Annotated in this window: 50 protein-coding genes (2 of these 50 cut by a window edge); 29 read left to right on the forward strand and 21 right to left on the reverse strand. The window is 69.9% G+C overall.

The genetic code is table 11. From position 1 onward, the window contains the following. From ACSJD1_RS03145 to ACSJD1_RS03185, 9 genes are all read left to right on the forward strand, one after another. A protein-coding gene (locus tag ACSJD1_RS03145; RefSeq protein WP_438853854.1) for an amino acid ABC transporter permease crosses the window boundary here: on the forward strand, positions 1–525 show its 3' portion. Its footprint begins 264 nt before the window's first position; only the last 525 of its 789 coding nucleotides appear in the window; its start codon lies off the left edge, out of view; the stop codon is at positions 523–525. Further along, on the forward strand, positions 522–1,292 hold the full coding sequence (locus ACSJD1_RS03150) for an amino acid ABC transporter ATP-binding protein (RefSeq protein WP_438853855.1): 771 nt from the start codon (positions 522–524) through the stop codon (positions 1,290–1,292). The genes ACSJD1_RS03145 and ACSJD1_RS03150 overlap by 4 nt, the downstream gene beginning before the upstream one ends. Beyond that, positions 1,292–2,347 carry a Gfo/Idh/MocA family protein gene (locus ACSJD1_RS03155; protein WP_438853856.1) on the forward strand — a complete coding sequence of 352 codons (1,056 nt, stop codon included), beginning with the start codon at positions 1,292–1,294 and terminating at the stop codon, positions 2,345–2,347. Before ACSJD1_RS03150 ends, ACSJD1_RS03155 begins: the two co-directional genes overlap by 1 nt. Positions 2,348–2,391: 44 nt before the next feature. Further along, complete coding sequence (locus ACSJD1_RS03160) at positions 2,392–3,567, forward strand: NAD(P)/FAD-dependent oxidoreductase (protein ID WP_438853857.1); 1,176 nt, start codon at positions 2,392–2,394, stop codon at positions 3,565–3,567. A gap of 162 nt (positions 3,568–3,729) precedes the next feature. Beyond that, positions 3,730–5,007: a serine hydrolase domain-containing protein gene (locus tag ACSJD1_RS03165; RefSeq protein ID WP_438853858.1), complete on the forward strand. Its 1,278-nt coding sequence runs from the start codon at positions 3,730–3,732 to the stop codon at positions 5,005–5,007. A 114-nt stretch (positions 5,008–5,121) separates the two neighbouring features. Next, the gene (locus ACSJD1_RS03170) at positions 5,122–5,496 is read left to right on the forward strand and encodes a YciI family protein (protein ID WP_438853859.1); all 375 of its coding nucleotides are present in this window, start codon (positions 5,122–5,124) and stop codon (positions 5,494–5,496) included. Further along, a complete protein-coding gene (locus ACSJD1_RS03175) occupies positions 5,478–6,854 on the forward strand; it encodes an RNA polymerase sigma factor (RefSeq protein ID WP_438853860.1) in 1,377 nt (458 codons plus the stop codon). Before ACSJD1_RS03170 ends, ACSJD1_RS03175 begins: the two co-directional genes overlap by 19 nt. Before the next feature lie 58 nt (positions 6,855–6,912). Next, the gene (locus tag ACSJD1_RS03180) at positions 6,913–7,779 is read left to right on the forward strand and encodes an NAD-dependent epimerase/dehydratase family protein (protein ID WP_438853861.1); all 867 of its coding nucleotides are present in this window, start codon (positions 6,913–6,915) and stop codon (positions 7,777–7,779) included. Next, positions 7,776–8,570 carry a transglutaminase-like domain-containing protein gene (locus ACSJD1_RS03185; RefSeq protein ID WP_438853862.1) on the forward strand — a complete coding sequence of 265 codons (795 nt, stop codon included), beginning with the start codon at positions 7,776–7,778 and terminating at the stop codon, positions 8,568–8,570. The genes ACSJD1_RS03180 and ACSJD1_RS03185 overlap by 4 nt, the downstream gene beginning before the upstream one ends. Before the next feature lie 66 nt (positions 8,571–8,636). On the opposite strand, the gene ACSJD1_RS03190 is transcribed toward ACSJD1_RS03185, so the two are convergent. Then, entirely contained in the window at positions 8,637–8,987 is a 351-nt protein-coding gene (locus ACSJD1_RS03190) for a hypothetical protein (RefSeq protein ID WP_438853863.1), read from the reverse strand. A 344-nt stretch (positions 8,988–9,331) separates the two neighbouring features. Here ACSJD1_RS03190 and ACSJD1_RS03195 point away from each other — a divergent pair, with 344 nt between their 5' ends. Further along, a complete protein-coding gene (locus ACSJD1_RS03195; protein ID WP_438853864.1) occupies positions 9,332–10,075 on the forward strand; it encodes a glucose 1-dehydrogenase in 744 nt (247 codons plus the stop codon). Between the two features lie 100 nt (positions 10,076–10,175). Here ACSJD1_RS03195 and ACSJD1_RS03200 read toward each other — a convergent pair whose 3' ends face one another. Further along, a complete protein-coding gene (locus tag ACSJD1_RS03200; RefSeq protein ID WP_438853865.1) occupies positions 10,176–11,213 on the reverse strand; it encodes an SDR family oxidoreductase in 1,038 nt (345 codons plus the stop codon). 95 nt (positions 11,214–11,308) lie between these two features. On the opposite strand from ACSJD1_RS03200, the gene ACSJD1_RS03205 reads away from it, so the two are divergent. Beyond that, positions 11,309–11,959: a hypothetical protein gene (locus ACSJD1_RS03205; RefSeq protein ID WP_438853866.1), complete on the forward strand. Its 651-nt coding sequence runs from the start codon at positions 11,309–11,311 to the stop codon at positions 11,957–11,959. Here ACSJD1_RS03205 and ACSJD1_RS03210 read toward each other — a convergent pair. Further along, on the reverse strand, positions 11,907–12,272 hold the full coding sequence (locus tag ACSJD1_RS03210; RefSeq protein WP_438853867.1) for a hypothetical protein: 366 nt from the start codon (positions 12,270–12,272) through the stop codon (positions 11,907–11,909). The genes ACSJD1_RS03205 and ACSJD1_RS03210 overlap by 53 nt on opposite strands. Positions 12,273–12,400: 128 nt before the next feature. Between ACSJD1_RS03210 and ACSJD1_RS03215 the strand changes: the two genes are divergently transcribed. Continuing rightward, a complete protein-coding gene (locus ACSJD1_RS03215) occupies positions 12,401–13,348 on the forward strand; it encodes a GlxA family transcriptional regulator (protein WP_438853868.1) in 948 nt (315 codons plus the stop codon). A gap of 10 nt (positions 13,349–13,358) precedes the next feature. Here ACSJD1_RS03215 and ACSJD1_RS03220 read toward each other — a convergent pair whose 3' ends face one another. After that, positions 13,359–14,012, reverse strand: coding sequence for a VanZ family protein (locus tag ACSJD1_RS03220; protein WP_438853869.1), 654 nt, complete (start codon positions 14,010–14,012; stop codon positions 13,359–13,361). A gap of 198 nt (positions 14,013–14,210) precedes the next feature. Between ACSJD1_RS03220 and gap the strand changes: the two genes are divergently transcribed. Then, entirely contained in the window at positions 14,211–15,209 is a 999-nt protein-coding gene (gap, locus tag ACSJD1_RS03225; protein WP_438853870.1) for a type I glyceraldehyde-3-phosphate dehydrogenase, read from the forward strand. Between the two features lie 209 nt (positions 15,210–15,418). Here the strand turns inward: gap and ACSJD1_RS03230 are convergent, their stop codons facing one another. Continuing rightward, complete coding sequence (locus ACSJD1_RS03230) at positions 15,419–15,985, reverse strand: hypothetical protein (protein ID WP_438853871.1); 567 nt, start codon at positions 15,983–15,985, stop codon at positions 15,419–15,421. A 200-nt stretch (positions 15,986–16,185) separates the two neighbouring features. Here ACSJD1_RS03230 and ACSJD1_RS03235 point away from each other — a divergent pair, with 200 nt between their 5' ends. The 5 genes from ACSJD1_RS03235 (at position 16,186) to ACSJD1_RS03255 (ending at position 20,690) form a co-directional block, all read left to right on the forward strand. Next, complete coding sequence (locus ACSJD1_RS03235; RefSeq protein ID WP_438853872.1) at positions 16,186–17,274, forward strand: fatty acid desaturase family protein; 1,089 nt, start codon at positions 16,186–16,188, stop codon at positions 17,272–17,274. Between the two features lie 162 nt (positions 17,275–17,436). Further along, positions 17,437–17,988 (forward strand): dihydrofolate reductase family protein, encoded by a 552-nt coding sequence (locus ACSJD1_RS03240; protein WP_438853873.1) that lies wholly within the window; start codon positions 17,437–17,439, stop codon positions 17,986–17,988. 135 nt (positions 17,989–18,123) lie between these two features. Beyond that, entirely contained in the window at positions 18,124–18,774 is a 651-nt protein-coding gene (locus tag ACSJD1_RS03245; RefSeq protein WP_438853874.1) for an NADPH-dependent F420 reductase, read from the forward strand. 248 nt (positions 18,775–19,022) lie between these two features. Next, entirely contained in the window at positions 19,023–19,211 is a 189-nt protein-coding gene (locus tag ACSJD1_RS03250; protein WP_438853875.1) for a hypothetical protein, read from the forward strand. Between the two features lie 135 nt (positions 19,212–19,346). Beyond that, positions 19,347–20,690 carry a type I glutamate--ammonia ligase gene (locus ACSJD1_RS03255; protein ID WP_438853876.1) on the forward strand — a complete coding sequence of 448 codons (1,344 nt, stop codon included), beginning with the start codon at positions 19,347–19,349 and terminating at the stop codon, positions 20,688–20,690. A 28-nt stretch (positions 20,691–20,718) separates the two neighbouring features. Here the strand turns inward: ACSJD1_RS03255 and ACSJD1_RS03260 are convergent, their stop codons facing one another. After that, entirely contained in the window at positions 20,719–20,928 is a 210-nt protein-coding gene (locus ACSJD1_RS03260) for a hypothetical protein (protein ID WP_438853877.1), read from the reverse strand. Between the two features lie 169 nt (positions 20,929–21,097). Between ACSJD1_RS03260 and ACSJD1_RS03265 the strand changes: the two genes are divergently transcribed. After that, a complete protein-coding gene (locus ACSJD1_RS03265) occupies positions 21,098–21,853 on the forward strand; it encodes a VOC family protein (protein ID WP_438853878.1) in 756 nt (251 codons plus the stop codon). Positions 21,854–21,959: 106 nt separating this feature from the next. On the opposite strand, the gene ACSJD1_RS03270 is transcribed toward ACSJD1_RS03265, so the two are convergent. Next, entirely contained in the window at positions 21,960–23,417 is a 1,458-nt protein-coding gene (locus ACSJD1_RS03270; RefSeq protein ID WP_438853879.1) for a VOC family protein, read from the reverse strand. A gap of 159 nt (positions 23,418–23,576) precedes the next feature. Here ACSJD1_RS03270 and ACSJD1_RS03275 point away from each other — a divergent pair, with 159 nt between their 5' ends. Further along, complete coding sequence (locus ACSJD1_RS03275) at positions 23,577–23,810, forward strand: hypothetical protein (protein WP_438853880.1); 234 nt, start codon at positions 23,577–23,579, stop codon at positions 23,808–23,810. 10 nt (positions 23,811–23,820) lie between these two features. Here the strand turns inward: ACSJD1_RS03275 and ppk2 are convergent, their stop codons facing one another. After that, positions 23,821–24,636 carry a polyphosphate kinase 2 gene (gene ppk2, locus ACSJD1_RS03280; protein WP_438853881.1) on the reverse strand — a complete coding sequence of 272 codons (816 nt, stop codon included), beginning with the start codon at positions 24,634–24,636 and terminating at the stop codon, positions 23,821–23,823. 293 nt (positions 24,637–24,929) lie between these two features. Between ppk2 and ACSJD1_RS03285 the strand changes: the two genes are divergently transcribed. Next, positions 24,930–25,364 carry a DUF1761 domain-containing protein gene (locus ACSJD1_RS03285; protein ID WP_438853882.1) on the forward strand — a complete coding sequence of 145 codons (435 nt, stop codon included), beginning with the start codon at positions 24,930–24,932 and terminating at the stop codon, positions 25,362–25,364. A 53-nt stretch (positions 25,365–25,417) separates the two neighbouring features. On the opposite strand, the gene ACSJD1_RS03290 is transcribed toward ACSJD1_RS03285, so the two are convergent. Next, positions 25,418–26,134, reverse strand: coding sequence for a hypothetical protein (locus ACSJD1_RS03290; RefSeq protein ID WP_438853883.1), 717 nt, complete (start codon positions 26,132–26,134; stop codon positions 25,418–25,420). 203 nt (positions 26,135–26,337) lie between these two features. Between ACSJD1_RS03290 and ACSJD1_RS03295 the strand changes: the two genes are divergently transcribed. Beyond that, positions 26,338–27,705, forward strand: coding sequence for a hypothetical protein (locus tag ACSJD1_RS03295; RefSeq protein WP_438853884.1), 1,368 nt, complete (start codon positions 26,338–26,340; stop codon positions 27,703–27,705). Positions 27,706–27,838: 133 nt separating this feature from the next. After that, on the forward strand, positions 27,839–29,155 hold the full coding sequence (locus ACSJD1_RS03300) for a hypothetical protein (RefSeq protein ID WP_438853885.1): 1,317 nt from the start codon (positions 27,839–27,841) through the stop codon (positions 29,153–29,155). A 161-nt stretch (positions 29,156–29,316) separates the two neighbouring features. Here ACSJD1_RS03300 and ACSJD1_RS03305 read toward each other — a convergent pair whose 3' ends face one another. Continuing rightward, a complete protein-coding gene (locus tag ACSJD1_RS03305) occupies positions 29,317–30,060 on the reverse strand; it encodes a dienelactone hydrolase family protein (protein ID WP_438853886.1) in 744 nt (247 codons plus the stop codon). Between the two features lie 276 nt (positions 30,061–30,336). Next, positions 30,337–30,654, reverse strand: a complete 318-nt coding sequence (locus ACSJD1_RS03310; protein ID WP_438853887.1) for a nucleotidyltransferase family protein — start codon at positions 30,652–30,654, stop codon at positions 30,337–30,339. Between the two features lie 434 nt (positions 30,655–31,088). Here ACSJD1_RS03310 and ACSJD1_RS03315 point away from each other — a divergent pair, with 434 nt between their 5' ends. Both ACSJD1_RS03315 and ACSJD1_RS03320 read left to right on the forward strand, forming a co-directional pair. Then, positions 31,089–32,255 (forward strand): RtcB family protein, encoded by a 1,167-nt coding sequence (locus ACSJD1_RS03315; RefSeq protein WP_438853888.1) that lies wholly within the window; start codon positions 31,089–31,091, stop codon positions 32,253–32,255. A gap of 131 nt (positions 32,256–32,386) precedes the next feature. After that, positions 32,387–33,040, forward strand: coding sequence for a helix-turn-helix domain-containing protein (locus ACSJD1_RS03320; RefSeq protein WP_438853889.1), 654 nt, complete (start codon positions 32,387–32,389; stop codon positions 33,038–33,040). A gap of 494 nt (positions 33,041–33,534) precedes the next feature. Here the strand turns inward: ACSJD1_RS03320 and ACSJD1_RS03325 are convergent, their stop codons facing one another. Beyond that, the gene (locus ACSJD1_RS03325; protein ID WP_438853890.1) at positions 33,535–39,960 is read right to left on the reverse strand and encodes a DUF4011 domain-containing protein; all 6,426 of its coding nucleotides are present in this window, start codon (positions 39,958–39,960) and stop codon (positions 33,535–33,537) included. Positions 39,961–40,256: 296 nt separating this feature from the next. Between ACSJD1_RS03325 and ACSJD1_RS03330 the strand changes: the two genes are divergently transcribed. Then, complete coding sequence (locus ACSJD1_RS03330) at positions 40,257–40,733, forward strand: hypothetical protein (protein WP_438853891.1); 477 nt, start codon at positions 40,257–40,259, stop codon at positions 40,731–40,733. Between the two features lie 425 nt (positions 40,734–41,158). Here ACSJD1_RS03330 and ACSJD1_RS03335 read toward each other — a convergent pair whose 3' ends face one another. After that, positions 41,159–42,847, reverse strand: coding sequence for an exonuclease domain-containing protein (locus tag ACSJD1_RS03335; protein ID WP_438853892.1), 1,689 nt, complete (start codon positions 42,845–42,847; stop codon positions 41,159–41,161). 408 nt (positions 42,848–43,255) lie between these two features. On the opposite strand from ACSJD1_RS03335, the gene ACSJD1_RS03340 reads away from it, so the two are divergent. Further along, a complete protein-coding gene (locus tag ACSJD1_RS03340) occupies positions 43,256–43,774 on the forward strand; it encodes a hypothetical protein (RefSeq protein ID WP_438853893.1) in 519 nt (172 codons plus the stop codon). A 3-nt stretch (positions 43,775–43,777) separates the two neighbouring features. Continuing rightward, entirely contained in the window at positions 43,778–44,263 is a 486-nt protein-coding gene (locus ACSJD1_RS03345) for a hypothetical protein (RefSeq protein ID WP_438853894.1), read from the forward strand. Between the two features lie 126 nt (positions 44,264–44,389). Here ACSJD1_RS03345 and ACSJD1_RS03350 read toward each other — a convergent pair whose 3' ends face one another. The 8 genes from ACSJD1_RS03350 to ACSJD1_RS03385 form a co-directional block, all read right to left on the reverse strand. Beyond that, positions 44,390–45,433 (reverse strand): DUF429 domain-containing protein, encoded by a 1,044-nt coding sequence (locus ACSJD1_RS03350; RefSeq protein ID WP_438853895.1) that lies wholly within the window; start codon positions 45,431–45,433, stop codon positions 44,390–44,392. Further along, complete coding sequence (locus ACSJD1_RS03355; RefSeq protein WP_438854116.1) at positions 45,430–48,522, reverse strand: DUF3427 domain-containing protein; 3,093 nt, start codon at positions 48,520–48,522, stop codon at positions 45,430–45,432. The genes ACSJD1_RS03350 and ACSJD1_RS03355 overlap by 4 nt, the downstream gene beginning before the upstream one ends. Positions 48,523–48,575: 53 nt before the next feature. Then, positions 48,576–48,995: a (deoxy)nucleoside triphosphate pyrophosphohydrolase gene (locus ACSJD1_RS03360; RefSeq protein WP_438853896.1), complete on the reverse strand. Its 420-nt coding sequence runs from the start codon at positions 48,993–48,995 to the stop codon at positions 48,576–48,578. Positions 48,996–49,036: 41 nt separating this feature from the next. After that, the gene (locus tag ACSJD1_RS03365; RefSeq protein ID WP_438853897.1) at positions 49,037–50,149 is read right to left on the reverse strand and encodes a hypothetical protein; all 1,113 of its coding nucleotides are present in this window, start codon (positions 50,147–50,149) and stop codon (positions 49,037–49,039) included. Next, positions 50,139–52,967 (reverse strand): AAA family ATPase, encoded by a 2,829-nt coding sequence (locus tag ACSJD1_RS03370; RefSeq protein ID WP_438853898.1) that lies wholly within the window; start codon positions 52,965–52,967, stop codon positions 50,139–50,141. The genes ACSJD1_RS03365 and ACSJD1_RS03370 overlap by 11 nt, the downstream gene beginning before the upstream one ends. A 153-nt stretch (positions 52,968–53,120) precedes the next feature. Continuing rightward, positions 53,121–53,672 carry a hypothetical protein gene (locus ACSJD1_RS03375; protein ID WP_438853899.1) on the reverse strand — a complete coding sequence of 184 codons (552 nt, stop codon included), beginning with the start codon at positions 53,670–53,672 and terminating at the stop codon, positions 53,121–53,123. 40 nt (positions 53,673–53,712) lie between these two features. Then, positions 53,713–54,219, reverse strand: a complete 507-nt coding sequence (locus ACSJD1_RS03380) for a hypothetical protein (protein WP_438853900.1) — start codon at positions 54,217–54,219, stop codon at positions 53,713–53,715. Between the two features lie 7 nt (positions 54,220–54,226). Next, positions 54,227–54,508 (reverse strand): DUF3892 domain-containing protein, encoded by a 282-nt coding sequence (locus tag ACSJD1_RS03385; RefSeq protein WP_438853901.1) that lies wholly within the window; start codon positions 54,506–54,508, stop codon positions 54,227–54,229. A gap of 184 nt (positions 54,509–54,692) precedes the next feature. Here ACSJD1_RS03385 and ACSJD1_RS03390 point away from each other — a divergent pair, with 184 nt between their 5' ends. Next, a protein-coding gene (locus ACSJD1_RS03390; RefSeq protein WP_438853902.1) for a hypothetical protein crosses the window boundary here: on the forward strand, positions 54,693–56,573 show its 5' portion. Its footprint extends 177 nt past the window's final position; only the first 1,881 of its 2,058 coding nucleotides appear in the window; the start codon lies at positions 54,693–54,695; its stop codon lies off the right edge, out of view.

A 56,573-nucleotide genomic window follows, 5' to 3' on the forward strand; every position in this document is an offset into this window, starting at 1 on the left:
GCCCGGCTCAGCCAGCAGGTGTTCGGCCCGTCGCCGTACCCGCTCGGCATCCTCGCCCTGAGCCTCATCGCGAGCGCGTACATCGGCGAGATCTTCCGGGCCGGCATCCAGAGCGTCGACCGCGGCCAGCTCGAGGCCTGCCGCGCGCTCGGCATGAGCTACGGCAGCGCGATGCGACTGGTCGTCGTGCCCCAGGGCGTCCGCCGCGTGCTGCCCGCCCTCGTGAACCAGTTCATCGCGATCGTGAAGGACTCGAGCCTCGTCTACTTCCTCGGCCTGCTCGTCTCCGAACGCGAGCTGTTCCGGGTCGGCCAGGATGCCGCGGTCCTCACGGGCAACCTGTCGCCGCTGGTGATGGCCGGGCTCTTCTACCTCGTCATCACGGTCCCGCTCACCCACCTCGTCAACTACTTCGACGACCGGTTCCGTACCGGCCGCCGCAAGGCGGCGCCGCCGAAGAGCGGCCTCGACGAGGTCGAGGAGCAGACCCCCAGCCCGGCACTGACCTACGGAGAGAACTCATGACGTACACGTCTCCGCTCCCGATCGCCGACGGCCACGTCTACGCCGGATCGAGCCTCGAACTCCGGGCCCTCAGCATGGCCTACGGCGACATCGAGGTGCTCCGCGAGGTCAGCCTCGAGGTCGCGCCCGGCACGACGACCTGCATCATCGGCCCGTCCGGCTCGGGCAAGTCGACGCTGCTGCGCGGCGTGAACCGGCTGCACGAGCCCAGCCGCGGCGACGTCCTGCTCGCCGGGCGGAGCATCCTCGACCAGAAACCCGACGCCGTGCGCCGGCGCATCGGGCTGGTCTTCCAGCACTTCAACCTCTTCCCCGACCACACCGCACTCGAGAACGTCGCGCTCGCGCTGCGCAACGTCAAGCGCATTTCGAAGTCGGCCGCGACTCGGACCGCGATGGAACGACTCACCGAGGTCGGCCTCGCCGAGCGGGCGGACCACCGACCGCGCGACCTCTCCGGCGGGCAGCAGCAGCGCGTCGCGATCGCCCGCGCCCTCGCCATGGAACCCGAGGTCATGCTCTTCGACGAGGCCACCAGCGCTCTCGACCCCGAGCTCGTCAAGGGCGTTCTCAACCTCATGGCGCAGCTGGCGCAGCGCGGCATGACGATGCTCGTCGTCACGCACGAGATGGGATTCGCCCGCAAGGTCGCCGACCAGGTCGTCTTCATGGACGAGGGTCGCGTCGTCGAGCACGGTGCCCCCGGCGACCTCTTCGACCGGCCCAGGAGTCCGCGCCTCCAGCGCTTCCTCTCGGAGGTGCTGTGATGACGGATGCCGCGGCCGCGCCGATCCGCACCGCCGTCATCGGGTTCGGGGTGTCCGGCCGGGTCTTCCACGCGCCGTTCCTCGACGCCGACCCGGCGTACTCGCTCGACGTGATCGTCACGCGGGACCCGGCCCGACGTGCCGCGGCCGAGACGCGGCATCCGTCGGCGTCGACCGTCGCGACCGTCGACGCGCTCTGGGCGCTGGCCGATCGGCTCGACCTCGTCGTCATCGGCTCGCCGAGCGGCACGCACGCCGCGCTCGCCGCGGCGGCGCTCGACGCGGGCCTCGACGTCGTCGTGGACAAGCCGTTCGCGGTGACCGCCGACGGGGGGCGCGAGCTCATCGCGGCGGCAGCACGGCTCGGCCGCCGGCTCACGGTCTTCCAGAACCGGCGCTGGGACGGAGACTTCCGGACCGTCCGCCGACTGGTCGCCGACGGCGAGCTCGGCGAGGTCCGCCGGTTCGAGTCGCGGTTCGAATGGTGGAAGCCCCAGCCGCCGACGTCGTGGAAGACCGAGGCGACGGTCGCCGATGGCGGCGGGATCCTGTACGACCTCGGCACGCACCTCATCGACCAGGCGGTGCAGCTCCTCGGCCCGGTCGCCGGGCTCGAGGCGGCCGAGATCGACATCAGGCGTCCCGGCGCCATGGCCGACGACGACGTGTTCCTCGCGCTCCGGCACGAATCCGGCGCGCGCTCGCACCTCTGGATGAGCGCCGCGGCGCCCCGATTCGGCCCGCGCTTCCACGTGCTCGGCTCCCGTGCCGGCTACACGAGCTGGGGCCTCGACGGACAGGAACCCGCGCTCGTCGCCGGCGCGCTGCCCGGCGACCCCGGCTTCGGCGAGACGCCCGAGACCAGGTGGGGTCTCATCGGGACGGACGGAGGCGGCGATCCGGTGCCCATGGAACGCGGCGACTACGGCGCCTTCTACCGACTCCTCGCCGTCGCGATCCGCGACGGCGGCCCACTCCCCGTCGACCCGGCCGACGCGGTCGCAGTGCTCGAGCTCATCGAGCGGGCGCATGCCGCGGCATCCGTCGACGCCTGAACCACCAGCAGCATTCGAGAACCACGAGAAGGAACGACAGAACCATGTCTGGAACCGGAACGAAGCACGTCGTCGTCATCGGCGCGGGCATCCTCGGCGCGTCGACCGGGGCGCACCTCGCCCGCGGCGGCGCCGAGGTGACCCTCGTCACCTCCGGAACGATCGCCGATGGCGCGTCGGGCCGATCGATCGCCTGGCTGAACTCGTCGGGCGACCGCTCGCCCGATTACCACTACCTGCGGCTGATCGCGCTCGACCGCTACCGCACCTGGGCCGAGCGTCACCCAGAGAGCCGCGCCTACCTGCGCTTCGACGGCGCCATGAAGTGGGCCGGCGACGGCGAGAGCTTCCGCGAGACATTCGCGTTCGAACGTGCGGCGGGCTACGACTCGGTCTGGGTCGAACGAGCGGACGTCGCCACGCTCGCACCCGACGTCGACCCCGAGGCCGTCGCGACCGAGGGTGCGATCTTCAACGCGGGTGAGGGATGGGTGAACCTGCCCGACCTGGTCGCGGCCCTGGTCGGGGAGGCCGTGGCGGACGGCGCCCGGGTCGTCGAGCAGGCCGGCGATGCGCGGGTGGACGTGCAGGACGGCGTCGCGACCGGGGTCGTCCTCGGCGACGGCACGCGGATCGCGGCCGACCATGTCGTCCTCGCCACCGGCGGGGACGTGCCCGCACACCTCGCCGCACTCGGAGTGGCCGTTCCGGACGCCACGCCGGCGGCCTTCGTGCTCTTCACCGACCCGGTCGACGTCGAGGTGCGCACGGTGCTCAACACGCCGCGCGTCGCCGTCCGGCCGACGCCGGACGGACGGCTCGTGCTCGACGCCGACTGGGCGGAGAAGTCCATCGTCGTCGGTGATGGCGGGGCGATCGCCGTCCCCGACGAGACCGTGCAGGGCCTTCTCGACGCAGCCTCGCGCGTGCTCGCCGGCAACCCGCGCCTCACCGCACAGCGCGTCGGCGCCGGCCTGAAGCCGATCCCGGGTGACGGCGAGCCGGTCGTCGGCGCGGTGCCGTCGATCGCAGGCCTCTCGACGCTGTTCACCCATTCCGGTGCGACGCTCGGGCTCGTGCTCGGCGAGCTGCTCGCCGAGGAGATCCTGACGGGGTCTCCGTCGCCTGTGCTGGCGTCCTTCCGGCTCGACCGCTTCGGGGCGGAGGTCGTCTCCGACGCCGTATCGACCGGTGCATGGGCGCCGGTGGCGCCGGCGTAGCCGTCCGATCGCGCGGGCCCGCCCCTCCGGGAGCGGGCCCGCATCCGTGCGTCCGCCACGGTCCTGTCGCCCATTAGAGGGATGGCGCGCCCCGCGCGCCGACGGTGAGGATGGACGGGCAGGGTCGGCCCTGCGTCACCGAGGGGGAACGGAGACCGGGCCATGGGCAGACCCGTCCGATTCGTGGCCGCGATCGCCGCGGCATCAGTCGTCGCCCTGCTCGTGGGGTGCACGATCGGCGGCGAGCCGTCCGCGCAGCCGAGTCCGACGCCGGCCGAGGAGGCCGGCGGCGCGGCCGGCGGTCGCACACCCCCGACGATCGACCCCGAGGTGCAGGCGCTGCTCGACGAAGCCGCCGCGGCACAGGTCGACGCGCATGCGCTCGGCTCGCTCCTCGGCGAGATCCGCGTCGACGGCGACGTGGTCGCGCAGGTCGCGCTCGGCGAGGCGGTCGGCGGCGAACCGGTCGCGATCGACGGGCGGTTCCGAAACGGCGCCGTCGCGATCACCTACGTGAGCGTCGCGATGCTGCGGCTCGCCGAGGAGGGCGTGCTCGACCTCGACGAGCCGATCGACCAGTGGCTCCCCGACCTGCGCGACGCCGACACGGTCACGCCGCGCATGCTCGCGAACATGACCGCGGGCTACCACGACTACGTCGGCGACCCCGCGTTCGAGGAGGCGCTCGCCGTCGACCCGTTCCGGTCGTGGACGAACGAGGACCTCATCGACGTAAGCCTTTCCGAGCCGCGGCTGTTCCCCGCCGGCGGGAACTGGGACTACTCGCACGCCGATTACGTCGTGCTCGGCGAGGTGCTCGAGGCCGCGTCGGGCGAACCGCTCGAGGAACTGATCGCGCGCGAGGTGCTCGAGCCGCTCGGCCTCGAGCAGACGGTCGCGTCGGAGGAGCCGTCGATCCCCGCTCCGGTCGTGCACGCCTTCACCGCCGAGCGCGGCGTCTGGGAGGACTCGACGTACTGGAACCCGTCGTGGACCCTGCCCGAGGGCGCCGTCCAGACGAGTTCGATCGGCGACGTCGCCGCGAGCTTCGACGCGATCGTCGGCCGGGGCGAGCTGCTCGACGCCGAGTCGTACGACGCGCTCATCGCGCCCGAGCTCGTCGGGTTCGGCGAACCCCTCGACGGATGTCGCGCCTGCATGACGCTCATCCCGGAGTTCTCCTACGGGCTCGGCACGTTCCTGAGCCTCGACTGGGTCATGCAGACGCCGCTCTTCGGCGGCTACGCGTCGGCCGTCGCGACGCTGCCCGCCGAGCGTGCCGATGACGGCCGGTCGATGACGATCGCCGTCGCGGTCACCTACACCGAGGACACCTTCGAGGACTGGGACGGCGCGCTGGTCAACTGGGGCGAGGACCTGGTGCGCCGGCTCACCGCCGACCTGGTGCCGGAGAGTCCCGCGGCGCAGCCGCTCGGCTGAGCTTCGTGACGACGTCGTGACCGCGTGTCGATCGGCGGCGCGTTCGATCGTCATCATGTCGACGGGCCGGAACGGCCCGGTACAGTGACCGCTGATGGCCGGAGGGAGACCGCCATGCGCTACACCCTGCTGATGCACTACCCCGAGGTGGCCGACGAACTCGACCCCGCGATGATCGAGGAGGCGCAGCGCGCCTTCGCGAGCTACACCGAGACCCTCGAGGCCGCGGGCGTGCTCGTGTCCGCCGAGGTGCTGCAGCCGTCGACGAACACGACGACGCTGCGCCTGGAGGACGGCGCGCTGCAGGTGCAGGACGGCCCGTTCGCCGACACGAAGGACCAACTCGGCGGCACCCTCGTGCTCGACGTGGCCGACCTCGACGCCGCGATCGACTGGGCGCGGCAGGCGCCGCCGCTCGCGTGGGGCGCGATCGAAGTGCGGCCGGGCGCCGTGTACACCGTCGCGGGCGCGTGGACGCCGAACGCCTGAACGCCGGAGACCGGGAGGCCCGCACCGCCGCGGCACGCACCGCGGCGGCGCGAGCGGCACGCGAGTCGTACGGCCGGCTCGTCGCGCTGCTCGCGGCATCCACCGGCGACCTCGCGCTCGCCGAGGACTCGCTCGCCGACGCCTTCGAGCGCGCGCTGCGCGCCTGGCCCGAGTCCGGAGTGCCCGACAACCCCGACGGATGGTTGCTCACCGTGGCCAGGAACCGCGAGCGCGACGAGTGGAAGTCCGCCGCGCGTCGCCGCACGAGCCCGATGCCCCCGGACGACGAGCTCGGAGGGCCCGCAGCCGGCCCGTCGTCGGGAACGGCTCGCCCCGAGGCATCCGCCCTCGCCCACGACCCGCTCGCCGACGTCGACCCCGACCGCATCCCCGACCGCCGGCTCGAGCTGCTCTTCACGTGCGCGCATCCGGCGATCGACGCGTCGGTGCGCACGCCGCTGATGCTCCAGGCGGTGCTGGGCTTCGAGGCGGCCGACGTCGCCCGCGCGTTCGCCGTGCCGCCCGCGACGATGGCGCAGCGGCTCGTGCGCGCGAAGCGCCGCATCCGCGACGCGCGCATCCCGTTCGCCGTGCCGGATCGCCACTCGATGCCCGAGCGGCTCCCGCCCGTGCTCGAGGCGATCTACGGGTGCGCGGCGCTCGACTGGCGCGGCGGCGCGGCCGACCTCGCGGGCGAGGCGCACTACCTCGCGGTGGTGCTCGCGGGGCTCCTCGAGCACGAACCCGAGGCGTGGGCGCTCGCCGCGCTCACGACGCTCACGCTCGCGCGTCGCCCGCCGAATGCCGCGGGGTTCGTGCCGCTCGACGAGCAGGATCCCGCGACGTGGGACGCCGCCTCGATCGACGAGGGCGACGAGTACCTGCGGCGGTCGGCCCGCGAGCGGGGACGGCTCGCGACGCCCGGGCGGTTCGAGCTGGAGGCGGCCATCCAATCCGTGCACTGCGCACGGCGGCGCACCGGCACGACCGACTGGGCGGCGCTGCGCACGCTGTACGACGCGCTGCTCGCCACGTCGCCGAGCCTCGGTGCGGAGGTGGCGCGCGCGGTCGTCGTCGGTCGCCTCGACGGACCCGCCGCCGGGCTCGCGGCGCTGCCCGCCGACGCATCCGGCTTCCAGCCGTGGTGGGCCGCCCGGGCAGACCTGCTCGCCGGTCTCGGGCGTCGGCGCGAGGCCGCCGACGCGTTCCGCCGGGCCGCGGAGCTCGCGGCCGACGGGGCCGTGCGCGCGTACCTCGTCGCGCGCGCCGTGCGGGTCGACGATCCGAGCGACGCGGCGACGGACGACCAGCGGGATGACGCGAGCGACGATTTCGGCGAGGAGGCGCAACCCCGGTGACGGCCGGAGCGACCCGCGGCAGGATGGTGCAGGACGACGACCACGAGGAGGAGCATCCATGCCCAAGCGGATCTGCGTCACCGGCGCGTCGGGACTCGCGGGGAGGGCGGTCGTGCTCGACCTGCTCGACCACGGATACGAGGTGCTCGCGACCGACGTCACGCCCCCATCGCCGAAGCTGCCGGCCAGGTGGTCGCGCCCCGACCTCGTGTACACGCAGGCCGACCTCACCGACTTCGGCGACACGGTCGAGGTGCTGCAGGACGTCGACGCGGTCGCTCACCTCGCGGCCATCCCCGCGCCGACGATCTTCACGCCGGCCCGCACCCTGAACGTGAACAACGCCGTCAATTCCAACGTCTTCCTCGCGGCCGCGAAGGTCGGCCTCGAGAAGGTCGTCTGGGCGTCGAGCGAGACGACCCTCGGGCTGGACTTCGGCCCGGACGGGCTGCCCGATTACCTGCCGCTCGACGAGGACCACTACCCGAAGCCGAACACGACGTACTCGCTGTCGAAGGTGCTCGGCGAGACGATGGCCGAGCACGTCTCCGACTGGACGGGCATCCCGTTCGTCGCGCTTCGCTTCTCGAACGTGATCGATCCCGACCGCTACGACGAGTTCGCGTCCTTCGAGGACGATCCGCGTTCGCGCCTGTTCAACGCGTTCGGCTACATCGACGTGCGGGATGCCGCGCAGTCGGTGCGCCGGGCCCTCGAGGCCGACGTCGACGGCGCCCGCGCCTACGTGATCGCGAACGCCGACACGGTGATGAGCCGGCCGACGCGCGACCTCGTCGAGGAGTTCTTCCCGGGCGTCTCGCTGAAGCGCGACTTCACGGGCACCGAGTCGCTCTTCTCGATCGAGCGGGCGCGCGACGAACTCGGCTTCGAACCCGAGCACGGCTGGCGCGAGGGCCGTTCATGACGGCGCGCTCGGTCGGCTGCGAGATCCGCCTGCAGGTCGACGAGGCTGCCCGGCTGGCGTTCCAGGTGGCCGTCGGTCGCGGTCCCGACGCGGCGGAGCGCCTCGAGTTCCGCGCCGACGGCCGCCCCATCGAGGCGACCGAACTGACGGATGCCGCGGGTAACCGCCTGCACGTCGTCGACGCGCCCCGCGGATCGCTCGAGTGCTCGTACTCGGCCGAGGTCTCCGGGCGCGCGCCCGAGGCATCCGTCGACCCGGTCGACCTGCTCGCATACCTCAGGCCGAGCCGCTACGCCGAATCGGACCGGCTCGCGGCGACGGCGGCCGCCGAGTTCGCGGGCATCGAGGGCGCCGACCGGCTGGCGGCCGTCTCGTCGTGGGTCGGAACGCGCCTCTCGTACGTGCCCGGTTCGAGCAGCCCGACGGATGGCGCGGTGCAGACGCTCCTCGCGCGCCAGGGCGTGTGCCGCGACTACGCCCACCTCGTGGTGGCGCTGCTGCGCGCGCTCGACGTGCCGGCGCGACTCGTCGCCGTGTACGCGCCGGGCCTCGACCCGATGGACTTCCATGCGGTGGCCGAGGCGTGGATCGACGGCGCGTGGCACGTCGTCGACGCGACGACGCTGGCGCCGCGCGAGACGATGCTGCGCATCTCGACCGGGCGCGATGCGGCCGACACCGCCTTCCTCTCGGCGTACGGCGGCGTCGTCCGGCTCGACTCGGTCGAGGTCACGGCGGTGGCCGACACGCTGCCCGACGACGACGTGCGCCGGCTCGTGCGGCTGGGCTGAGGAGCAGCACCGTGCCGCGCGGCTTCCGCCGAAGGCGGTCCCGGTCGGCGGCGGCGTCAGGGCGGGTCAGCGCAGGCCGGCCGCAGTCGGCATGAGCAGCGCCGGCAGCACCGAGATCCCGACGATCGCGAGCGCGCCGATGCCGAGCCAGAACGCGGCGACCGCCGCGGTGGAGGTCCGGTCGCCCGTACGGCGGGCGCGGCTGCGCGCGACGAGGCCGAGCGTCGACGTGAAGACCGCCAGAGCGGCGAGCACGGCGGAGCCGAGCGACTCGCGATACGGCGTGGCGAACGCGAGGATCACCGTGGCGAGTCCGAGGAGGAGCGCGATCGACCCGAGTCCGCGCCCAGGGGAGGCCGGGGCGTCGCCGACGCGCACGCGCTCCTCGCGCGGCTCGTGCGACTCGGCTGCCGACATGATCGCTTCCCCCGGGGCGTTCGCGTGACGATGCCGCGTGCCGGGAGATCCGGCACGTCGTCGTCCCAGCTCGCGGTGATGTTGCAGACATCCTCGCGCGTGGCATGAACGTATGACGCCGGTTTCGGGTGCTCCGCGGTCACGATCCGATCACGTCGATTTCGATCGGGTCACGACGGTCTCGGCGACGTCACGATCCGAGCAGCGTCTCCGGTTCAGGAGACGCACAGGCAGTCGTAATCGACAGGTGTAGATTAGAGGAACCCGGAGCCATCCGACCCCGGGCCCGAACGGCAACGAACGCCGCAGGGCCGACGCCCGCGGCGAGACAAGGAGCGTCAGCAATGGCACGCGTCAGTGGCAAGGTCGCACTCATCAGCGGTGGAGCACGGGGCATGGGTGCCTCGCACGCCCGCCTCCTCGTCCAGGAGGGCGCCAAGGTCGTGATCGGCGACCTGCTCGACGACGAGGGCGCCGCGCTCGCCGCCGAGCTCGGCGAGGCGAACGCCCGGTACGTCCACCTCGACGTCACCGACTACGCGCAGTGGGAGGCGGCCGTGCAGGTCGCCACCGAGGCGTTCGGCCGCCTCGACGTCGTCGTGAACAACGCCGGCATCGCCAACTTCGGCCCGATCGAGGACTACACGCTCGAGGCGTGGGACACGATCCTGAAGATCAACCTCACGGGCGTCTTCTACGGCATCAAGGCCGCGATCCCCGCGCTGAAGGAGTCGGGCGCCGGCTCCATCATCAACATCTCCTCGACCGCGGGCCTCCAGGGCTACGAGGCGCTGCCCGGCTACAACGCCGCGAAGTTCGGCGTGCGCGGCCTCACCAAGAACGCGGCCCTCGACCTCGGCCGCTACAACATCCGCGTGAACTCGGTGCACCCCGGCGTCATCCGCACCCCGATGACCGAGTCGCTCGACACCCCGCAGAACCACGTCGCGCTCCACCGCGTCGGCGAGCCGATCGAGCTGTCGAACCTCATCCTGTTCCTCGCGAGCGACGAGTCGAGCTTCTCGACCGGCGCCGAGTTCGTCGCCGACGGCGGCGAGACCGCTGGCCTCGCGCACTACGAGAGCTGAGTCGGCACTCGAGATGCGAACCGGTGGGCGGATGCCACGGCCCCGCGCCGCGGCATCCGCCCACCGTCGTCGGCGGTCGCGCGGCGATCGCCTCGCGCGATCAGTCGCGGACCAGCCCGAGCTCGACGAGGCTCCGCGCCGAGGCGAGCACCGACTCGTCGCGATCGCGCGGGGTCCAGCCGAGGAGCCGGGTCGCCTTCTCGTGCGATGCGTCCCCGCGGCGGCCGAGCTCCTGCGACATGAGCCGGAGGTCGCGGTTGAACGGCGCGCCGGCCCGCACGACCCAGTCCGGGATCACCCGCGTCGGCACATGCCGGGCGCGCTCGCCGAGCCCGGCGCGAAGCAGTCGCGCGAGCTCGATGTAGGTGATCGCGTCGCCCGACACGGCGAGGAACCGCTCGCCTGCGGCATCCGGATGTCGCATGGCCCGCACGTGCAGGTCGGCCACGTCGCGCACGTCGACCCCGCCGACCGACCCGTTCGGCACGACGGGGAAGGCGCCGTTCAGCAGCTGCCGGAGCAGCTCGAGCGACGACGACAGGTCGGTGCCGAGCGCCGGCCCGAAGATGCCGACCGGATTCACCGTCGCCAGCTCGAGACCGCCGCCCGCGCGCGCGATGAAGTCCCACGCCGCGCGTTCGGCGAGCGTCTTCGACTTGGCGTACGGCGTCACGCCGGGGCCGTCGGGATCCGTCCAGTCCTCCTCGGTGTACCGTCGGCCCGGATTCGGGCGACCGTAGCCGATCGCCGCGAACGACGACGTCTGCACGACGCGCCGCACGCCGGCGTCGCGCGCGGCGCGGAGCACCCGCAGCGCGCCGTCGCGCGCGGGCACGATGAGCTCGTCCTCGTCCTCGTCCTTCGGCTGCCGCGTGGGGAAGGGCGATGCCACATGCAGCACGTGCGTGGCGCCCGCGACGGCGTCGCTCCATCCCTCGTCGTGCAGCAGGTCGGCGGCGACGACCTCGATCCCGCTCGCGTCGGCGCCCGCCCGCCGGGCCAGCCCGCGCACCTCGTCGGCGCGCGCGAGGTCGCGCACCGTGGTCCGCACGCGCACGCCGTCGCCGAGCAGCCGGACGATGCAGCTGATCCCGACGAAGCCCGAGCCGCCGGTCACCAGTACCAGTTCGTCGTCCACGATCGCCTCCCGCATCGGACCCTACTCCCGCGGGTCGTGCGCCGGGCCCTCGTGCGCCGGGCGCTCGCGGGCACCGCCCTCGCTAGGGTGACGGCATGAGCGAAGCGGATGCCACGACCTCGCCGGTCGCGTCGCCCGCCGACGACCCCCGGCACCGCCGCACGCGGGCCGCGCTCACCGCCGCGCTCCTCCGACTGCTCGAACGCGAACCGCTGGATGCGATCTCCGTCGCGGCGCTCTGCCGTGAGGCGGCCGTGCATCGCACGACCTTCTACGCGCACGCGTCGAGCGTGCACGACTTCGCGCTCGACGTGTTCACGCTCGACCTCGACCGTCTCACCGCCGTCGCGGTCGAGCCCGAGGCGGAGACCCCCGAGCACGTCGCGGAACGCTACCTCGCCTCGCTCGTCGCCGTGCTCGAGCACGTCGCCGATGACCGCGCGGGCTATCGCGCGCTGTTCGGCTCGACGAGTCGGGGCGTGTTCCGCTCCGCACTCGACGCGCGGATGCGGCACCGGGCGCGCCTGGCCCTGGAGGTGTGGCGTGCGCAGGGAGTGCCCGGCGCCCCCCGCGACGAGGTGGCGGTCGCCGAGGCCGCGGCGTTCATCGCCGGCGGACTCGTCGGCGCGCTCGAGACCTGGGCGATGGGCGACGAGACGGATGCCGCGGCATCCGCTGCGCGCCTCGCGACGCTCATGCCGTCGTGGTGGCCCCGCCGGCCCTCGCCGCCGCCCAGCGGTCGATGAGGATCGGGATGGCGGTCCGCACCCAGAACGACGGCAGCACGTGGCCGTCGCTCATGCCGCTGCCCGTGACGAAGGCGGCCACCCGCAGCGGCTCGTCGGTGTCGGTCAGCGGCTGACCGGTCAGCCGGGCGAACTCCCGCTGGACGGCGCTGCGCACATCCCAGAAGCCGGCCGGGAACGGCTCGCCGGCGAGAGCGTCGCGCATCGCGTCCCAGAGGTGCGGATCGCCGCGGAGACCCCACTGCACCAGGCCGCGCTCGAAGAGCGAGCCGAAGTCGGCGACGGATGCCTCTGGGTCGGCCGGCGTGGACATGCGCCCACGCTACGCGCGGGTCGGTCGAGGCCGCGATGGCGGAGTCGTGCGAGATCCTTGCGATCAGTGGCATCCTTGCCATGGCTGCGGCGAGCGCCGTACGCCGGCCGATGGAGAGGGGCGAGCGGATGCCGCACAGGAACCACCGGGTCGCCGTGCTCGTGCTCGAGGGGGCCAAGCCGCTCGACGTCGGGATCCCGGCGCAGACGTTCACGACCCGCGCGAGCATGCCGTACGAGGTTCGCGTGTGCGGCGCGCAGCCGGGGCCCGTCGCCGGCGGCGACGGCCTCTCGTACCACGTGGCCGACGGTCTCGAGGCGTTCGAGTGGGCCGAGACGATCTTCATCCCCGGGTACCGGCATCCCGACCGCGAGGATCCGCCCGCCGAGGTCGTCGACGCCCTGCGTGCGGCGCACGCGCGCGGGGCACGGCTCGCCGCGATCTCGACGGGAGCGTTCGCGCTCGCCGCGACCGGGCTGCTCGACGGGCGCCGGGCGACGACCCACTGGCACTACACGCGTGCACTGCAGGCGCGGCATCCGCTCGTCAGGGTCGACGAGAACGTGCTGTTCGTCGACGAGGGGCAGGTGCTGACGTCGGCGGGCGCGGCATCCGGCATCGACCTCTGCCTGCACCTCGTGCGGCGCGACCACGGCGTCGCGGTCTCGAACCACGCCGCACGGCGGCTCGTCGCGGCGCCCTACCGCAGCGGCGGACAGGCGCAGTACGTGCCCCGCGCGCTGCCCGAGCCGCTGGGCGAGGTCTTCGCGGCGACCCGCCAGTGGGCGATGGAGCACGTTCAGGATCCGCTCACGCTCGCCGACCTGGCGCGGAACGCGAACGTGTCGCCCCGCACCTTCTCGCGCCGGTTCGTCGAGGACACGGGCTACACGCCCATGCAGTGGATCCTCAGGGCCCGCATCGACCTGGCGCGCGAGCTGCTCGAGCGCACCGACCTCGGCGTGGAGCAGGTCGCCGACCGCGTCGGGCTCGGCACCGGCGCGAACCTGCGGCTCCACTTCCACCGCATCCTCGGCACCTCGCCGAGCGAGTACCGCCACACGTTCGCCGCCTGAGCGGCCGATCTCAGCGCGCGCTGCGCTCCGCCGCGGCACGGTCCGGCGAACGGGTGCCCGTGCGGTCGTCGGCGGTGAGGCGGATGCCCCCGCTCGCCGTCCGGATCGCGTCGGCGGGGGTCCGGATCGCGCCGGTGGAGGTCCGGATGGCGCCGGTCGACGTCCGGATCGCGCCGGTCGACGTCGGCCGCAGCGGCGACGTGCGCGTCGCCTCGCGCGCGAGGGCCGCGCGACGACGGGCCTTGATCCTGGCCGGGATGCTCGCGATCGCGTCGGAGATGCGCGCCACGATGATGCCGATCACGGCGCCGAGGGAGTTCGCGACGAGGTCGCGCGGGTCGGAGATCCGGTCGGCCATCGGGATCTGGGCGACCTCGATGAGCAGCGCGAACCCGGCGCCCATCGCGGCCGGCACGACCGCGGGAGCGCCGCGGACGGCGAACGCGAGCAGCGCGCCGAACGGCACGAAGAGCAGCACGTTCAGCTCGAACTCGGTCGGCGAGCCGATGGTCCAGGTGTCGGACTCGAACCAGATGCTCGGGTCGAGCACGCCGCCGCGAGCCTGGTTGCCGGAGACCGCGCCGGGGGCGGGTCCCAGCGTCACCCAGAGCATGACGACGGCGTACGCGAAGAGCAGTACGGCGGCGGTACGGGAGGGACGCATCTCCCGATCCTCACGAGCCGACCTTTGACCTTCCTGTGTGCCGGGTGGGAGCTCCGGACGAGTGGGTGCTCGCAGCGGGGGCGGGGTGCGGGCATGAGTTGGCGAGATCCTTTCGCATGCTGTCGCTCCGGCCACTGCCGAGGCATCCGTCACACCATGATGCTGGAACGCGCAACAGAGGAAAGGACCCCCGACGTCATGACCCGCATCGCCGTCAACGGATTCGGCCGCATCGGCCGCAACGTCGTCCGCGCGCTCATCGAGCGCGACGCCGACTTCGAACTGGTCGCCGTGAACGACCTCACCGAGCCCGCGGCGCTCGCCCGCCTGCTGAAGTACGACACGGTCGGCGGCCGCTTCGGTCGCACCGTCGAGGTGGACGGCGACGTCCTCGTGATCGACGGGCACCGCGTGAAGGTGCTCGCGGAGCGCGACCCCGCGAAGCTGCCCTGGGGCGAGCTCGGCGTCGACATCGTGCTCGAGTCGACCGGCCGCTTCACCGACGCCGAGGCCGCGAGGGCGCACCTCGAGGCCGGCGCCAAGAAGGTGCTCGTCTCCGCCCCCTCGAAGGGCGCCGACGTGACGCTCGCCTACGGCGTGAACACGGATGCCTACGACCCCGCGTCGCACACGATCGTCTCGAACGCGTCGTGCACCACCAACGCGCTCGCGCCGCTCGCGAAGGTCCTCGACGACCTCGCCGGCATCGAGCACGGCTTCATGACCACGATCCACGCGTACACGCAGGACCAGAACCTGCAGGACGCCCCGCACTCCGACGCACGGCGTGCCCGGGCCGCGGCCGAGAACATCGTGCCGAGCTCGACCGGTGCCGCGAAGGCCATCGGCCTCGTGCTGCCCGGCCTCGACGGCAAGCTCAACGGCGACTCGATGCGCGTGCCCGTGCCCGTCGGCTCGATCGTCGAGCTCAACGCGACCGTGTCGAAGGACGTCACCCGCGACGAGGTGCTCGCCGCCTACCGCGCCGCCGCCGAGGGGCCGCTGAAGGGCGTGCTCGAGTACTCCGAGGAGCCGCTCGTCTCGAGCGACATCGTCGGCAACCCGCACTCGTCGATCTTCGACGCCGAGCTCACCCGCGTCGACGGCAAGCACATCAAGGTCGTCGCCTGGTACGACAACGAGTGGGGCTTCTCGAACCGCGTCATCGACTCGCTCGGGCTGCTCGCCGCGGCCTGATCGCCGTCTGATCGCAGACCGTCCTCGGGCCGTTCGGCTCGATCGCGGTCGCACCGACGACTCCGGTCGGCTCGGGGGGCGGTACCCGGGCCGGCCGGCCCCGACATCGCGTCGGCGGGGGAGTGGAGCCCTCGCCGGCGCGATTCGACATGGCGGAGGCTTCGGCGCAGCCCGGACGCAGGCGCACGCGCCCGGGCTGCGGCTCGGACTCAGGTGTACATCGAGCGATGCGGCGAGAAGTCGACCCGCTCCGCCTCGGCCAGCACGCGGCTCGCGCGTTCCGCGGCGCGCGACGCGAGTTCGGCGGCGTCGCGTGCCTGCGCCGAACGCGTCGCCGAGACCGTATGGCCGATCTCGTCGAGGATGCGGCCGATCTCGCGGGCGAGACCGTGCTGAAGCTCGTTCAGGTTCGTATTGGAGATCAGGAGGCGGCGGTCCGCTGCGCGCAGCGCGACGCGCGGGTAGCCGGCCTCCGTGAGTCGGGCATCCACCGACTGGGCGCCGAGGAGCTCGAGTTCCTGCGGGAGCGGACGTCGCGTGAACACCGCCGTGACCGTGTAGCGCTCCGGGGCGTCGACCGTGCCGAGCGACGACGGCAGCTCCGTGACGAGGATGTGGTCGACCGCGAACGGCTCGAAGGCGCCGGGTCCGGATGACTCGGGTGCGGGGCGCACGGATGCGTCGTCCGTGGGCTGGGTATCGACCATCGCTTCCGCTGCGACGGCGTTCTCGCCCCCATGCATCGGCGCGTCGGCTGGGTGCGAATGTGTGCTCATCTCCGGAGCGTAGGCGCGCAACATGTGGCCCCTCACAGGTTCGTCGCTGGGCCCCGGACCCCAAGAAGCTGAGAGTCCCTCGGAGATCGCCGCAGGCCCGCGTCCGCGGACGTAGCCTGACGATAGGCAGGGCCGCATGCAGCCGGAGACACCGACGTCGCGCCCGCCGTCGCCGGCATCGTGCGGGAAAGCAGGTCGTCATGACCGGAATCATCGAGGTCGCGACCACCCACGGCGGGGCTCGGCGATCCAACAGCGACTTCACCGATCTCGCACGTCTCGTGAGGGACGCCGGGCTCATGCGACGGCGGTACGGCTACTACTGGACCAAGCTCCTGTCGGTGCCGCTGTCGTTCGCCGCGGCCATCGCGATCTTCATCTGGATCGGCGACACCTGGTGGCAGCTGCTGACCGCCGTCGGGTTCGCGGTGCTGTTCACGCAGACGGCCTTCCTCGGGCACGATGCCGCGCACCGGCAGATCTTCCGCTCCGGGCGGTGGAACGACTGGATCAGCCTGATCGTCGGCGACCTGTTCATCGGCATGAGCTACGGCTGGTGGCAGCACAAGCACACCCGCCACCACGCGAACCCCAACCAGGTCGGCGCCGATCCCGACATCGACCTGCCGGTGGTCGCGGTCACGCCCGACCGGGCCGCGCGCGCCAGGACGCGCGTCATGCGCTGGATCATGGCGCACCAGGGCGTGTTCTTCTTCCCGATCCTGCTGCTCGAGGGGCTGTCGCTGCACGCGTCGAGCGTGCGGCGCGTGCTGGTCCGCGAGCGCGTGGCGCGCCGACCCGTCGAGATCGCGTTCCTCGCGGTACGGATCGTCGGGTTCGTGGCCCTCGTCTTCCTCGTGCTCTCCCCGGGCATCGCCGTGGCGTTCCTCGCGGTGGAACTCGGGGTCTTCGGCGTGTACATGGGCATGTCGTTCGCGCCGAACCACAAGGGCATGCCGCTCGTGCCGAAGGGCTTGAAGCTCGACTTCCTCCGCCGTCAGGTGCTGATGAGCCGGAACATCCGCGGCAACCGGATCCTCGATGTCGCGATGGGCGGCCTCAACTACCAGGTGGAGCACCACCTGTTCCCGTCGATGCCCCGCCCCCACCTCCGGGCGGCGGCCGCGATCATCGCCGACTACTGCCGCGAGCGCGACGTTCGCTACACGGTCACGGGCCTCTGGCAGAGCTACGGCATCGTCCTCCGGTACATCAACCGGGTGGGGCTCGGAGAGCGGGACCCGTTCATGTGCCCGCTCGTCGAGCAGCGCGCGAGCCTCACGGCCTGACGATCGGCGACGGCGTCGCGCCGTGACGATGCCGGCCCGCACGCCGCGCCGGGACCGGTCTCGACGGATCTCGCGGCCGATGTCGATCGCGCCCGCGGTCGTTCGACGTCCAGAATGAGAGCGGAACTTCCCGCCTCGCCCGAACCGAGCAAAGGACGACCCATGCGCACCCTCATCGTGACCGAGTTCATCACCCTCGACGGCATCATCGACTCGCCCGGCGGCGGCGACCACCCTCGCGCGGGCTGGACCTTCAAGGAGGTCCCGTTCGTCGAGGAGGCCTACGAGATCAAGGGCCGCGAGCAGCTCGAGGCCGGAGCGATGCTCATGGGCCGTCAGAGCTATGACGAGTTCGCGCCCATCTGGCCGAAGATGGACGAGTTCGCCGAGTACAACGCGATGCCGAAGTACGTGGTCTCGACGACGTTGACCGACCCCGAGTGGGCGCACACCTCGGTGCTCCGCTCGCTCGACGAGGTCGCGGCGCTCAAGGAGGGCGACGGCGACCCGATCATCGTGCACGGCAGCGCGACGCTCGCGCAGGGCCTCGCCGCGGCCGGACTGGTCGACCGCTACCACCTGCTCGTCTTCCCGGTGACGCTCGGCGAGGGCAAGCGCCTCTTCGACGGCAACGAGCAGGGCACGTTGAAGCTCGTCGAGCACGAGGCCTACTCGAACGGCGTCGTGAAGAACGTCTTCGACGTGGTGCGTTGAACGAGCGGATGCCGCCGGCCGGGCCGGCCGTGGTGTTCCTCTTCGCGGCACCGTCGGCGCTCGCGCCCGCCTGAGCGGGCGCTGGGCGCCCGGGGATCCGGGAACAGTACGCCCGCGGCATCCGTTGGCCACACCATGACCACACTCGGAATCATCGGAGCAGGACACATCGGCAGCCAGGTCGCCCGCGCGGCCCTCGCGAACGGCTATGAGATCGTCATCGCGAACTCGCGCGGTCCGGAGACCCTGTCGGAGCTGATCGACGACCTCGGGCCGGGCGCTCGTTCCGCGACCGCGGCGGAGGCCGGCGCAGCCGGCGACGTCGTCGTGGTGACGGTGCCGTTCGGGGCGTACGCGTCGATCCCGGTCGAGCCGCTCGCCGGCAAGGTCGTCATCGACACGAACAACTACTACTGGGAGCGCGACGGCCACGTGGCCGCGCTCGACGAGGGGCGCGCGACGGTCTCGGGCCTGCTGCAGGCGCACCTGCCGGAGAGCCGCGTCGCGAAGGGCTTCAACCACATCATGGCGAAGGACATCACGACGGATGGCGCACCTGCGGGCACGCCCGGTCGTCGTGCGCTCGCGACGGCGAGCGACTTCGAGGATGCCGCGGCGGTCGTCACGCGCCTCTACGACGAGTTCGGCTTCGACACCGTGAACGTCGGACCGCTCGACGAGAGCTGGCGCGTCGAGCGCGACCAGCCCGCGTACGTCGTGCCGCAGACGCGCGACGAGCTCGTCGCGAACCTCGCACGCGCCGAACGCGGCCCCGTGGCGGCCTGACCGCGGCTCTCGAGCTGCGGAACCCGACCGGACATTCGTTGCGGGTGCATGGCTCGGCGCACCCGCGACGACGGTCCCGACATCGGTCGGGCGGCGACCACCGCCGAACCGGACGGGGCCGCGAACCGAACGGCGGATGACGACGACACGTCCACATTCCGCTTTGCGGCCGGGCCGTGAGGCGGTATCTTCTCTGCACCGGTTGACGACGACGTCATGATCGCTTCGACGACCGAGAAGAGGAGACCATGATCTACGAAGACCGGGACCGCCTGAAGCGCGCCTTGCGGGCCAGCGCCGAGGGAACCAGCCGACAGCTCGAGCTCGACGAGGCCGCACGCGAGTGCGCCGAGGCGTTGATGACGGGCGCGATCGACCTGGCGCAGGTCCATGCTCAGCGCTACTCCGAGCTGAAGGGCGTGCCCGCCGGAGCCTGACACCGGCGCCCATCGTCGCCGCAGTGCGGCCGGCGCGCCGCGGCGAAAACCCCGCGAAACGCGCCGGGTGCATACTGATCCCGTGCGCCGGGCCCGACCTCCCCGACCGGGACCCCGGCTGGGAGGAGACCCGGCATGAACCGATCCGTGCGCTTCGACGACATCCGCGCCCTGCTCGTGTGCCACGTCGACAACGCCGGCATCTCGCGCGTGAAGGTGCTGCCGCACCGGAGGCTGTTGTCGGCGAGCACGCACGGCGTCACGATCTCGAACAGCGCGGGCGTGCTGTTCTCGGTCGACGATCACCTCAACGCCACGCCAGACGTCGACCCCATCGTCGGCGACCTGCGCGGCATCGCCGACACCTCGTCGATGGCGATGCTCGACCGCGAGGCGCGGCTGGCGTGGGCGCCGGCCGACCTGTACTCGCTCGACGGCACGCCGCACCCGACGTGCCAGCGCACCGCGCTGCGGCGTGTGGTCGACGACGCGGAGGACGCGCGGCTGACCTTCGTGGTCGGATTCGAGCTCGAGTGCACCGTGTTCCGGCCGTCGCCCGTCGAGGGCGAGCCGCCGGTGCCCGCGACCACCGGTCCGGCGTACTCGACGCGCGCCCTGCTCGAGGTCGAGGCGTTCGCGTTCGCGGCGCTCGAGGCGCTCGACGTCGCCGGGGTGCCGGTCGAGCAGATGCATCCGGAGTTCGGCACGGGGCAGCTCGAGTTCGCGTTCGCGCCGCGCGACCCGATGGCGGCGGTCGACGACCTCGTGCTCGCGCGCGTCGTGCTGACCCGCGTCGCGCAGCGGCACGGCCTCATGGTCTCGTTCGCCCCGGTGCCGATCGTCGGCGGTTCGACGAACGGATGCCACGTGCACCTCTCGGCGCGACGCGATGGCCGCAACGTCTTCACCGACCCGAAGGCCAAGCTCGGCGTCACGCCGCTCGGCGCGAGCATGATCGCCGGCATCCTCGACCGCCTCGAGGAGGGCGTCGCACTGCTCGGCGGCAGCGTGCTCTCGTTCGCCCGACTGCGCCCGCACGCGTGGGCGGGCGCCGACATCTGCTGGGGCCCGGGCAACCGCGAGGCGGCGATCCGGTTCGTGCCCGGGCAGGCCGGCATGGGCGCCGAGCAGTCGAACATCGAGGTGAAGCCGACGGATGCCGCGGCGAACCCGTACCTCGCCGTCGCCGCGATCCTCGCCGCCGCCCTCGACGGCGTCGCACGCGGGGCGACGCCCCCGAAGCCGGTGAATGTCGACCCGTCGACCCTCACCCCCGCGCAACGCCGGGCGGCCGGCATCCGTCCACTTCCCGCCGACCTCGGCTCGGCGCTGCACCGGCTGGAGTCGAGCGAGTTCTACCGGGGCGTGTTCGGCGATGTGCTCGTCGACGCGTACGTCGCGACGCGGCAGCACGAGTGGGAGGCGTACGGCGAGCACGTGCCCGAGGACGTCGCCGACCTGGTGCGCTGGCGGTACTGACCGTCGTCGGTGCGGCCGCGTTCCGGCGTCAGCGCCGCGGAGTCGAGGCGCGGGAACCGAACAGGCGGGCGATCGTCGCTCGCAGGTCGCCGCCGGCAGGTCGCGGTGGGGCCGACTCGAACCCGTCGTGCAGGTGCACCGGGCCCGTGAACGCCATCGCGCCGCTCCATCCGGGGTCGGACCACGGTGCGGACCCTCCGTGCTGGGGCGTCTCGTAGATGCTCGTCGCAGCGCTCATGATGTCCTCCTCGACTGGTCGTCATCGACGGTCGGATCGCGCCGACGCTGCCCGACCATTCTGCTCCTGTCGGCGCGCGGCCGCCTCGGGGATCGCCCGGACGGGGGGCATCCGTCGCTCATCGCACGGGCCTTGCCGAGTGTCGGCGGCCCCCGCGAGCATGGATCGCATGGATGCCGCAGCCGCGCCGGATGGCGCCGAGCCCGACCCGCCCGACCTGCGCGATCTCCCCCGCGCGATCTCGCCGGAGGCGTTCCACGCCGCCGAGGGCGTCGGCGACTGGCGGGTGCTCTACTGGGGTGCGCACGCGTTCTTCCGCGCCCCCTCGTATGCCGCTGCCGCAGGCTTCGTCGCCGCGATCACCGCCATCGACGAGGTGGTGGGACACGAGCCCGACGTCGACCTCCGGCACGAGGGCGTGGCGGTGAAGCTCATCAGCCGCGACGTCCGCGACCTCAGCACGCGCGATGTCGAGGTCGCCCGCCTCATCTCCGCGGTGGCGCGCGAGCACGGCTTGGCGGCGGATGCCTCGGTGCTGCAGGTCGTGCAGACGGCGGTCGCGTCACCGCCCTCGTCGGACGTCACGCCGTTCTGGACCGCGGTGCTCGGGTACGTGCGGCCGAACGACACCCACCTCGTCGATCCGCTCCGCCGCGGGTCGTCGGTGTTCCTGCAGCCGGAGGAGCGGGTCGGCCCGCAGCGCGGGCGCATGCACGTCGACGTGTGCGTGCCGCACGACCAGGTGCACGCGCGCATCGAGGCGGCGCTCGCCGCCGGTGGCCGCATCGCCGACGACTCGTTCGCGCCGGAGTGGTGGACCCTCGCCGATTCCGAGAACCACGGCGTCGACGTCACGACGTGGTGGGGGCGCGAGTCGACGCGGCTCGAGGAGGCACGGCCGGAGCCGGACGAGAGGGCGCGCTGACCCGATCGGGCCGGGGCCGCATGCCGTCGCCTCGATCCGCGGACTCACGGGCACGCGGGTTCGCGGCATCTCGGCTCGAGGCCATCGGGCGCACGGCCTCAGGGGCTCACGGGCTCGGTTCGCGGTCGGCCCAGACGGCGATGTCGACCTTGTTGCCCGCGGGGTCGGCGAGGGTCCACCATCCGTCCTCTTCACCTCCCGCGGCGATCCGGCCGCCGGCGGCGAGCGCTGCATCGACGCGAGCACGGCCGACCGCGCGGGGCACCGAGACGTCGACGTGGAACGCGTGCCGGAGCGGCTTCTCGGGCGAGAGCTCCTGGAACCAGAGGCTCGGGCCGCGCCCGTCGAGGTCGACGAGGTCCTCGTCACCGTGCTCGGCATAGGCGAAGAGCTCGCGCCAGAACGGCCGCACCGCGTCGTCGGCCTTCGATGCGATCGCGATCTGCACCGTCTGCACGTTCGACGGGTCGGATCGGGCACCGAACGTCGCAGCGACCGCCGTGATGCGGCGCGCGAGGTCGAGGTCGGCATCGACCAGCTCGGCGAAGTCGCGAGCCAGTCGCGCTGCGACGCCGTCGGCGCGCAGGTCGAGGTGCAGCCGGTCGGCCCCCGCGAGTCCGGCGAACTGCGTGGCGAGTGCCGCGCTTTCCGCGAGCGAGCCCGTGCCGAACCACGCGGTCGGCCCCGAGAACACGACCGGCCAGTCGACGAGGTCGGATGCCTCGCGGAACGCCCCGAACATCGCCTCGCCGTGCTCGACCGGCGCCGTGCGCGTCGCGGACGCAGCATCCGTCGACTCGGACGCCTCGGACGCCTCGGACGCGCCCGGCGAACCGGCACCGGCGTCCACGGGCGCGTCGGGAGAGCCGTTGCGGGGGATCGCGAGCACGTCGAGCGACGCCGGCGCGTCCTCAGGAACCGGCAGGTCGGGCCAGGTCACGAGGTCGACCTTGTTGCCCGCGGAATCCGCGCACGTCCAGTACTGCGGCGCCTCGCGGTCGAATGCGAGACGCCCGCCCGCTTCGAGCGCCTCGGCGAGGCGAGCCGGCGCGACCTCGCGCGGCACCGCGAGGTCGAGGTGCATCGCATGCCGCAGCGGCCTACCGGGGTCGAGGGGCTGGAACCAGATCGACGGCCCGCGCCCGCGCGGGTCGACGAGGTCGTCGCCGACGTGGTCGTCGTATCCGAGCACGGCGCGCCAGAAGGGCAGCACCTCGGCGATGGGCCGGCTCGTCGCCACGGCGACCTGCACGTCCTGCGTGCGACCCGGCTGCGCGACGAGCCCGTGCGCGCGGGCGACCGCCGACACGGCCCGTGCCCGTTCGGCCGCACCGTCGTCGAGGTCGATGAGGTCGCGTACGAGGCGGACGACGACGCAGCCCGGGCGCACGTCGATGAGGGGCGGATGCTCCGCCGCCGCGTCGAGCGCCGCCACCGTCGCCGCGAATGCCGCGCCCGCCCGCACCGACGCCGTCGCGAAGCGCGTGATCGGCCCGCAGTACGCCACCCGCCAGTCGTCGACGCCCTCGGCCGCGAGGAACGCGAGCCGCTGCTCCTGGGCCATGCGGCCTCCGTCCCGGGGCATCGACCCCGACGCGCACGACGATAGCGGGCGGTCACGGGTTCCGGAACCGAGCGCGTGTGCCGGAGCCGAAGGTCCTTCGGCCGTGTGCGGTCTCCCTGAGGGCGCGTAGTCTGACCCATGGAGCAGGGGAGGCGCGTGATGGCTGAGACGCGGGGTCCCGACGGCGAGGCCGACGAGGTGCAGCGCGACGAGGGCGGCGCGAGCGACGAAGGCGAGCGCGACGACGAGACGGTGCAGGCCGACGAGGCCGCCGGCGAAGCGGAGTCGACCGAGAACGTGGCGCGTGCCAAGCGGTGGACCGATGAGCGCGCCGAGCACTGGCACGGTGCCACGTCGTCGCAGGCCACTCAGGACCGCGCCGACTCCGAGTGAGCGCTCGCCCTCAGTCCGCCGCCCCGGCGCGCTTCTCGACTTCGCGGGCGTAGTCGGGCACCGAGTTCGTCCACTGCCGGGGCGGGCGCTCGTAGCCGGCCGACGGCGGGCGTTCGGGGATCTCGATCGGCTCCTGCGCGACGGGCTCCCACGGCACCTTCGAGAGGATGTGGGCCATCACGTTGATGCGTGAGCGGCGCTTGTCGTCGCTCTCGATCTCGTACCAGGGGGCCTCGGCGATGTCGGTGTGGAGGAACATCGTGTCCTTGGCGCGGGAGTAGTCCTCCCACTTGGTGATGGAGCTGAGGTCGGTGGGGCTCAGTTTCCAGCGCCGCATGGGGTCGTTCAGGCGCGAGCGGAAGCGCTCCTCCTGCACGACATCGGACACGCTGAACCAGTACTTCAGCAGGATGATGCCGTCCTCGACGAGCATCCGCTCGAAGATCGGCGCCTGGTGCAGGAACCGCTGGTACTCCTCGTTCGTGCAGTAGCCCATCACCCGCTCGACGCCGGCGCGGTTGTACCAGGAGCGGTCCATGAGCACGATCTCGCCGCCGGCCGGCAGGTGCGGCACGTACCGCTGGAAGTACCAGCGCGTCTTGTCGCGCTCGCTCGGCGCCGGCAGTGCGACGATGCGCGTCTGGCGCGGGTTCATGTACTCCGACACCCGCTTGATCGCGGAGCCCTTGCCCGCGGCATCCCGCCCCTCGAAGATGACCACGACGCGCGCGCCCGACTGCTGCACCCACTTCTGCATCTCGACGAGCCGCGCCTGCAGCGTCTTGAGCTCCTGCTCGTACAGCGGCTTCGGCATCCTCTTGCCCATTCACGCACCCCTGCACCGAAGCCTAGGGCGGATGCCGCGCTGCGGCGCCGCACCCACCCTGTCGGTTTCGCGGGCATCGAGTGTCCGATGCATGCGGGATCGAGCGGCGACATCCAACCGCAATCGGACACTCGGCTCGCGCAGAGCGTCCACGAATCTCCCGGGTGCTGCGGGCGGCGGCCATTCGCACGGGAGTACGCTCGCGCCCAGCGACACCCGACGCGCCGCGACGGCGCGGAACCTGCACGGCATCGTGCGATGAGCGCGGCCGCGGCCGCGGCGAGGAGGCGGAGATGACGGTCCCCGAGATCAACTACTGGGCGGTGCTGCTGGCGACCCTGTCGAGCATGGTGGTCGGCACGATCTGGTACGCCAGGGGCGTGTTCGGCACGCGGTGGTCGAAGCTCGCCGGCGTCGACATGGACCGCCCGGGTTCGAGTGCCGTCGGCGCGATCATCGTGACCGTGATCGTCAGCTTCATCACCGCGTGGGTACTCGCGGGCGCGTCGACGATCGCGTGGCACTTCTACGGCGGCAGCTACCTGCTCGCAGCGCTGTTCACGGCGATCATCCTCTGGGCAGGCCTCACCGCGGCCCGATTCATCACGCACGACGCGTTCGAGGGGCGTCCGTCGTCGCTGACCATCCTCAACATCGGGCACGAGCTCGTGACGCTCGTCGTGATGGGGCTCATCATCGGGGTGTGGCCGCCGGCCGGCACCGTGTGACGCCCGCGCGCGCTGGGACCTCGGACGAGTCGGAGCCGGACCTCTCCGGAACGTCAGACGCCGCCGACACCGAGGTGCAGCGGAGCGATGATCCGCCGCACGTCGCCACCGAACTGCAGCGCGACGGCGTAGGCGTTCAGCTCGCCTTCGATGACCGACTCCCCGAGCTCCGGGCCGTACTCGAGCGGGAGCTGGTCGACCCCCGCGCCACTGAGTTCGCTCCCGACCGCCGCGGCGACCTCCGACGGGTCGGCGTCGACCTCGAAACCCAGGTCGGTGGTGAGCACGACGCCGTCGAGTTCGGGAACGGTCGCGACGACGACCACGTTCGTCTCGCGCTCGTCGGGCCCGGTTTCGGGCACCCAGACGGTCGGGTCGGCCTCATCCCAATGGCCGACCTGGTCATCCCAGACCTCGAACCCCGGCCACGAGTAGTTCGTCGTCAGCGGCACCTCGCAGCACCGGCCGAACTCGGCCACATCGGGGTCAGAATCGAACACCGCGGAGAGCGGCTCGACGATCTCCTCGGCGGGCAGGTCGTACGAGAGCGTCTCGACGACCGTTCCCGCGTCGTCGACGAGTTCGAGCACGAGCGGACGGATGACGATCCCCGTGACGAGCGCGAGCGGGTCGTCGTGCTCCGCCGCCGGAGTGGCGGTCGGCGCGGCATCGGCCGTCGCGTCGACGGTCGCCTCGGGCGGGTCGCACGCCGTGAGCATGCTCGCCGTGAGCACTGCGACGGCGACCGCGGCACCGCGGAGTCCCTGCATCCTGACCACATCCCCTCGTGACGGTTTCATCCGCAATCATGGTCGAGCGGCGCCGAACCGGAGACCATCGCCCGGTCACGGTTCGATCTCGACCGCAGACTCGGGCGCGCGGTCGTTCGGCACCGCTCGTGCACCGGCCCGGGCGCACAGCCGGGTCGGCGCTCCAAGGAACGCCCCATGATCGCGACCCTAGGATCGAGGGCATGGCCGGGTTCTGGGGTAAGCGCAAGCGCGAGGAGCAGCAGGAGCTCGAGACGCAGGACGCGGTCCTCGCAGCGCGGGCCCGCGCGGCCCTGGTCGCCGCCGACGAGCGCATCCGGGTCACGACCGACGAGCTCGACTTCGCCGACGCCGAGCTGGGCGCCGAGGCGACCGAGCCGCTCCGTGAGGCGCTGGCCGCGGTGCGGACGCACCTCGCCGAGGCGTTCCGCATGCATCAGCTGAACCACGACCACATTCCCGACACCCCCGACGAGCTGCGCGCCCGCAACTCGCGCATCGTGCAGCTCTGCGAGTGGGCGGAGGAACTGCTCGACGACCGGACCGCGGCCCTCGCCGAGCGCATCGCACGGGCCCGACGTGCGCCCGAGATCATCGCCGGCATCCGCGCCGACATCGACCGCCTTCGCGCCCGCATCCCGCACGCGCGCGAGACGGTCGACCGGCTCGCGGTGCGGTACGCGCCCGAGGCGCTCGCCCAGGTCGACGCGAACCCCGCCGAGGCCGACCAGCTGCTCGGATTCGCCGAGCACAGCGTCGGCGTGGCCGAACGTCGGCGCGAGGCGGGGCAACGCGAGCAGGCGAACCTGGCGCTCGAGGCATCCGCCGAATCGGTGCGCCGGGCGACCACGCTGCTCGACGCGGTGGAGACCTTCGAGGTCGAGGCGCTGCGCGCCGAGTCGACCCTCGCGGCGATCGTCGAGGATTCCCGAGGCGACCTCGTCGTCGCGCTGAAGGAACCGCACTCGCCCGGCGTCGCGCAGGCGGTCGCCGACCTGCAGGCCGCGCTCGCGAGCCTGCCGCCGGCCGGCGTGAACACCGATCCGTTCGCGCACCTCGACCGGCTCCGCGAGGCGAACACGGGGCTGGATGCCGCGATCGCCGCCGCGCGCGAACGCGCGGCTCGTCCGATACCTCCGCTCGAGCACGTGCGGCACGCCATCGACGACGCCGACCGGCAGCTCGCCGTCGCGCGCGACGTCATCGCCGGGCACCGCGGATGGATCGGAGCGGATGCCCGCACCCGGCTCGCCGAGGCCGAGCGCACCCGGCAGGACATCGACCGCTACCTCGGCGAGCCCGCGGCGACGGCCATCGTCATCGGCGACGACCACCGCGAGCACGCGATGGCGATCGCTCGACGAGCCGCCGCCCTCGCGGGCGAGGCGCTGCAGCTCGCACGGCGCGACATCGACTCGTCGCGGCCGCAGGATCCGGGGCAGTGGGGCGGGCCCGGTTCGGGTGGGCCGGGCTGGAACGGCGGCGGCCGCCGCGGTGGCGGCTCGGACGTCATGGGCGGCATCCTCGGCGGGCTCGTGATCGGCAGCATCCTCGACGGCATCTTCGACTGACGCCTGCGGTGGGTGCCACGGACCATGGTGTGCGCCGGGCGGTGCGGCCGACGACGGGCGTCGCGGCTCGCGAGGCCCGCGCCGGACACCTTGGACCATGGTGCGCGTCAGCCGGCGCTCGTAGAATCCATGCATGGCCGGGTTCTGGGCCAGGCGCAGGCGGAGTGCGCCCGAACTCGAGGCCCACGACGCGGGGTTGGCGACGCGGGCCGGGTCGGCGCTGGTCGCCGCCGACGAGCGCATCCGCGGGGCGGCCGAGGAGCTCGGCTTCGCCGAGGCATCCCTCGGGCCCGACGCGATCGCCGAGGCCGCCGAGACGCTCGTCGCCGCGCGTCGGCAGCTCAGCGATGCGTTCCGGCTGAACCGGCGCAACCACGACGCGCTGCCCGGGCCCGCCGACGAGGTGCGGGCGCGGTACCTGCGCGTGATCGAGTCGTGCGAGGCGATCGAGGGAGTGCTCTCCGAGCAGGCCGTCGACCTCGGCGAGCGGATGTCGCGGGCCCGCCGAGCTCCCGACCGGATCGCCGGCCTGCGCGCAGACATCCTTAGCCTTCGGGCGCGGCTCCCGTACGTGCGTGCGACGCTCGACCGGCTGGGCGCGCGCTACGCGCGCGAGGCGCTCGCGGGCATCGATGCCGACCCCGCCGAAGCCGACCGGCTGCTCGGGTTCGCCGCGCACAGCCTCGGCGTGGCCGAGCACCGGCAGTCCGACGGCGAGCTCGCCCACGCGGACGTCGCGCTCGAGGCATCCGCTCGATCGGTTCACCGCGCGGCGATGCTGCTCGACGCCGTCGAGATGTTCGAGGTGGAGGCGCTGCGCGCCGAGGCCGCGCTGCCCGCCCTCGCCGACGAGTGCCGACGCGAGCTCGCGGTCGCGCTCGGCGCGCCGCACTCCCCGGATGCCACCGCCGCGATCGTCGAACTGCAGGCGACGCTCGTCGTGCTGCCCGCCGCCGGCGTGGATACCGATCCGATCGGGCACCTGCGCCGATTGCGCGCTGCGCGCGACGCGCTGGATGCCGCGACGTCGGCCGCGACGGCGACCGCGACGGCACCCGATCGTGCGACCTCGCTCGCGACCGAGACCGCCCGCGATCGCTCGACGCGCGAGCCCGCCGACGCGGCGCCGCCACCGAGCGTGACGCACGTACACCACGCCGTCCGCGACGCCGACCGTCGCCTCGACCTCGCCCGCGACGCCGTCGCAGGGCACCCGGGACGGATCGGGGCCGAGGCGCTTCGCCGGCTCGCGGAGTCCGAGCGCATCCGGGTCGACCTCGGCCACTACCTCGGCAGTGCCTGCTCCGAGGTGACCGTGATCGTGACCGACGTCGCGCACCGCGCGCAGGTCATCGAGATGGCGCGTCGGGCCGCGAGCCTCGCGAGCGAGTCGCTGAGCCTCGCGCGCCGCGACCTCGGTGCGATGCGGGCGGAGCGCCTCGGGGCGTAGGCGCTGCCCCGCCCATCGACGCGGATCCCGTCGCGGTGATCCTCGGTTCGCGGACGATTCCTGCGGTGGAGTTCGGTTCCAAACCGGCCTCCACCGCAGAAATCGTCCGCGAATGCGAGCGGACGCCGCGCGACGCCCGGGGGTGACAGGTCGCGGCGGACCTACCCGAGGTGCCGCTCGAAGAACCGCGCCGCGTCGTCCCCAGCGAATACCGGGACCCCGGTGTGCCCACCCATGTTGGCGACGAGCGTCTTCTCGACCGAGCCGAACGCGTCGAAGAGATCGAGCGCCTGCTGCCGGTCGTTGTCGACGTCGTCCCACTGGAGCAGGACATGCAGCGGGATGGTGACGCAGCGCGCCTCCTCGATGATCGCGCGGGGCACGTAGCTGCCGGCGAAGAGGCCGGCGGCGACGATACGCGGCTCGGCGGCGGCCAGCCGGACGCCGACGGCGATGATGCCGCCGGAGAACCCGACCGGGCCGCCGATCTCGGGCAGTTCGAGGAGGGCGTCGAGGAGTCGCTGCCACTCGGGTGCCGACTGCTCGACCAAGGGGAGGACGAGGCGATCGACGACGTCTGCGCTCGGTCGGCCGCCGGCCAGGATCGCGGCGCGCAGCTCGGCGCGCGCCTGCTCGGCGCCGGGGGACGACGGCCGTTCGCCGCTGCCGGGGAGTTCGATCGTGGCCGAGGCGAAGCCCTGTCGGGCCGCCTGCCGGGCCCGGGCCGCGAGTCGCGGAAGCATCCGCTCGAGCCCGCCCGGGTGCCCCAGCAGGATCAGCGGGACCGGCGCGGAACCGGGTTCGAGTGCGGGCGCCGGTGTCCAGAGGATGCCAGGAATATCGTCGAGCGCGAACGGGCGCTCGACGACGCCGTCATCGTGACGGGGTTCAGAGGTGAAGTGCATGGTCGTGCCTTTCGGGAGCGTGCCAGAGCGGCGCCCCCGGCGACCTATCGCCCGACCGTGACCTCTGCGAGGAGCACCCACGTCGTTCGGTTCATGGGACCCACCTCCTCGATTCGTTGCGCGGCCCTCGAAGGCTAGCAGCGCGGGCCGCGCGCCGAAGGCCGCTTTCTGCGTTGGAGGTCGATTTCAAATGGGCCTCCACCGCAGAAACCGACCTTGATTTGGGGGATGCCGCGGCGCGACGGCCTGGGGCGAGGCGCGCATGCGATGACCGCCTCACACTGGCCTCGCTTCGCGCAGCACGGTGTCGGCGACATCCGCTTTCAGGCTCGATGCCGGAACGATATCGACCGGGGCGCCGAGGATCCGCTCCGCAGTGCTGCGCATCGTGCCGAGGCCGAACATGCCGACGTCGTCGGCGAGGTCGACGAGCAGATCGACGTCGCTGGTCGCCGACTCGTCGCCGCGACCGACGCTTCCGAAGACGCGGACGTTCGAGGCGCCGAGTGCTTCGAGTGCGGCAACCAACTCCTCGCGACAGGCGTTGAGGCGCGCGCGGAGTGGGTGAACACCAGGCTCGAGAGGTGTCTCCATCAGCACTCACAACTCACGGGTTCGCGGTGTCGCCCGAGCGGGCGGCTGAATTCATCATTGACCCCGCCCCCACCCCGCCGCTATCGTCACAAGGCTGCGCACCCGCGCGGCATCCCGGAGACCAGCACGAGGAAGGACGAGCCGCCGTGTATCTGCAGCACACGAATCGCCAGTCCTTCGTCGAGCCCGCGAAGCGCCGCCAAGAGCGGCGGCTTCGCACGCTCGAGCAGGTGCTCGAACCGGCACGCTGACGCGGCCGCGGCCCGATGGCCGCGAGAATCGCGTCACCCCGTGCCATCCGAGGCCCGGGGTTTCCTTCCGTCTGCGCGCGACGGGAGCCCTCGGGCTCCGCGATCCGCACCGACCCGCCCGCCCGCGAACGCGGGAGCGGAGCGGTGCGAACTGAACGCAACGCAACCAGACAGGAAAGGAACATGGAGAAGCTCTCCGCACGGCTCGTGTCGTGGGCGAGCCTGATCGACGAGAAGACCGTCGAGCAGGCCCGCACGTCGTCGACGATGCCGTTCATCTACCCGCACCTCGCGCTGATGCCCGACGCGCACCTGGGCCTCGGCGCCACCGTGGGGTCGGTCATCCCGACGCTCGGCGCGATCATGCCGGCCGCGGTCGGGGTCGACATCGGCTGCGGCATGATCGCCGTGAAGACGCAGTTCGAGGCATCCGACCTGCCCTCCGACCGGAGGGAGGTCCGGGAGCAGATCGAGCGCGCCATCCCGCTGTCGGCCGGTCACGCGAACCGCAAGGTCGTCGCGACCGCCGAGCCGCGCATCGCCGAGCTCGAGGCGCTCGCCGAGGCGAAGGGGTTCGACCCGGCGCGCTACCGGGGCGATTGGCGGCTGCAGCTGGGGTCGCTCGGCAGCGGCAACCACTTCATCGAGGTCTCGCTCGATGAGGCGGATGCCGTGTGGCTGTTCCTGCACTCCGGAAGTCGGGGCGTGGGCAACAAGATCGCGCAGCACCACATCCGGGTGGCGCAGGAGCTCTGCCGGAGGTGGTGGATCGACCTGCCCGACACGGACCTCGCGTACCTCGTCGAGGGCACGCCGGAGTTCTCGCGGTACATCGCGGAGCTGCGGTGGGCGCAGCACTTCGCGCTGCTGAACCGTGAGGAGATGATGGACCGGGTCATCCGGCAGGTCTCGGAGTGGGTTGGCGCGCCGGTGGAGGAGCGGGAGCGGATCAACTGCCACCACAACTTCACCGAGAGCGAGGAGCACTTCGGCAAGCGGGTGTGGGCGTCGCGGAAGGGTGCGATCCGGGCCGATGCCGGTCGGCCGGGCCTGATCCCGGGTTCGATGGGGACCGCGTCGTACGTGGTCGAGGGTCTGGGTGATCGGATGTCGCTGAACTCCTCACCGCACGGCGCGGGCCGGACGTACTCGCGTTCCGCCGCCCGGCGGACCTTCACGCAGGATCAGCTGCGGGAGGCGATGGCCGGCATCGAGTTCCGCGACACCGACGCGTTCATCGATGAGATCCCGGCGGCGTACAAGCCGATCGACCGGGTGATGGCGGATGCCGCGTCGCTCGTGCGGGTGCGGCACACGCTGCGGCAGGTCGTGAACGTGAAGGGGGACTGAGGGGTCGCATGACCGCTCAGCATGACGGATGCCGCGGCTCGCGCCCGCTCGGAGACGGGCGGGTGCGATCCGCGGCCAGGCGCGCGATCGGGTAGGTGACACATGGGTATCGATCTTGCTACCCTTGTGTCATGCCATACGGGGTCGCCGAATACGCCGCGAAGCTCGGGGTGTCCCGAGCAGCGGCGTACAAGCGCGTCCGGAGCGGCGCCGTCGGGGCCTACCGAGTGGGTTCGCAGTGGGTCGTGCCCGAACAGGCCTTGGCCGCGCCGCGACCGTCTGCACGGCCGATGTCCGCTGCGAACGCCGAGATCCTGCTCGCGGCGATCTCGAGTGGTCGCATCGCCGCCTCCGACCCGGTGGTCCGACGGAGGATCGCCGAGAAGGCGGGCCTCGTGCGTGCGGGCGACGTCGACGCGCAGCGGTTCTGGAGCTGGGTCAGGGCGCGCTCACCCCGCCTGGCACTCAGCGCGAGCGCGGCGGACCTACCCGACCTGCTCGACGACGCACGTCTCGTGCGGTCGGGGGTCTCCGACCCGCGCGCCGGCCTCGCGCCATCCGCTGTCGCCGAAGGCTACGTTTCGCCCGCAGATGTCGACGCCCTCGTGAAGGACTACTTGCTCGTCGAGAGCGACCGTCCGAACGTCTGGCTGCACGTGGCCGACATCGCGCTCGACGATGAGGGCCGCGTCCCGATCGGCTTCGTCATCGCCGACCTGCTCGACCACAGCAGCGCGCGCGAGCGCGGGCACGCGGATCAGCTGCTGACCGAGCTGCGCCGGTGAGCGGCGACCCGCCGCGCGAGATTGCGGCAGTGGGGCGCACGGCGGCCGAACCCGTGAAGTTCCGATCCTCGCACCCCGATGGGCTCAACGTACCCGGCGACATGTGCGACAGATTCGATGGTATTGACCAGTCGCACCGCAGTTCAGGCAGAGACCAAGATGGATCGAACCGCCATGAGGCAGCGTGCTCCGTGCGCTGGTCTCATTGGATCCAGCAGTCTCCCGTTGGTACCAGCTGAGAATCTCTTCTCTCTGTGCGTCATTGCGGTCCCAGTGTGACGAAGCCAGATAGTTGCGCATCGAGATGAGCGAGCTCGTCCTCTCCGCTGGAGTCAATTCCTCCCACCGCCGAATTCGATCGCGCTGGTTGAGGACGTCGAGGCGTGAATCTCCCGCGCTGATCGCGAGAAATCGCCGCCAGAGCCGAGCCTTGCCACGCTCATCTGCAGTGCCGTGCTTGCGGCGTAGAAATTCGAGGCGAGACTCATCCCGTTTCATGATCGAAGCCCGTCCACGAGGTATCCGGAGTGCGATCGCTCAAGCCGACCGGTCTCGAGGCCGTGCTGCAGTCCAGCGCCCAGCCGGGCATCGATTGCTGAGGTAAGGCGCTTGCCACCGAACATCCCGAGTGCCTCGCGCTTCAGCTCCGTCTCGTCCATGCCTCCTGAGAGCGCGGCTGCGACGCGCATCGCGTTCGCGATCTCGACGAGCGAGATGTACTCGGGGTCGCGGGAGGATCCGGGCTGCGCACGGCGCACGCCGCGCCAGGTCTGCGGGTCGAGGTCGACCGGCCACAGGAACGTGCGCTCCCCCGTCGAACGCCTGAACTCGGGCGGAACGCATCGGAGGATGGCCGCGGCTCGAGCCTGCGCGACGCGTTCGAGTCCGAAACCTCCCGCCACGACCTTCGCGAGCCTGATCGAGTGAATCGGCCCTTCAGCTGCGAGCGCGGCACGGATCGCCTTTCCGACTCGATCGGCCGCAGCCGAGCGCGGCAATTCATCAAGCGTCGATATCGAGCCGAGCCGCCCTGGCACCCACTCCCTGAACTCCGTGACATCAGGGTGCGTCGCAGCCTGTGCGGGAGCGGGAGTCGTAGCGATCTGGCTCGCTCGTATCGGCATGTCGAGCGACACATCGGCGTCGGTCGGCTGTCCTCGACGGGGCTGTCTCTCGGAATCGGACGGGACGGGCCGCGAGGCATCCGGCGACGGCATGACGGGCGGGATCGGAGCGGGCGCCGCATCCGCCTCACGCGCTCGATCCACCGCCTCCAGGAGTCGCGCGACAGTCTCCTCACGATTGTGCAGCCACTCCGGCAGCCAGACACGCTCGACTCCAGGCCATCGCATGAGCCCCTTGAGCACCTCGACGGGCAGCCCGTCACGGTCTGCCACGGTCTGGCGCGCGCGCCAGTTCTCGCCGTCGAGGAGCACCGCGACGAGGGGGCGTTCCGGCTCAGCGGCATCGGCGATGCTGAGGTCGACGCGGAACTCGGAGAGCCCGACATCGGTGCGCACGGCATAGCCGGCGGCGCGCAGCTCGGCGGCGATGTCGTCGCGGTGACGATCGATGCGCGGCATCCGTCGCCCGTCGTCGGTGACCGCTTCGACCCCGCGAGCCGCCAGCTCGAGGTAGGCCTTCAGGTGCTTGATGCCGACCGAACTCGTCTGCTCGGCTCGAAGCTGATCGGGGTCGAAGCTCGCGAACAGGATCACCTGTCGCCGGGCCCGCGTCACCGCGACGTTGAGTCGGCGCTCGCCGCCGGCCCGTCCGAGCGGTCCGAAGTTGAGCGGGAGCACGCCGTTGTCGTTCGTGCTGAACGCGACCGAGAACAGGATGCAGTCGCGCTCGTCGCCCTGCACGTTCTCGAGGTTCTTCACGAACAGGCCGTCGGGCTCGTCGAGGGCCCGGAGGATGCGTTCGTCACCGCTGTCTCGCAGCAGGTTGTCGATGAGGTCGCGCTGCTGCGCGTTGAAGGTGATGACCCCCACCGACGGTGACTCGTCGGGCGACGCCCAGAACCGACGTTGGATGTCGTCGACGATGGCCTCGGCTTCCACGCGGTTCGTGCGCAGGGTCTTGCCCTTGCCGGAGCGCTCGAAGTGACCGTTCACGCGCACGAACGAGATCCCGTGCCCGTCGATCGCGTCGTTCGCGCCGCTGGCCACCGGAGCAGGGAACGACGACAGGCGATTCTCGTAGTAGTGGTGGTTGCTGAATGCGATCAGCGATTCGTCCTGGCTCCGGTAGTGCCACGAGAGCCACTTGCGGGGCACCTGCGCCTGCACGCTCTCGCTGAGGATCGATTCCTCGTCGACGACGGTCTCGGGCGTGTACTCGATGTCTTCGTCGACCGACGCGCTCGACTCGGCGAAGCTCGTGGGCGGCATCTGCTTGCTGTCGCCGACCACGATGACCGAGGAACCGCGCCCCATGGCGCCCACCGCATCGGCGACGCGGATCTGGGACGCCTCGTCGAAGACGACGATGTCGAAGAGGTCGGGGCGGGCGGGGAAGAAGCGCGCGACCGAGTCCGGACTCATCAACGTGCACGGCATGATCTGGGTGATGAGTTCCCCGTAGTTGTCGAGCATCGCTCGCACGCTCATGCCGCCGCGCTGGCGCTCGAGCTGCCTGCGCAGGCCACCGACCAGGCCGCCGGCTGCGTTCACCGAGAACGTGCGTGCGGAGAGGAGATCCGATGGGATCACCCGCGGGAGGTGGCCCCGCACGGCGTGCGTCGAGGCGGTGAAGCGCGCGATCGAATTGTTCTGGGCCTGAGGGTCGAAGGCGCCCAAGGCCGTGGCATCCTCGCGTTCGGCGATGGAGGCACGCGCGACGCCCTTGTCGAAGGCGATCGCGGCATCTTCTGCGGCGATCTCGCCGCGAAGCAGTGAGTCGCGGGCCGCAACGAGCCCGGCCGTCCGCAGCGGTTCGAGGGAGCGCACGAAGTCGAGCCAGCGATTGAGCGTCACGGGCTCACTCGTGTCGAGTCGGCGTGCGCTGCGCGTCTCCCACCAGCGCTTCACGAACGACTCATCGCCGAGCCAGTCGTTTGCCTTCGTCGTCGGAGTGCCCGCCGCCGTGTCGAACTCGCGCCATGTCGTCACCAGGTGCTCGAGCTCGGCAGCCGCATCACCGGCGCTCGTCCGCGCGAAGTAGTCGCGGATCGCGATGATCCGCGGATCTGTCCGGTCCTTGAGCGACTCCCCGAGCCACATGATCCAGCGAAGGCGTGAGTCGAACGTCTTCACGTCGGCTTCGACGAGCGGGTTCCAGCCCGAGTCGATCAGCGGCAGGGGAACCTTGCGGATCGCCTCGCGCAACGACTCGACTTCCGCCATGGTGGCGGCCATCTCGCCGGTCAGCACCGAAAGGTTCTTGAGCCTGATGGACTTCGGTTCGACGATCAGCTCGTCCGCGAATCGAGCCAGCACCGCCTGCCGCCGCTTCTTGCGACCGAAGAAGCTGGAGGCATCCGCTGCGAGGGCATCCTGATGGATTGCCTGAACGTCGCGGGCCAGGACGGTCGGCCGTACCTGGCTCACCCATGCCGGCACGGCGAACGACGCGACGCGCGCCGAGACTCCCCGCAGGTAGGCGAGCCATTCGTCCTGCGCAAGGGAGTCGAGTGTCGCCACCGGATGTCGCGGGGCCCGCGAGATCTGGGCCCACGCCTGCAACTCGTCGGGGCTCGACGAAAGTGCCAGTTCGTCGAGCCCGATGCCCGCCTGCTGGGCCGCCTCGAGCGCAGCGTGGAACTCTCGCGCGGTGCGGTGCACATGCGCCGCGTCGACCCGGGTGCCGGGTCGCTCGTCGATGAACCCCCACGGATGCCGCGGCTCGGGTCGCGCGAGGTCGGCAGTCTCCGGAAGGCGCCGTAGAGCGCTCCGTAACGCTTCGACCTGCTCGGGAACGGAGCTCGACACGAGTTCCGCCGGGACCTCGAGTGCGGGCGCGTCGGGGTCGAGGGCGAGTTCGGTGGTGCGTGCGGTGTACAGGGACATCCCCGCGGCATTTGGCTCGTGGAGTCGTTGGGCGTAGCGGGCCAGCGACCGTCGGCTCGCCTCGGCGGTCTCAGAGTCGGCTTGGAGCTTCGCCCGGTCGGCGCCCACCGTGAGCTCGAGCGCCGTCTTGATCTGGGCACGCACGGCTGCGGGCCGGGCGGACTTGTCATGCAGGTCGAGCGAGAGGTCGCCCAGGCCGACCGATTCGAGGCGCTTCTTCACCACGTCGAGCGCCGCACGCTTCTCGGCGACGAAGAGCACGCGCTTGCCCGCGGCGAGCGAGCGCGCCAGGAGGTTCGTGATCGTCTGCGACTTGCCGGTGCCGGGAGGTCCCTCGAGCACGAAGGTGCGGCCCCCGACGGCGTCGGCGACGGCCTCGAGCTGCGAACCGTCGGCAGGGACCGGCACGACCGCGCCGAGTTCGTCGAGGTCGGCCGGCAGAACCTCGGTCACCGGGTCCTGGAACGGTTGCAGCGGGGTGTGGATGAGGTGTGAGACGAGCGGGTTTTTCGCGAGCGCCTCCCAGTTGTCGTCGAGGTCCTTCCATAGCGGGAACTTCGCGAACTGCAGGATCGAGAGGTCGACGGTCTCTTCCACCCGGAACGGGAGCCCGGCCGACGCGATCGCCTCGCGGGCAGCGCGGAATGCCGCGCCGAGGTCGATGCCCGAGTCATCCTCCACCGGCGTCTGCAGGCCGGGTATCTCGAGACCGAACGCGACGCTCAGCTTCTCGAGCAGGCAGTAGTTGGGCGTCGAGGCACCTGCCTCGTCGAGCGAGAGCTGGTAGACCTGCCCGCGATTCGTGGTCGACATGTTCACTGGAACCAGCACCAGCGGCGAGCGAAGGTCGCGGTCGTTGAACCGCCAGTGCAGCATGCCGAAGGCGAGGTACAGGTTGTTGGCGCCCGTTTCCTCGACGATCGTCTTGGCCTTGTAGGCGAGGTAGCGGAGCTTGCTGGTGTACGCGGCGCCGGTGATGTCGATGTAGGCCCGGCGCTTGGCGGCGAGGGTCTCCTCGCGGAGCGGCTCGGGAAGGTCCCGCGCGTAGCGGACTCCGCGTTCGTGGTCGACCGACGGGATGTCGTCGGAGGCGACCAGCGTGATCGTGGCGCCGGCGTTCACGGCGTCCTCGAGTCGGGCGACGGCGGGCGCCGGCACTTCGAGTCGATACCCCGCTCGCGCGGTGTAGTTGATGAGCTTGTTTCGCAGGCTCAGGTCGAGGAGGGCGTTCTTCCAGAGCTGGACGCGGCGAGGCACCGCGGTCCGCTCGGCCGGTGCTCCGTCGCCGCTCGGCTGTCCGTAGTACGGGGCGATGACCGCGGCTGCCGGCGGTTGGTACGTCGTGATCGTCGTGGTGCCGTCGGCCGCTCGCGATCGACTCGGGAGCGGGTAGATCTGGTGCCCGCGGGCCTCTCGGACGTCGCTGACGCCGAGCAGTGCGTCGGAGTCCCCGTCGAGGAATCGCGTTCGCGGTGCGCGGTTCGCTTCACCGAAGGGCAGCGAGTCGTCCCCGCCGGTGAGCATGGTCGTCTCGACGAGCGCGATGTGCCCGAGGTCGACGAGGTTCGCGATCTCCATCGGATCCGTGGTCGCCACCACTCCGAGCGAGGTGTCGGAGCGCCAGTACCCGAGGAATGCGTGGCTTTTCGCGATCCAGAGCGTGGTGTTGATACCGAGTTGTTCGAGCGCCGCCGCCAGGGTCACGGTGGTGTCGAGGCAGGTGCCGAGGCGCTCGTCGAGCACCTCGCCCGGCGTGCGCACGCGCTGACCGCGTTGACCCCAGCTAGCGGGCGGCTCGGCATAGCGGATGTCGCGTGCCCTCATCGCGTCGTACACGGCGGTGACGATCGCATCCACTCGAATCGGGTTCTCGCTCTGATAGGCGTCGAGGTCGCCGCGGCCGGTTTCGGCCTTCAGGCGATCGGACGCCTCGACGAGCAACGAACCCAATGCGGGCGAGTTCGGCTGCACGTGCGCCGCGAGCATCTCGAGGCCGAGATGGAGCGGATTCGCGATCCACTGGTTGCCTGCCAGGATCTCGACGTCGATCGATGTCTCCGTGAGCGTCGCGCCCGCGGCATCCCGAAGCGTGGCGCGAATGCGACCGTGCTGCTGCACGTCGATCTCGAGCATGCGGGCGGGGTCGAGCAGGAGCTCGAGATCACGCAACGTCGTCGTTTCGCCGGTTTCGAGGTCGACCAGATGCACCTTCGGATCGCCGAGCGATCCGGTCGCGCTCACCACCTCAACCTCGAGCGATGCGGCTCGCATGTCGGCGGGCACACCGGTGATCGAGATCTCGTCGATGACGGCGATCCGACTCAGTGCCATCGGGTAGCTCAGCACGGGGATGGCGCTGATCGCGATCGATGGAACCCCTGTCGGCGATGCCGTCGGCTTCGGTTCTGTCGGGGGAGCCGGGGCCAACTCGATCGGCGCGTAATCCGAGACCGGGCGTGGCTCAGCCGGTCGCACCGGCAGCAGCGGCGCTTTGAGTTCGGCGATTTGGTCGGCCTCGTCGTCAGCGGCGATCAGACGAAGTAGCAGTTCCATCGAATCCATCGCCCGGTAGGCCGATGCCACCGAGAACTCCTCGTTGTGCGCCCACCTGTTGCGGACGTCGCGGAGCTCGCTGGCATAGTTCGTGCCCTGGCGGGACAGCGACCGGTCGAACGGGAATCCAAGCTCGCCGAGTCGTTCAGTCATCGCGCGGAGCATCAGCGAGAGGTCGCGATTCGAGTACGTCAGGTTGTGCCGCCCCGACGCCTTGTCCTTGCGTTGCATGACCGATGTCCAGTCCGGCACGTCCGGGGCAGCCTCGCGCATCACGCGTTCGACGAACGGCTTGAGCCCGCCGATCAGGACGGCGAGCGCCTCGCCCACGTTGGAGTGGTGGTTCGGGTCGTCCATGTTCGCCTTCCTCGAATGCTCACTGGCTAGCCGGTTCACGTTAGGGGTAGCGACCGACATCGAGCACGCCCTCCCGAGGGTAGTCAGCACAGGTCACATCGTCGTGACGTCCCCGATTGGCAGGTGTGCCCAATTCGGGGGTGGAGCACGGTGGTGGCCGACCTATACGCGCAGGCCTGCTCTCTCTGCAAGCTCTGCTAGTCCCCCCGAATTTGGGGGACGTATCAGAACGCGAACGCCGCATGGATTGTGCCATGTTCTTGCACATGGCTGACTTTCGAAATGCGAGCTGGGGGATGACCCAGGCGCAGGTGCGCTCCCTCGAGATCGATGAGCCGATGCTCGACGAAGCGGGCACGCTCATCTATGAGGTGGATGTGGCTTCGATGGACGCGAACGCCTTCTACGAATTCCACGACGGCGAGCTCGCAAGGGCCTCGTACATCTTCGGAAGGGAGCGCTCATCACCGAACAGATATGTGGGTGACTTCAACCGACTCCTCGAGCTATACACCCGGAAGTACGGCGAGCCGGATGGAAGTTTCACTCAGTGGCATGACACCCTCTACCGGGATGACCCGAACAATTGGGGTCACGCGGTTGAGCGCGGCGACGTGGCCTTCTACGCGAGGTGGTCAACCGCGGAGTCGGTGGTGAGCATCATGCTGAGTGGAGGCAACTACAAGGCGAGCATCTACGCTCGCTACGTATCGCTGGCGCATGAGGCGGCACTGGAGGATTCCGAAAGCCGCGAAGAACTCGACATGATCTGAAGACGACCAATCAGTTCCAGTTTCACTTTTCGGACCGACTAGGTCATGCGGCGAATTGATGCAATCGACGCGCGGAATGAATCCGATCGGGCCCTATGCCATCCAGGCCGATGCCGGCCGGCCGGACCTGACCCCGAGTTGAATCGGCACCGCGTCGTACCTGGTCGAGGGCCTGGGTGATCGGATGGCGCAGAGGTCCGCGCCGCGCGGCGCGGGCAGGACCTACTCGCTCTCAGCCGCCCGGAGACGGTCCGGTGCTGCCCGCGGCCTTTCGTCGTGCGCCCGCGGGCGCCGGATGACGCAACCTTCCTCGACGCTCATCACAGGTTCACGAGGGGCAGCTGTCGGCTGTTCGGTCATGCTCCCACTTCTTCGTCGCGATTCGACGTAGGACGAGGGACGGATCCGTGACGCCTCGTCGTTCTTCAGCCGGCGGCGCTGCCGGCTGCGCTGAATGCCTCGAGTACCTCGCGTGGGAGGCGCCCACGGACTCCGACCGAGTACCCGTTCTCGAGCGCCCACTGCCGGATAACCGCAGGCGAAGGTCCGCTGTAAGCGGCGGTTGTGGCGACGACCGAAGAGGGCGCTACCTCTCGATCTCGCTGCGAGGGCGCGGGGGTTCCGGCGCCCTCGACTTCGCTCGCCGCGGGTGGCGTCGCCAGCGCAGGCTGCACGTGCTTGAGGAGCATCTCGAACGTCGCCGGGTCGACGATCCTCGTGCTCAGCTCGTGTGCCCTCTTCAGCTTGCCGCCGGTGAACGAGCCATCCGTGACCAGCATCGCCGTGAACCGCGAGACGTTCCCCATGACTCGAATTCCGAGCTCTCCGGCGCGGCGTTCGAGGCGATCGCGCACGGCATCATCGCACCCAGTGAACGCGACCTTGTCACCCACGCGCAGCGGTTCGCCGTGCGACCAGTCCTCCGAGAGCGGCTGAAGCCCCTGTCCCAGCCTCGCGGCGCGTGCCTCGTCCGCATGCTTGACGATCTCGAGCACGGAATCCTGGTCGACGTCGAGGAGTTCAGCGATCGCGTTCAGCTGCGCTCGTTCGTCTCGCGAGACGTGGCCGTCGTCCACGGCTCGGTGCGCGAGCGCGAGCACGAAAGCCCGATTTGCGGCCCGGATATCACTGACATCGAGTTGATAAATCGAGGCGTAGTCGTTGAGGATGACCGCCTCATCCTCCGAAACCTCACCGTCTTCGAGAGCCTCCAGGAGCGCCTCGAGGTACGTCATCGTGCCCTCAGGCGCGCCCTCGTCCAGCGCCTCGAGCAGGCTGAGCCCCGTCAGCTGTTCCAGAAGCGGAGGCTGCGCCGGCCGAGACGCGCTCATCCGGGTTGAAGCGGTGGTCGGTTGCGCCGAAGCGGGTCGGGAGCGTGGGGTCCGGACCGGTCCATCCGGCCAGGACACGGCGCGAGCCTGCTCGAAGATTCCGACCAGATCGCCGTGCACATCGCGTGCTGCAGCACGATCGAGGTAGTAGCGCAGTAGGCCGGCGGCGGCTCGCGCATCTCCAAGCGCCGAGTGCGCATCGCTCAGCGGGACGCCCGTGGCCCAGCAGCAGTCAGCGAGTCGCCGCCGATGCATGTCGGGGAGGTAGTGGTAGCTGCCGTGGAGGGTGCAGAACGACGGCAACCACGGCATGTCCCAGCCGGCGAGGGTGAACTCCGACCGGAGGAAGGCGAGGTCGAACTTCGCATTGTGTGCTGCCACGGGCAGACCGCCCAGTCGATCAACGATGGTTCCCGCGACCTCGTGGAAGAGCGGTGCGTCGGCGACATCCGCGGCGGTGATCCCGTGGATGTGCGTCGCGCCGACAGGACCCTCAGGATTGAACCGGCTGGTCCACTCGTCGATTACAGCCCCTCGCGCATCGACTCGCACGACGGCCAGTTCCAAGACGCGGCCGGCTTTCGGTGACAGACCGGTCGTCTCGACGTCGATGACTGCGAATGAGGGAACCGCCTGGCGGGCGGTGATGGTCGCCTGCTGTCGGGTGTCGCCGCCCTGTCGAGGGAGGGCGTCCGCCTGCTGGAGAAGATCGCCAGCGGTCGGGTGCGACGGCGCGGACTTGCGACGGTCGGCTCGCCCGAAGAGTCGGTCGAAGAAGCTCATGGCGCCCTTTCGTAGGGGTAAAGGCTCAGGTGAGGGAACCCCCATGCTCTCGAAACGCGAGGCATCGCCGCGGTCCGACACGCCATCCGTTCTCGTGAATTTCGCTGTGGGTCGATTCCTTCCCGTTTCCCGCCCGACAAGCGACCGTCAGATGAGCAGGTGGGTGTCGCTGCGCTCAGCACATGGCGACTGCGGCTACTGGCCGCGGTGTCCGTCGTGCTTCTCAGACTGATGCGGCTGTGCTTGTGACAGAGGGGCCGGGCACAATGAAGTGCCCGACAGCCCCGAATAGAACAGCGAGATACGGTGCCCTCATTCTTCAGCCGAATAAAGGCCGCATTTGCCACCGAGCCAGAGGCTCATGTGAAGCACGTGCCGACACTTGTTCAGCGATTGGAGTCGGCTCGAGTGGCCGCGGAGACCGCGGAGGCGCGCGCGCCGGAGATGGTTGGCTTCTCGACAGCGAGAACACTTCACAAAGCGTTTGAGGGTCGAAACGGCGAGCATGAATTCTACGCAAACTGCAATCTCGAAACACGCCTCAAGGATGTTCGATCCGCCCAAGCCGACGACACTGAGTTGAAGCGCTGCGGAAGGTGCTATCCCTCGACCGCGCAACGGTCTGCACCTCGGCGGAAGACGCTGGCGCGGCGCTCGCCGGCGCTTGTTTTCCTCGTTGCACCACAGCCCGAGGAGGACGTGGTCATCCTGAAGGCCTGGTTCGCAAACGAGTACGGCCAAATTGACAAGAGTCGCGGCCTCATCGCAAGAGCGACCGTGTCTGACGTCAGTGGCGCGGACATGCCGCCGCGAGACAAGTGGATGACCTCGAAAGACACCGATCGTATTTACACGTTGCAGGGCGAAGTTCGAGATGGACTCTTTCAGCTTGACGACGCAATCCGAGACGCCATGAAAGGTGCGTGACCGATGAAGGCCGAGCCGTCGCCGCTGAATGCTGCCATGCTCCTCGGCGATGACTGGCAGGAGGGCACAGCTGAGATAGAACGGTGGCTGCGACAGGCGGCGAAGTCGCGACAGGATGCTGAGTTTCTCTTGGAGTTCCTTCCCGCTCGGAGTACTAGGGTGGCTCCGGCGGGAAGCCTTGCACTGGCTCTTTCAGCGTTGTTCGTCTCTGTCCTCGCTCTCCTCGCCTCGATATTGCGCGAGGCTAGTGCTTGGCTCGCTCCGGCGGCCGCCATCGTCGCTCTCGGACTTGCTGCATTCGCCATTGCGTTCCTGCCAATAGGCATGACGGCGAGCAAGAGGTCGCATCGCGATCTTGTACTGCTTGCGCGAGTGCAGGTGCTGATCCTGGAGGACGAGCGCGTCCGGGCGCGCATGGGATGGATCAGACGCGTGCAGGCACCACCCGAACAACTGCTCTCGGATTCGCCGGAGCCGGCGCGGGATTGAGGGATCCACTCAGACATCGATCCGTTGCTGGTGCGACAGCGCTGTGGCGAGTTTCGTGTAGGGCAGATCAAAGGCAGGTTGATTGCGTCCAGTTGATCCACCGGGGTCGAGCGGTGATCGTCGCCGTCAGTTTGGACGATCAGTTTCAATTCGAAGCGTGTGGCCATCCTCCAGGAGTCCGATGCGCAATTGGCCGTCGACCTGGACTGAAATCGCGTGACCCGTATGAGCGAGGAACTCGATCTGCTTGACCCGACTGAGATCTGCCTCGGCGACCAACGAGCCGGCGATTGCCGGAGCGGTTGCACCAGGGAGTCGTGCCGAACCGCCGTTGGTCTTGGTCGAGACCTGGCTTGACTTCCGCTGCTCGGGCCGCGCCGGGGCAATGATCGTCGCGACTCTGCCTTCACTGTCGGGCTCGGAGTCCGCACCGAGAACTTGGCACCGCTCAGTGCCAAATCGGTCCCACAGCGCGGCGGTCCAAGCGGCGATCGCGGCATCGAGAAGGTCTTCACGATGCTTATACGGAATGTCGGCGAGCGGTGAAGGCTCGTCGAGCAACGAACGCGTCAGAGTATGTGAAGCCAGATCAATCGGTGGGTCGGCGTCCCTGAGGCCAGCGAAGCGTCGAATGAGCTCATCGCATTCGCGAGCGCGGAACTCTCGCCGCTCCGATGGTGTCAGCGTACGGACCGGGCGCTTGTACCTTGGACGCTCATCGTCATAGCCGAACTCGGATGCGCCGACGAGCGTCGTGTACGGGTAGCACTCGAAGAAGGTCGCTGAGCTCCGTGCGCGGGCGCCTAGACCGCTCCAGTATCGAAGGCCAGCTTCTTCGAGTCGATCGCGCAGCGAGATACCGGCCTGCCAGCCCCGACCAAGATTGGTAGCATTCGCTGACACCTGCCAGCGACCGTAGGCCCGGCCGACCTCTCTCTCGCAGTCGCGCATCCCCGTCGCGTTGGATACGACCAGCGGCGCATCGATCGCGATCAGACTGGAGGATGTTGCTCGCGCCGTGAGCCACGCTAAGACGGCGTCGATCCCACGAACCCAACCAGCATCGAGAACTGTGCCTTCATCATCGATCATGACGAGACCGGTTTCGTTGGCCGCTTTGCGGTCGCTGCCTTCGCCCCAGGCGAGGTCCACGCCGATGTAGTGACTCATACGGCCACTGCACTCGCCGCGAGGAACAACTCCATTGGCATCGGGTACTTCAATCGCCACGTAATCGCAATCGGTCGCTCACCCTCATGCGAGACATACTCCGCCGGCCCGAGGAAGACGTAGGGTGCCGTTTCGAGGTCATTCTTTTTCGTCTCACGAACGAAGATGAGTACGTTCGTGCCCATCTCCCGCTGACGCAGATACCGCTGCCCCGTCTTCGAGTCGACCGAGGTTGTCGACTGGGACTCCCAATGAAACAGCGTTGGGCTGAGCGCGTAGTCGCGGTAGAGGGTCGTCGCCGAGTACTCGCGCTCAGACTTCTTGAGCGTCACGAAGAACACGTCGGATTGGAGTTCCTCGATCCAAAGGACACCTTCGCGGAAGTTGTTCGGCGTACGGCCTAAACGCGCCCATCCGAGTCCTGCGAGGATCTCTTCCCGCTGGTACTGCGCGTGCACGCGAACGGGGAGCGTGGGCAACGCATCAATCACACGGGTCAGTCGCGGAGTCTGATCCATGCTGAGTTCAACCACCTCGGCCATCTCTTCCGAAGCCGCGCGTTCGCGCTGGAGCGAGGCCAGGCCAGTGTCAACGTCCGGGAACCCACCACCGTTCGGCCAGACGGAGTAGAACAGCATCGCCGCGTGCGCCCGCTGTAGTGCTGTGAGCTGCGTGCGATCGAGCGCTCCACGAAGTAGACGCGCATAAGAGTCCGCGCGTTCGGGATCATCGACATGAGCAACTGCGCGCACTCGCTTCAGTACCGTCGTTTCGAGTGGGCCAGGCGGTGGCGTAGAGAGTCCAGCCTCCCGCTTGATGGTCGTCCACGTCCGAGTCGGCGTCCCTGATCGAAGCACGTCGCTGAGCTCGAGCCCGTTGATCTCGAGGAAGTGTCGAAGGCTACCCGTATCTGCGCTGCGCGCCTCGGAAACGAGCTCACGCGTGGACAGGCTGAGTTGGTTCCGGACACTCTGCAGCACGACTTCGCGGCTGACACGGTCCAACACGATCTGCGAGCCGGCGGGGAGAAAAGGGAATCCAGACTCGATCTGCTGCCGGATATCTCTTCGGCTCGCGCCAGTGAGTGCCCGGAAACGCTTATCGAATCGGAACTCCTTGCGATGCATTCCGACGAAGTCGAGTGCGGTCAGCACCGGCTTGGCATCGCTATGACGGAGCCCCCGACCGAGTTGCTGGATGAACACCGTCGCGCTCTCGGTCGGACGAAGGAACAACACGGTGTCGACCTCCGGGATGTCGACCCCCTCGTTGAGGACGTCGACGGCGAACACTGCGTTCAGGTCTCCGTCGCGCAGTCGTCGAAGGATCGATTCCCGCTCATCCGCAGGGGTGTCACCGGTCAGCGCGCTGGACGGCACGCCGGCATCCTGGAAGACACGCGCCATGTACCGCGCGTGCTCGACGCTGACGCAAAATCCGATCGCGCGCATCGCAGTGAGGTCTCCCACCTTGTCCCGCACCTGGTTCAGGATGATTCGCGCGCGCGCGTCGTTGCCGGTGAAGAGATTGCTGAGCTGTGACTCGTCGTATCGGCCGCGCTTCCATTCGATGCGGCTGAGGTCCGTTTCGTCCGCGATCCCGAAGTAGTGGAATGGCACGAGGAGGTCAGCATCGAGGGCATCCCACACGCGAAGCTCGTGGGCGCTTCGCCCACCGAAGTACTGTCGCACGTCGAATCCATCGCTTCGCTCCGGCGTCGCAGTGAGGCCGAGCAACTCCTTGGGCAGCAGATGGTCGAGCAGTCGTCGGTACGTCGGGGCCGCAGCATGGTGAAACTCGTCGATCACGACGACGTCGTAGGCATCCTGAGGGATCGTGCTGAGATCGAGGCGGGCCAGTGATTGCACCGATGCGAACACATGTCGCCATCGGCCGGGGATCGTCCCGGCGTAGTAGGCCTCGCCAAAGCTTCCGTCCGAGAGCACTTCACGGTACGTCCGAATCGCCTGCGTGAGAATCTCACCGCGATGCGCGACGAACAGCAGACTGAGGTCTTGCCCGTCGGCTTTCGCCCGGAGGTTGCGATAGTCCAGTGCTGCAACGACGGTCTTGCCCGTACCTGTCGCAGCGACGAGAAGGCTGCGGTGGCGGTCGTGAGTCTCCCGTTCAGCATCGAGCGCCTCAAGCATCTCGGTCTGGTGAGGGTAGGGGCGCACGTCAAGCCCGGAGAGCGAGACCGTGACGCGGTCGGTCTGTCGGCGTCCGGACGCTTCGGCGAGCGCATCCTTCAGCCTCTCCTCGTCTCGATCCGGCTCATAGGGCTCGAACGTTTCGTCAGCCCAGTAGCTGCCGAACGTGGCGCGGAACTTCGAGATCAGGGCGGATGTCGCGACAGCGGAGAGACGGACGTTCCACTCGAGCCCGTCCAGCAACGCAGCCTTCGAAAGATTGGATGAGCCGACATACGCCGTGTCGAACCCGGTGTTCCGTTCGAAGAGCCACGCCTTTGCGTGAAGGCGGGTCCGCCGGATGTCGTACTGGACCTTGATCTCGGCACCAAACTGCTCCACGAGCCGCCGGAGGGCGTGCGGGTCGGTGGCCCCGATGTAGGTCGTGGTCACGACCCTCAACCGGCCGCCGCGCTCGCGCAGTCGGCCAAGCGGATCTTCGAGCAACCGCAGGCCCTGCCACTTCACGAACGCGCAGAGCAGATCGACGTTGTCCGAGGTATCGATCTCGGCTCGAAGTTCGTGCCCGAGCTGAGGCTCATCTCGTGCGTTGGTCAGGAGTGCAGTCTCTCCGAGTGGAATGACCGGACGCACATCGGGGTACGTCAGCACGCCTGGGCCGGTCTCGGGGGCGAATCGTTCCAGGACCTGAAGGTCCGGTTCGAGAAGCTCGTCCATTACGCCGAGTTCCTCAAGGACCCGGTTCACGGCGCGCACGCGATCTTCCGCAGTGTGCAGGTCGACCAGGGCGCGATGTGTTGCGCGCGCAACGTGCTGCGCAAGGAGCTCAGTGGCATCTCCATCCGAAACGCGCGACAACCGCTGCATTGAGGCGGGCACCCTGTCAAGTTCACGACGAAGGTGAGCGGTCAATGGGCTCTCATACAGTCCATGCATCATTCGGATGCGCTCGGTGACCGTGTGTTCGTCGCTCTGCGGCACCTCCGACGATGTCATGACAGGGTCGCCCGTTCCACGATTGCGGCAACCGCAGGGAGATCCGGCGCCGCCCAGCCCAGGTTATTGAGATCCCGAAAATGAACCCACGTCAGCATGTCGTGATCGGTGCTCGTCTTGGGGCGCGAGCCCGCAAGAGTCACGTCGTAGGTAGCGAGGTCGATGATGAGGTTGCCGACTTCGGTTCGCGAACGATCAACCAGGTCACCGATCTCAACCTCAACCGTCAGTTCTTCCAGCAGCTCTCTTCGGAGCGCGGCTCGAGGATCTTCGCCGGGCTCGACCTTCCCGCCCGGGAATTCCCATTGCCCTCCCGCTGCCTTCCCCGCGGCACGCCGGCAGGCGAGCACGGTTTCGCCATCTCGGATGGCGGCGGCGACAACTTGCAGTTCGGTCTTCTCTGTCTCGGACGTCACGATGCTGAACCTATCGATCGAGGTGGGTCGCGATGATGAGCTCACTCATCCCCACCAATTTCGGTCATGAGGCGTTCGAGTACGCCGACGAGTTCTCGAAGTGCGCCGGGCAGGACGGCCGGCTCGAATACATAGCCGTTCAGCTTCGTCCCAACTGGTTTTGCGCCGGGCACGCGCGCGAGCCGCTCCGCGAAACGCCGAACCGCGGCGTCGACGCTCGGCGTCTGCTCCAACGAAGCGGAGTCGAAGCCGAACGTGGCGAACTTCGCGCCGTACCAATGGCTGCCCTCGGGCAGCAGCCAGCCGATCGACAACGGCTGCTTCCGGTCGATGGTGGTGAAGCGGATCGACGCGCCCTTGTCGCGCCACTTCACCTCCAGCCCGAGCGACGTTACCGCGGCGATCAGGTCGCGCATTGCTTCTCGGCTCTCGCCCTCGGGGAATGACGCGAGGAGTGCCGATTCGTCGGCTTGCCCGACGGATGACGTCCGAGCTGCAGCGCCAGTCCGCTTCGGAGGAGCCGCGACGACCTGCGCGGCGTGGGCAAGCAGCTCCGCGCCCTGGAGCTGCACGACTTCAACCAGGAAGAACCGGCCAGCTCGCATCGTGGCGTTCAGGTATTCGAGGCTTGTCTGCATGGCGGGAGTGAACCGCTGCGCGGCAACGACGTAATGGAAGTCGCCGGTATCGAGCACCTCCGCGAGTCGTACGAACAGGGCTTCATGATCCTCGGGCGTCAGTTGCCAGTCAGTCAGTGCGATCGCCTCATCGAGCGTCCCTGCTGAACGGAACGAAGGCACGACATGTCCGCCCGCGAGATACCGCTGCACGATGCCACGATCGAAGTCCTCCACGGTGAGTCGCCACAGGTCGGATCCGTAGTCGATGAGCTGCGCCAGAGCGTGCCGAAAGTCTGGGTTCTGCGGCCCGGTCTTGAACTCGATCAGCACGATGTCACCGGACCGCGACAGGCAAAGCAGGTCGATGTAGCCCGACGCAAGCGCCGTTTCACGCCCGACCACGAGCAAGTCGCCATCGATGCCGAGATCGTCGGATGGCACGAGCTGCGGCTGCGCCTTCAGCACCTCCTGGAGATGATGCTCGTTCGGTGCCGGAACTTCGACGAGGTCGAAGGTCTCGCCATCACGCTGCATCAGGACCCGTCTTGGCATGTCGATTCCCCATTCTGCCGTTGGCGTCCGACTCCAGTTCCGACACCAGTTCTACGAGACCACTGACCTCCGCCGCACTCGGCGTGAGTTCAAACGCGTGGTAGTGCGACGCGTTCGAGAGCCGTGACCACGCGTATTCCGCTCGCTGCGCGAGCGTCGCGTCAACGTCCCGGTAGGTCACCTCGAGTGCACTGAGCTTCGACCTCATACTGGCGCGAGGTGCCGACATGCCCCGTTCCACGAGCAGCGACGTGATCGCGCCTTCGAGCGCGAGCCGCGACATCCAGCACGCCATGCGCAGGGAGTGGGAACGCACCCGGCTGCCACCGCTGAGCGCGCGGCGAGCCAGTTCGAGTTCGGCGCTCATCTCACGCCGTTCCTGATGTCTTCGACGATCCGCTCGACGGCCTCGAGCACTGCGCGGGTCGCCGTTCAGCTGCGAGTGGGCAGCGGACGTGGCGACCCCGAGCCCGGGCTTCCGGTAGTGCGAACGCTTGTCGATCCATCCGTCGAGGGGTCGGACGTCGCCGTAGAGCGCGAGCGAGATGCGCTGCGAGGTCCTCTTCGTCTCGGTCCAGGCCGTCTCGATGTCCGCGTGCGGTGTCCCCGTGCTGAGCGCCTCGGTGAAGTAGCGGTCTCGCGCCTGCGCCTCGACCGCGAACCGCAGCAGGCCGGGAAGGACCTTGCGCAGCACGTCGTCGGGGACCTCGTCGTCGCGCAGGAGAGCGGCCGCGTCGCGCAGGTACCGCTGCGGCGGATCGAACGCGACATCCACCCTCACGTGCGAGCCCGACTCGCGCGTGACCTCGAGGATCTGGGCGTTCACGTGCGCGCGGCGCACGGCCGCGGCGAAGCGGTCGTCGTGCGAGAACACGATGATCTGGCGGGTCTCGGCGATCTTACCGAGCACGCGCACGAGTCCATCGACCTTCGCCGGGTCCATCGCCTGCACTGGGTCGTCGAGCACGACGAAGCGGAACGGGCTCTCGGGCAGGGTCGCCCGCGGCAGGAAGAGCGCAAGCGCGAGTGCGTGGAGCTCACCTTGGCTCAGCACCGTGAGGCCGGCCGCGTCGGTGTCGTCGACGGATGCCTCGATGACGACGTGTCGGCGGGTGTTCGTGCCGTCGAGCTTCAGCTTCGAGATCTCGACGTTGCTCTCCTGCCGGAGGTACGACCAGATCTCCTTCGCCTGCACCGCGATCGGCGCGAGCCGCTCGTTCTTGAGGACGCTGTCGTGGTCCTTCAGCCACTTGACCGCGTGCTTGGCGCTCGTCGCGCCGGCCTTCTGGGCGTACCAGCGTTCCTGTGCCTCGACGTAAACGCTGAGCTGCGTCGCGGCGGCCACCCATTCGTCGTCGCGGGCGTCGGCGACCTGCTTCGCGGCGCGCTGCAGCTCGGCAAGCGTGTCAGCGACATCCGGATGCCTCGTCGTGAGGTGATCGGCCAGGTCGAGGTGCGACGCCGGTAAGGTCGCCCATTCGGTCCACGCCTCGCGCGCGAGGGCGGCAAGGTCGCCGAGGTCGCCCTCGTGGAAGTGATCGAACGCCGCGGGCACAGCCTGGACCAGGTGCTCGGCATCCGTCCGCGCTCGCCGAAGCGAGTCGGTTGCGGCGCGCAGGTTGGCCAGCGTCACCTCCGCGCCGTCGATCTCGTCACGCGCGAGCGCCGCCCACTCGCCATCCACTCGCCCGACAGTGCAGACCGGGCACGGGCCGTCGCCATCATGGTCGTGCAGCTTCAGCGCGGTCGTCAGCAGGTTGACGCGGAGCGCCAGTGCCGCGGATGCGTCGTCGCCCGCGACGGCGGCCTGCTCCGTGGCGGCACGCAGCCGCGCGGCGGCATCGCTGACCTCCGCGGATGACGGGAGGTGCAGCCCGAGCACCGCGAGCAGCGGATCGCCCGAGCGGTCTGTCGACTCGGAGGCTCCCGTGGCGATCGCGCGAAGCGAGGCGAGGTCAGGGTCACGCTTCCTGAGTGCGGCGCGGGCTGCCTGGGCGCGCTCATCGTCGGCAATCGACTCGAGAGCCGCGACTGCCGAACGCTTGCGATCAGCCGCATCCTTCTCGGGAAGGCTGAGATGCTTCGTGTACGCTTCAAGCCGCTTGACCGCGTCGGCCAGCTGCTCGAGCCCGAGCACGTTCGCCAGCTTGTCGTAGAGCTTGCTGGGCTCAGAGGTCAGGATGGCGCCGAGCTCGTCGTACGTGAGCAGCGGGCGATACGTGGCCAGCGGCGCATCCCACCCGAGCGAGGCGAGGCCGGCCTCTCGCTTCTGCCCGGGACGCTGCAGGAAGGTCGTGTGCGCGTCGCGCGCGGCGTCGGCCTCCCACACCACCCCGATCCTGGTCTGGCCGACGTGCTCCTCGGTGAGCGTCACCTCGATGGACGCGGGGGCGCCGTCGTGGAGGTTCCGCCACGCGCCATCCCACGCGGCACCGCGTCGCTCCTGCCATCGCGCAGTGGTTCCCAGCAGCGCGAACTCGAGTGCCTCGGCGAAGCTGCTCTTGCCCGACCCGTTGCGGCCGGCGATGACAGTGAGTCCGGGCGTCGGGCGGAGGTCCAGCTGAGCCTGCTCGCCGATGCCACGGAAGCCCCGCACACGGATCTGCTTGAGGAAGGCGCCGGATGGCTCGGGCTGCGCGTCGTCTTCCGAGGTCTGCTGTCGCGCGGGCGCTCGGTAGTTCGCGACGTCGGCGAGCGCCTCGTCGCCCTCGAGCGCAGCCAGGATGAGCAGCTGCTCATCGTCGGTGAGCGCGTCATCGGATTCGAGTCGGGTCTCGATCCAGGCTGTGAGGTCGAGCATCTTTGGTCCTTCGTAGGGGAGGCGACGCCTCCGAGGCTAGGAGTGGATGAGTGGCGATGGGGAGAGTGAATTGCAGGGAGCCCCTCGAACTGGGGGCATGCCCGGATCGGATGTCCGAGGTGCGCGCCGCACCCCGGACATCCGTCGCCTCGGTCAGCCGGCGGCCGTCGAGAAGATGGCCGTGTCGTGCTCGAATGCCGTGGGCGAGATGGAGACGGTCACATCCGACGCGTCGGCGAGCGAGTACGCCATCGTCCACGAGAAGGTCTGGCCCGGCAGCACGTCGGCGTTTCCGCCGAAGGGCTCGAGGGTGACGGACTCGTTCGTCAGGTCGGTGATCGACTCGCCGGCGACACCACCGGAGGTGACCTCGGGCATCGAGAGCAGCTCGAGCGTCTCGGCGCTGTTGTTCGCGACCGTGAAGGTGATGGTCACGTTGTTCGGGTGCGTCGCACCTGCGGCGTACTCGGAGGGCGTGTAGGGGGTCGGCGCACTGACCGTGATGGCGACGCCGTCGTCGTACGTGAAGGTCCCGCCGAGCGGGGTGATGTCGGGTGCGGCGGCCGCTTCGGCGGCCGGCTCGGCAGCGGGTGCGGATGCCGCGGGCTCATCGAGCGACGTGGTCGTTCCGCCGGTCTGCGTGCACCCGGTGAGGGTCAGTGCGGCAAGGACGGCGAGCGCGGGGATGGAGTTGCGGGCGTTCATGGTGTGTTCCTTTCGGTGGGTGTTGGAGACGGAGCGGTGACTATTCGGAGGTGGTCTCGATGACGATGTCGAGGCCGTTGTCGGGGTGGTAGCCCCACGAGGCGGCGAGGTCGTCCCATTCGGCGTCCTGGCGACCGTCGAGTGCACGGGTGCTGTCGAGGCGGCTGATGACGCTGTCAGGCGTCTCAAGCTCGATCAGTACGCAGGCGATGTCCTCGATTGCCGCGCCGTCGCTCTCGGTGCCTTCGCTCTGCATGCTGAGGCTGCGGCCTTCGTCGCCGACGGTGATCCACGGGTCCGACTCGACGTCGCAGGCTGCGGTGGCGCGCTCGATCACGGTGGGACCGAGCGATCCAGCGCCGGCTGCGAGCGTCGGAGCGACGACGTGGACGATGACGGTCGTGGCGATCGCTCCGACCGCGACTCCCGCGAGCGCCGTGGCCACGATCACGGTGATAAGCGTGCGGTTGCGAGCGGCGCCGGCGTCGTCAGGCGGCTCCGAGATGTCGCCGGACACGTCGCCGTGCTCGCTCTCTTCGGCATCCATGACGACCTCAGAACCGCGGGAGGCGGAGCAGGTTGTCGGTCTCGCGACCGTTCGCGACGGTCGTCAGGTGGCGTCGGCCGGCCGGCGACGTGCGAGTGATGACGAGCGCGCGCTCCCCGGTCTGGTCGTGACGGGTGTACATGGTCGTGCCGCCGTCGATGACCCGGGCGATCGCCTCGGTTGAAGCGACGGTGAGCGGGCCAGAGGCGCTCCCCGAGTACTGGACGGCGGTGATGTGCTCACTGCGGAGGCCCGGGGACTCGACCCGGACTCGACGGATGAACGGCATGGCGAGGTGCTCCTTCGATCGGCGTGACTCTGACGCCGTCGAAGTTACGGAGAGACGCGCTCGCGACTGGGCGGAGACTCGATAAGGGGGGTTATCGGCAATTCACAATGCGATCAGGCGCAAGTTCGCTACCTTGAGGGGCAAGCCCAACAACGTGCAGGCGAGAGGAGGCGAGAAGGTGCCGATGCCCACTGTTGCACAGACCTCCGACCTCCGAATCACGCTGCCCGACGTGGCTCGCCTCGCGAACGTCAAGCGCCCGGTGGTCTCCGTCTGGCGCAAGCGTTTCGCTACTGGGCCGCACCCGTTCCCACGCCCGATCGATTCGGCTGGCAGAACCGAGGTCTTCGACGCATCCGAGATCGTGCGCTGGCTGACCGACACCGCGCACGGCAACAACTCGTCTGCCGCGACGGAAGTCTCACTGTTCGCCCGGCCGGCGGGCTTCGATGACTCATACTGTGACGCGGTCACGTCGCTCCTCGGGTTGCGCGCCTCCCGTGGCGCTCCGCTCGCGACATTCGACGCGGCGGCGCTCGTTGATGCGGCAGATGAGGCAGACCCAGACGACGAGCTCCTCTTCCGCGAGATAGAGGCGCTCGGCTCCGACGCAGAGCGGATGGCACGGCACGTCGATGACCTGGTCGAGGCCGCGTATGGCGTCGGTCCGGCGTTCGAGCACGTCCTCGACTCACATCGCCGCTCGCGCCGAGACGCGGCGCCCGGTGAGCTTGCCTCCGCGGCCGCAAGCCTGTTCAGCGAGCTCGCCATCGAGCTCGCGCTCACGAATCCGTCTGCGGATGCAACCGCCCCCGAGTTCGCGGACCCATCCGGCGTCTGTGCCGATCGCCTGGTGGAGATCGCCGACCGACTGACCGACGTGGCGGAACCGATCATGCGCAGCGCAGACCGGGACACGGCCGCTGCTCGTCTCCTGCGCCGCCGGCTGCTGGCGCACGGCGTGCCACGGACCGCGATGGAAGTGGACGAAGCGGGCGGCTTCGAGGCGAGCGGTCCGGTGGTGCACGTCGCGCAGTACCCGTCACCGGAGGCGACGAACCCCGCGCCGAGCGACATCCTCGCGTCGATCGACCAGATCGCGGTGCAGATGGATGATTCGCAGCGGGCGGTCGTGCTCGGGCCTGCGTCGGTACTCGTCGACGGCGGCCTCGATGCCGAGGCCGCGGCGGCCCGCTCGGCGCTGCTCCGCACGGGACGGGTGCGGGCCATCGTCCGACTCCCCGCTGGGCTCCTGCAGTCGGCGCCGCGCCAGCACCTCGCGCTGTGGGTGCTCGGCCCGGCACATGAACGAGTCGCGATCGCCGAACGATGGACCATGCTCTCGGACCTGTCGGCATTCGACCTCTCGCCTACCGTGCGCGGCGACCTGGTCGGCGACCTCGCCGCGGCCATGGGGGACCGCGATTCGCTGCGCGCCCACGGATTCACGTTCACTCGCATCGTGCTGACGAGCCGGGTGCTTGCTCGCTCGGGTTCACTGCTGGATGATGGTGCGTCACTCAAGCACGCGCCGGAGCGCAGCCGGGCGGATGCCGAGGCATCCGCTCGCCTCGATGCCCTCACGGCCGACCTCGGCGGCGACACGGTCCCGGCCTCGATCCGTCGATTCGCCTCGGCCAAGGAAACGGCGCGCGTGCCCGCCGCGACGCTCGGGGAACTCGCGCGAGACCGACATGTCCGCTACGTCGCCGGCTCACGCCTTGACGAAGCGGACATCACGGCGGACTCGGGCTTTGCCGTCATCGGGCCGGATGAGGTGCGCGGCCTGCGCACACCGGGTGAGCGCCGGGTCGATCGACTGCAGTTCGCGGCGACATATCCGTCCGGGCGGCTCACCGAGCCGGGCGACGTCGTGTTCGTGACCGCCAACGCGCCGACTGCGTGGGTCGACCACGAGGGGGCGTCGGTCGTGATGGCGCCCGCCCGCGTGCTGCGGATCAATCGCAACGACGACGCAGGGCTCGTCCCGGACATCCTCGCTACTGACATCGCCCGCAGCGCCCCGGGCACGCCGTGGCGGACCTGGGTCGCGCGTCGCGTCGCG

The sequence above is a fragment of the Agromyces excoecariae genome, from assembly GCF_051715505.1.
Lineage (GTDB): Bacteria > Actinomycetota > Actinomycetes > Actinomycetales > Microbacteriaceae > Agromyces.

Coding starts and splice junctions, on each gene's coding strand:
- ACSJD1_RS03385 (WP_438853901.1), bottom strand. CDS start 54,508: ATGCCGTTCATCCGTCGAGTCCGGGTCGAGTCCCCGGGCCTCCGCAGT.
- ACSJD1_RS03190 (WP_438853863.1), bottom strand. CDS start 8,987: ATGTCGGCAGCCGAGTCGCACGAGCCGCGCGAGGAGCGCGTGCGCGTC.
- ACSJD1_RS03315 (WP_438853888.1), top strand. CDS start 31,089: ATGGAGAAGCTCTCCGCACGGCTCGTGTCGTGGGCGAGCCTGATCGAC.
- ACSJD1_RS03250 (WP_438853875.1), top strand. CDS start 19,023: ATGATCTACGAAGACCGGGACCGCCTGAAGCGCGCCTTGCGGGCCAGC.
- ACSJD1_RS03275 (WP_438853880.1), top strand. CDS start 23,577: ATGGCTGAGACGCGGGGTCCCGACGGCGAGGCCGACGAGGTGCAGCGC.
- ACSJD1_RS03270 (WP_438853879.1), bottom strand. CDS start 23,417: ATGGCCCAGGAGCAGCGGCTCGCGTTCCTCGCGGCCGAGGGCGTCGAC.
- ACSJD1_RS03300 (WP_438853885.1), top strand. CDS start 27,839: ATGGCCGGGTTCTGGGCCAGGCGCAGGCGGAGTGCGCCCGAACTCGAG.
- ACSJD1_RS03305 (WP_438853886.1), bottom strand. CDS start 30,060: ATGCACTTCACCTCTGAACCCCGTCACGATGACGGCGTCGTCGAGCGC.
- ACSJD1_RS03375 (WP_438853899.1), bottom strand. CDS start 53,672: ATGAACGCCCGCAACTCCATCCCCGCGCTCGCCGTCCTTGCCGCACTG.
- ACSJD1_RS03370 (WP_438853898.1), bottom strand. CDS start 52,967: ATGCTCGACCTCACAGCCTGGATCGAGACCCGACTCGAATCCGATGAC.
- ACSJD1_RS03325 (WP_438853890.1), bottom strand. CDS start 39,960: ATGGACGACCCGAACCACCACTCCAACGTGGGCGAGGCGCTCGCCGTC.
- ACSJD1_RS03235 (WP_438853872.1), top strand. CDS start 16,186: ATGACCGGAATCATCGAGGTCGCGACCACCCACGGCGGGGCTCGGCGA.
- ACSJD1_RS03215 (WP_438853868.1), top strand. CDS start 12,401: ATGCCGCACAGGAACCACCGGGTCGCCGTGCTCGTGCTCGAGGGGGCC.
- ACSJD1_RS03265 (WP_438853878.1), top strand. CDS start 21,098: ATGGATGCCGCAGCCGCGCCGGATGGCGCCGAGCCCGACCCGCCCGAC.
- ACSJD1_RS03330 (WP_438853891.1), top strand. CDS start 40,257: ATGACCCAGGCGCAGGTGCGCTCCCTCGAGATCGATGAGCCGATGCTC.
- gap (WP_438853870.1), top strand. CDS start 14,211: ATGACCCGCATCGCCGTCAACGGATTCGGCCGCATCGGCCGCAACGTC.
- ACSJD1_RS03345 (WP_438853894.1), top strand. CDS start 43,778: ATGAAGGCCGAGCCGTCGCCGCTGAATGCTGCCATGCTCCTCGGCGAT.
- ACSJD1_RS03350 (WP_438853895.1), bottom strand. CDS start 45,433: ATGAGTCACTACATCGGCGTGGACCTCGCCTGGGGCGAAGGCAGCGAC.
- ACSJD1_RS03355 (WP_438854116.1), bottom strand. CDS start 48,522: ATGATGCATGGACTGTATGAGAGCCCATTGACCGCTCACCTTCGTCGT.
- ACSJD1_RS03155 (WP_438853856.1), top strand. CDS start 1,292: ATGACGGATGCCGCGGCCGCGCCGATCCGCACCGCCGTCATCGGGTTC.
- ACSJD1_RS03260 (WP_438853877.1), bottom strand. CDS start 20,928: ATGAGCGCTGCGACGAGCATCTACGAGACGCCCCAGCACGGAGGGTCC.
- ACSJD1_RS03255 (WP_438853876.1), top strand. CDS start 19,347: ATGAACCGATCCGTGCGCTTCGACGACATCCGCGCCCTGCTCGTGTGC.
- ACSJD1_RS03185 (WP_438853862.1), top strand. CDS start 7,776: ATGACGGCGCGCTCGGTCGGCTGCGAGATCCGCCTGCAGGTCGACGAG.
- ACSJD1_RS03365 (WP_438853897.1), bottom strand. CDS start 50,149: ATGCAGCGTGATGGCGAGACCTTCGACCTCGTCGAAGTTCCGGCACCG.
- ACSJD1_RS03205 (WP_438853866.1), top strand. CDS start 11,309: ATGAGCGAAGCGGATGCCACGACCTCGCCGGTCGCGTCGCCCGCCGAC.
- ACSJD1_RS03285 (WP_438853882.1), top strand. CDS start 24,930: ATGACGGTCCCCGAGATCAACTACTGGGCGGTGCTGCTGGCGACCCTG.
- ACSJD1_RS03210 (WP_438853867.1), bottom strand. CDS start 12,272: ATGTCCACGCCGGCCGACCCAGAGGCATCCGTCGCCGACTTCGGCTCG.
- ACSJD1_RS03380 (WP_438853900.1), bottom strand. CDS start 54,219: ATGGATGCCGAAGAGAGCGAGCACGGCGACGTGTCCGGCGACATCTCG.
- ACSJD1_RS03170 (WP_438853859.1), top strand. CDS start 5,122: ATGCGCTACACCCTGCTGATGCACTACCCCGAGGTGGCCGACGAACTC.
- ACSJD1_RS03240 (WP_438853873.1), top strand. CDS start 17,437: ATGCGCACCCTCATCGTGACCGAGTTCATCACCCTCGACGGCATCATC.
- ACSJD1_RS03295 (WP_438853884.1), top strand. CDS start 26,338: ATGGCCGGGTTCTGGGGTAAGCGCAAGCGCGAGGAGCAGCAGGAGCTC.
- ACSJD1_RS03180 (WP_438853861.1), top strand. CDS start 6,913: ATGCCCAAGCGGATCTGCGTCACCGGCGCGTCGGGACTCGCGGGGAGG.
- ACSJD1_RS03160 (WP_438853857.1), top strand. CDS start 2,392: ATGTCTGGAACCGGAACGAAGCACGTCGTCGTCATCGGCGCGGGCATC.
- ACSJD1_RS03165 (WP_438853858.1), top strand. CDS start 3,730: ATGGGCAGACCCGTCCGATTCGTGGCCGCGATCGCCGCGGCATCAGTC.
- ACSJD1_RS03290 (WP_438853883.1), bottom strand. CDS start 26,134: ATGCAGGGACTCCGCGGTGCCGCGGTCGCCGTCGCAGTGCTCACGGCG.
- ACSJD1_RS03150 (WP_438853855.1), top strand. CDS start 522: ATGACGTACACGTCTCCGCTCCCGATCGCCGACGGCCACGTCTACGCC.
- ACSJD1_RS03320 (WP_438853889.1), top strand. CDS start 32,387: ATGCCATACGGGGTCGCCGAATACGCCGCGAAGCTCGGGGTGTCCCGA.
- ACSJD1_RS03335 (WP_438853892.1), bottom strand. CDS start 42,847: ATGAGCTTCTTCGACCGACTCTTCGGGCGAGCCGACCGTCGCAAGTCC.
- ACSJD1_RS03230 (WP_438853871.1), bottom strand. CDS start 15,985: ATGAGCACACATTCGCACCCAGCCGACGCGCCGATGCATGGGGGCGAG.
- ACSJD1_RS03245 (WP_438853874.1), top strand. CDS start 18,124: ATGACCACACTCGGAATCATCGGAGCAGGACACATCGGCAGCCAGGTC.
- ACSJD1_RS03220 (WP_438853869.1), bottom strand. CDS start 14,012: ATGCGTCCCTCCCGTACCGCCGCCGTACTGCTCTTCGCGTACGCCGTC.
- ACSJD1_RS03195 (WP_438853864.1), top strand. CDS start 9,332: ATGGCACGCGTCAGTGGCAAGGTCGCACTCATCAGCGGTGGAGCACGG.
- ppk2 (WP_438853881.1), bottom strand. CDS start 24,636: ATGGGCAAGAGGATGCCGAAGCCGCTGTACGAGCAGGAGCTCAAGACG.
- ACSJD1_RS03310 (WP_438853887.1), bottom strand. CDS start 30,654: ATGGAGACACCTCTCGAGCCTGGTGTTCACCCACTCCGCGCGCGCCTC.